Source organism: Collinsella sp. TM06-3 (assembly GCF_003436395.1).
Classification (GTDB): Bacteria; Actinomycetota; Coriobacteriia; order Coriobacteriales; family Coriobacteriaceae; genus Collinsella.
Genome location: NZ_QSPG01000006.1, coordinates 16,355 through 74,025 on the forward strand (window position 1 = coordinate 16,355; position 57,671 = coordinate 74,025).

Genomic DNA, 57,671 nt, shown 5'->3' on the forward strand with positions numbered 1-57,671 from the left:
AATGCCAAGACATCGGCGTTGCCTTGGTCGCAAGTAGTCATTGGGGACGTTCTTGTTTGACTAGTCATTTAAGAACGTCCCCAATGACTAGCCAATAAAACGGCGCCCGTCGGCGATGTTGCCGGCGGGCGCCGTTGTCTTGCAGGCGGAATGATCTGTTTTCCTCCGTCCCCAAGGGATCATTACAGTGAGTCGATAAAGCGCTGCTGGGCGGCGCGTCCGTCCTCGTCCCACTTAAAGACTCCGGCGTTGTCGAGCACGTGGCTAAACACCACGCCGACCTCCTCATGCAGGATGTCGATGGCGTTATCCGCCGTAAGCTCGTTCGCGCGGCGAGCAAAGACGTCCTCCGCCCATGCGGCGTGGCTGCGGCAAAGGTCGTCGCTCTCGAGAGCGCAGGCAAGATCGTAGCTGGCATCGGCCTTGGCCGCCAGCAGGTGCTCGCGGACAGCACCGAGCTCGGGAACCAAGCGCGGCGGCAGAATGGCCAGGCCCATGACCTCGATCAGGCCGATGTTCTCCTTTTTAATATGGTGGTACTCGGCATGCGGGTGGAACACGCCCAGCGGATGCTCGTCGGTCGTGATGTTGCAGCGAAGCGCCAAGTAGGCCTCGTAGATCTCGCCTCCGGCATTGCCGCGGGAGTCGACGCGGCGGATGACGGGCGTCACGGTGTTGTGCGCCACGCCATCGGCTGTGCGTGCGATGACGCCCACCGACTCATCGGTCCACTCGCGCCAGGCGAGGATAATCTTCTCGGCGGCATCGAGCAGCTGGGCGCGGTCGTGCGAGCGCAGGCGCAGCACCGAGAGCGGCCACTGCAGCACGGTGCCGCTGACCTGGTTAAAACCGGGCACGCTAAACTGCGAGACCTCGGCGGCGTGCATCATGGGGAACTCGTGCGCGCCACCCTGGAAGTGGTCGTGCGACAGAATCGAGCCGCCCACGATAGGCAGGTCGGCGTTGGAGCCGATGAAGTAATGCGGGAACAGGTCCACAAAGTCGAGCAGGCAGGTCAGGCCCTTGCGGTCGACGTGCATCGGACGATGCTCGGAGCTCATGGCAATGCAATGCTCGTTAAAGTACGCGTACGGGCTGTACTGGAAACCCCAGCGCTCGCCGTTGAGCTGGATGGGGATAATGCGCAGGTTCTGGCGAGCGGGGTGAGCGCCGCCGTCGGCTGCGGCGGAGCGTCCGGGATAGCCCTCGTTTTCGATGCAGAGCTGGCAGGCGGGATACTTCTCGCCCGTGTTCTTTGCGGCACCAGCCGCGGCGATATCGCGTGGGTCCTTCTCAGGCTTGGAGAGGTTGATGGTGATCTCAAGATCGCCCCAGTTGGTGGGGGTGCTCCATTTGATGTTGCGCGCGATGGCGGCACGGCGCACGTAGCCGGCGTCGCAGCACAGGCCGTAGAACCAGTCGGTTGCGGCGCGGGGCTCGTTGACGCCCATGCGTCCGTTGAACTCCTCGTTTACAACCGAAGGCCTCGGCATGAGCGCACCCATGATGCGCATGGCGATGCGGTCGCGGCCTGACGCCGTGTCCTCGGCGGCACCGTTGGTAACGGCGGCCTCGGAAAGCGCGGCAAGCGTGCCTTCAAGATCAAAGTCGGGCAGGGTATTGGGGTGCAAGAGCGAGAGTTTCTCAACCTGGAGCGCCCAGGCCATATCGAGTGCGGGACCCGTGGCGCCGATGCACTCCAAAATGGTGTTGTATGCCCAGATCCGGTCGTCCTGGCCGATCATCGATCGGTGGATGGCGTACTCGATCAGGTTCTGCGCGGCCTCTCGCACGTCAGTCATTACAGCCATGCCGCGTAAGCCCCCTTGTCAGAGATGGCGTAGTGACGGGCAGAGCCCTCGCCCAGCCAGCCGTTCATCTTGGCAATGAAGGTGTCGACCAGATCGAGCGGCACGAAGGCCTGGATGGTGCCACCAAAGCCGCCACCGTGGATACGGACGGCGCCGCGGCCGTCGAGCACGTGCTCGGCCAGCGCCAGGGCATACATGGAAGGCTGCTCGGAACCCAGCTTGGCAACAACATTCTGCAGGTACATGGCAGAGCTGGCGCCGGACTCGCGCGTCAGGACCAGGAACTGGTCAATGTCGCCAGCGTTCAGGGCTGCCCAGCGCTTGTCGACCAGGCCGTTCTCGTACCAGTAGTGAACGGCACGCAGGCAAGCGCGGTCGCCCAGCTTGGCGCGCAGCTCGGGGAGCTTGGCGTCAAAGTCGGCAACGTTGACCTCGCACAGGCGTGCCTTGCCAAACTCGGCGGCGACGTCCTGCATCTCGCGCGGAACGGCGGCGTAGTCGTCGGTAGCCGCCACATGGTCGGCGCCAACCTTAACGAGCACGAGCGCATAGCCGTGATCCTCAAAGTTGAGCTCGAGCTTCTGGGTCTTAGGCTGAGCCTGATCCTCAAAGTCCATGTAGGCGAGGCCGCCCAGGCACACAGCCGCCTGATCCATAAGACCGCAGGGCTTGCCGTAATAGTTGTTCTCGGTGCGCTGGCTCATCTGGGCGAGCGCGACGGGCTCAATGGCGGGCGCGCCCCAGAGCGTCTCCATGGCGCAGCCGTAAGCCGCCTCGACAGCGGCGGAGCTAGAAAGGCCGCCACCCGAGGGGACGGAGCAGGTAAAGGCAAAGTCGAAGCCCTGGGGCTCAACGCCCAGAGCAGCGATTTCGTGGGCCATACCGCGCACGAGGCTTGCGGACGTGCCCTTCTCGGACTCTTGAATATCCAGCGTGTCGAGCGTGATCTCAAACGTAGGATAGCCCTCGTCGGCGACGCGAACCTTGTTGGAATCGGTCGCCACGGCAATGCCGTCGACGGCGACATCGAGCGAGCCGGCGATAACGTGACCGCCCTCGTGATCGGTGTGGTTGCCGCTGATCTCGGAACGGCCGGGCGCGTGCACATAGAGCACCTGGCGATCGCCGATGGGGCCAAACTCCTCCTCAAACAGCTTGGTGAGCGTGGCGAGTGTCTTTTCGTCGGGGGTGGTCATGAGGGTCCTTTCCTTGGCGCATGCTGACGAGTTTTCCGTCGTAGTGAGTACGTTAACAATCTGAAGTGGCATAAACTCAGCATCTACGATGCCGCACGTTACGGGCTATGTTAACGTACTCATAACACAACACTTATCACTTTTTGAGAATCTGGTAATCGGTAGAAATCCAGCCGTGAACGGTATTGCCGTATGGACTTATAGAGCAGAAGAGTTGCGGATTGAAAAAGTAGAGTACGTTAACATGCGTCCGACGATAGCGGGCTTCGGCGCGGGGCGTATTTCTGCCCGGGCCGGCATGCACGCTATTCAGATCTCGCGAGGGTGAAGGTGATCCTGTGGTAAGGCGCCCGTCCAACGATACAGGTACGCGTCCGGTCTCCATGGCCGACGTCGCCCGCGCTGCTGGCGTTTCGCAGCAGACGGTTTCGCGCGTTGCCAACGGCCTCCCTAACGTCAACGAGCAGACGCGCCAGCGCGTGCAAGCCGCCATGCAGGAGCTCGGCTTCCGTCCGAGTTATGCCGGTCGCTCGCTGCGCGACGGCCGTTACCATTCGGTCGGTCTGTGCGTCAACGATGTCACCAAGTTTGGGAACCTCTCAATGATCGACGGCATCGCCAGCGCAGCTCGCGAGCATAATTGCGCCATCACGCTGGTCGAGATGTCCAAGACCGAGGAATTCTCGCTTGCCGAGGCAACGCGTCGTATGGCCGCGCTGCCCGTGGACGGCATCATCATCGGCATGAGCCGTATGGCGCCCGATTTTGAGACGTTTGATCCGTTACCGGGTATCGGCACGGTTATCGTCACCATGTATGCGCACCCGCGGGTGACTACGGTCGACTCCGATCATTACGGCTGCTCGCTGTTGCTTATGGACCATCTGTTTGAGCTGGGGCACGAGCAGATTCGCTATATTGGCGGCCCGTCGTTCTCGGTCGACGAGCAATTTCGTCGCGCCGGTTGGCAGGATGCGCTCGAGCGTAAACACATCGAGCCGGCAGAGCCGCTCGAGGGCGACTGGTCTGCCAACAGCGGTTACGAGGCCGGCAGATATCTGGCCGAGCACGATCGCACCATGACGGCGATTTACGCGGCAAACGACCAGATGGCAAATGGCGCAATTGCAGCGCTGCGTGATAGCGGTCTGCGCGTGCCTGAGGACGTGAGCGTGGTAGGCGTCGATGACTCGCTCGATGATTTTGTCGCGCATAACGAGCTCACGACCGTGCGATTCGATCTACATCAGCGCGGGCGCGAGGTATTCGAGCATGCGGTTCCCGAGGCGGGTACGGCGGGCAAAACCGTTGCCATTCGTATTCCCGGTCAGCTCATTATTCGACATAGCACGGCGATACCACGCTCATAGTTTGCGCAGGTAAACGGCGATTTATCGTATTTCAATAACAATCGGTATGGATGCCGGCAGATAACAGCTGGGATACTACCGAGTGTTATGATAGACGGGTTCTTTTGTCTATCTAGGAGGCTTTGCCTGATGGAGATCACCAAGGATATCCGCTACGTTGGCGTCGACGATCACGACATTGACCTGTTCGAGGGCCAGTACGATGTGTCCGAGAACGGTATGGCATACAACAGCTACGTTATCTTGGGCGAGAAGATCGCTGTCGCCGATTCGGTCGATGGCGGATTTGTCGACGAGTGGCTCGGCAACCTCGAGACCGTACTCGACGGCCGCACGCCCGACTACCTGGTCATCCATCACATGGAGCCCGATCACTCCGCCGGCATCGCCGCCTTTATGGAGCGCTATCCCCAGGCGCAGATTGTGGCAAGCATGGGCGCCTTCCGCATGATGGTCAACTACTTTGGCACCGACTTCCCCGAGCGCAAGATGGTTGTCAAAGAGGGTGACGTGCTTGATCTGGGCGGCCACAGCCTGACCTTTGTCGGCGCCCCCAACGTTCACTGGCCCGAGGTACTCTTCTCCTACGAGGCTACCGATAAGGTGCTCTTTAGTGCCGACGGCTTTGGCAAGTTTGGCGCCAACGACATCGAGGATCCGGAAGGGTGGGCCTGCGAGGCGCGCCGTTACTACTTTGGCATCGTGGGCAAGTTCGGCAAGTTTGTGCAGGCCGTGCTCAAGAAGGCCGCCGATTTGGACATCCAGGTCATCTGCCCGCTCCACGGTCCTGTGCTGACCGAGAACCTGGGCTACTACCTCGACACCTACAACACCTGGTCGAGCTATCAGCCCGAGGACGAGGGCATCACCATTGCCTACGCGAGCGTCTACGGCCACCTGAAGGCCGCCGTCGAGGAGCTCGCCGCAGCGCTCGAGGCTCGCGGCCAGAAGGTCTCCGTTTTTGACTTGGCTCGCGACGACATGGCCGAGGCCGTTGAGGACGCGTTCCGCTATGACCGTCTGGTACTCGCTTCCATTACCTATCAGGGCGAGATCTTCCCATTCATGAGCACCTTTATCCATACGCTTGCCGAGCATGCCTACCAGAACCGTACGGTGGCGCTCGTCGAGGGCGGCTCCTGGGCGCCCGCAGCTGCCAAGATTATGACCAAGGAGCTCGAGGGTATGAAGGACATCACCCTGACGCAGAACAAGGTGACCGTCCTGGGTTCGCTCAACGACGCCTCGCGCGCTCAGATCGAGGCCCTCGCTGACGAGCTCTCCAAGTAGCGATACGTTCACGTTTAACGCTCAAACCACCACAAAGGGGACGGTGAACCTTTGTGGTGGTTTTTGTTTAAGCGCCGGCGATGAGGAGATTTGGGCGGGCGTTGTCGACGATCTCGGCGATTGAGGTGGCGACGGCGTGATCGGGGTCACGGTCCATCACGATGGCGTTGACGTCGGTCAGCTCGGCAAAGCGGTACATGCCCCGTCCGTTGACCTTACTGGCGTCCATGAGGGCCACGCTTTGGCGGGCGGCGCCAATCATGGCCGTTTTGGTCTCAGCCATCTGGGGAAAGTCGGTGGTAAAGCCGCAGCCGGGAACGAAAGCGCCAGGGCACATGACGGCAAGATCGGCGTGGACCATTTGGAGCGCCTGCATGGTAAGTGGGCCGTACAGATAGCGATGACCTTTGCGCAGCGCCCCGCCCAGCATGACGACATCGACCGAGGGCATGCTCTCGTCGATGTAATCGGCAATGGTGATGTCGGCCGTGATGACGGTGATGCCGTCGCGCTGGTCGAGCAGGCGGATAAATTCGAGCGCGGTGGTGCCCGAGTCGACAAGCAAGGTGTCACCGTCGCTGACGAGTTCGATGGCGCTTTGCGCGATGGCCTGCTTGGCGGCGACATTGACGTTGATACGGCGATCCTGGGTGGATACGGTCAGTCGCTTCTGGAGCGACACAGCGCCACCATGCGTGCGGCGCAGCTTGCCGGACTCGGCGAGCGCATCTAGGTCGGCGCGGGCGGTAACGGAGGACACGCCAAAGGTCTGGGCGATTTCTGCTACCTGCACCGAGGCGTTATGCTCGAGCATCTCCATGATGGCGGAACGACGCTCATCGGCGAAAGCTCGGGTTGTTGCATGGGTCATATTCGCTCCATCATCGTCTGAAATTTGCAGGAATTGTGTTGAGTCTATTTTCGTTCATTTTCTTTTTAAGTAAGAAAACGCCTTTCGATTACTTACTTTTTCTATAAAAGAAAGATGATCAAGGCTCGAAACTCAATTTCGAACACGCGCGCTCGGGTTCGATCCCTTCCGTTTGCTTTTCAAAAATGAAGGTTGGACCTCGCGCGATGACAATATCTCGCACATGCATACCCGCTGAATTTCATACAATGAGCGCAGCAAAACGCAAGGTAAAACGCCTTGTGAACAACTACGCCCGATGTCCAGATGCGGGCGAGGGAGAGGAGCAAACGCTCATGGCACTTGTTACCACCGAAAAGATGCTCAAGGACGCTCAGGCCGGCCACTACGCCGTCGGCGCGTTCAACGTCGAGAACCTCGAGTTTGTTATGGCCGTTCTGGCCGCTGCCGAGGAGACCAAGTCCCCCGTCATCATGCAGACCACCCCGGGCACGATTAAGACCGCTGGTCTGGACTACTTCTACGGCATGGTCAAGGCTGCCGCCGAGCGCGCTTCCGTGCCCGTTGCCCTGCACCTTGATCACGGCGATGGCTATGACCGCTGCATGCAGGCTTTCCGCACGGGCTACACCTCCGTCATGATCGACGGTTCGCACGAGTCCTTCGAGGACAACATTGCCCTGACCAAGTCCGTCGCCGATGCTGGCCGCGCCATGGGCGTGCCCGTCGAGGCCGAGCTCGGCAAGGTTGGCGGCAAGGAGGACGACGGTCCCGCGGTTGAGGGCGAGAGCCCCTACACCGATCCTGCCGAGGCCAAGGAGTTCGTCGAGCGCACCGGCTGCACCTCGCTGGCCATTGGCGTTGGCACCAGCCACGGTGTGTACACGAGCGACCCGCACATCGAGCAGTCCGTGGTCAAGGCCATCCGCGACGCCGTCGACGTACCGCTGGTTCTGCACGGCACCTCCGGCGTGCCCGATGAGCAGGTTGCCGAGGCCGTGAAGAACGGCATCTGCAAGGTTAACTACGCCACCGAGCTGCGTCAGGCCTACACCAAGGGCTTCATGGCCTACATGGCCGAGAACCCCGCCTGCTTCGATCCCAAGAAGCCGGCCAAGGAGGGCATGCGTGAGATCACCGAGCTGGTTAAGATCCGCATGACCAACCTCAACTCTGTGGGCAAAGCAGAGTAACAGCAAGGGTACTCCGACTCGCTACATATCCCGGGGAGGGACGGGGGCTTAGTTCCCCAATCGTCCTCGGGCATGCAAAAAGCCTCGCTGCGCACTTCGTGCGGCGAGGCTTTTTGCCCCCTGCGGAAAGATTGGAGAACTAAGCCCTCGTCCCTCCCAGGTTGACCTACTCGAGGTCGTCGCCCTTGTGGCGTTAGGTCTGAAAATAATAAGAAGCCTTCGCGCTGCGGAATGATTTTGGAAACTAAGTACGGGGACCCGCCCAAGCCGTCCTGCTCAATCGCCCTTGTGGCGTTGGGGCGGAAAGGGTGGGGCGCGTGGGTTATTTGGTTGTTAGGGTTAGTAGGTCGTTGGGGGTTTTGAGGTTGTAGGTGGCGTTTGGGATATCTTGGTGTGATCCCCATGCTGCTCGGGCAAAACTGACCCCTGCCGAAGTTGCGCATTGTTCGTCGTAGACGGTGTCGCCAACGTAGACGACGTTGCCAGGATTCGCGCCCGCACGTCGGAGATATTCGAGCATGGGTGCGGGTGCGGGTTTATGTTCGGTTGTGTCTTCGACAAGGATGATGTGCTCAAAATACTTATCGAAACCAAGGGGTGCAATTTCTTTTGCGTATTCGTCGCGCGCACGTGAGGAGACGATGCCAAGTTTGCAGCCGCTATCGGCGAGTGTTGCGATGACTTCAAGCAAACCTGGAAACACGCTGATGGTGCTTTTAAAGCTGGCGGCAACTTGGCACCAGCGATCCAACGTTGCCTGCGAGTAGATCCCAAGTTTCTCAAGGGCATCCTTGCCGGGTATGCCGAGGGCAAAGTCAAGCTCGTGTCGGGGAAGCGTTTTGCTGGTCTCTTCTTGGACAATCTGGACAAGCGACGACAGAACGCTTTCTTCTGTATCTGCCAATGTCCCATCAACGTCAAATACGATATGGTCAAAGTGCTTCATATGATTGCTCCTCTCTGTTGTTTGCCTGCAAGTTTGATGCAGTGACAGAAGAAGGGTTAGCGGGATTTCTGCCTGGTGCTATCGAGATTCTGCCTCGCTGCTCGATAGCTCGAAGGAGTGCACCCCATTTGTTCTTTAAATACCTGGCCAAGATGGCTTGCTGTTATAAATCCGCATTGGCGCGCGACTGTCTGTACCGTTCGCGTGGTGTGTGCCAAAAGTTCGCAAGCACGGTTTATGCGGTATGCGCGTAGATATGCCGCCGGGGTCGTTCCTGCACAAGTTTCGATAATGCGGTAACACTCTCTTTCGCTTACGCCGGCTGCAGATGCCATCTGGGGCACATCTATAGCGGCTGCATAGTTTGCGCGGATAAAGTCCAGGATTGCCTTGAACTGTACGTCGCGGCTGGTCATCCAAGAGGCGCCGTCGGAAGAAAAGAGCGGTTCGGCCTTGGCGTTAATCTGAATCCAGAGCTCTGACAAACTATTTCGAAGCGCCATCTCGTTCTGCGGCCGTTGAAGGTCGTGGCTAAAGGAGCTCTTCAGCAAATCGATAAAGGGCATATCGTCGGGATTGGTGGGCGACCATTTGAGCACATCGACGCCTCGACATTGAAGCAATGGGTTGATGTAGCGCTTTTGGAGACGTCCCGCGGGATCGCCGAGCATCGACGGCTGAAAGATATGCAGCATTTGAATGGCTGGCGCCGAATTGGGTGATTGCAGCGTGCTGTGCAAAACGCCGCCGTTGATAAAGCCGGCGGACCCTTCCTCAAAGCGTACGTGCTCATGAGCCGCGTGCGTTCGATAGTCAATCGCTCCCTGCTCCATGTAGAAAAGCTCAACTTCGGAATGCCAGTGCCAGGGGACGGAATTGCCCGGATAGCGAGCGAATTCTGCGCGTTCGGCAATATAGGGCCAGTCTTCGGCGGTCTCGGGAAACGCTTCCTCGCGTCCTCCGCGGTGCAATTCTATGTGATCCATGTTTCGCATGGCATCAGTATAAAGCGCGATGGGCTTAGATTGCTCTTGCCTGTTCGGGGAACGCCTTGTCTAGGGATGCTTGGAGCTTTTCGAAGGATGCTCGTAAGTTGAGGCTCTGATCGGCTGAGCGCTTGGTTTTTGTGGTGGGGGAGTCGAGGAGGCCGTTTCTCTGTGTCGGGGGGAAGGAGAAAAGGTTTGCATGTTTTAGGGATGGCTGCTGTGCTGCGTCATTGGAAGAATGCATGCTTTTGCGGCCTCCTCGATATCCACCAAAAGGATGCGCTCGGGGTTTGCTGCTAGGTCCCGTGCGCTGGCTACATTATGCCGCGGCTGCCGCAAAGAAGCGCTAAAGAAAGGCTTAACCTGGTTTGGTGTTACGATGAAACTGCAGGTCAGAGGTATCGAGTAACACTCTTGAAAGGTTTTGAGCTTAAGGGCTTTCTAAGGTTTGTGACGTGGATGTGGCGCGGACGTGCGTAGCGTGTGAATGCTCGCTGTTAGCGCTGCGGCTCTGTGGCGCGCACCTGCTCGATGACCTTTTCCATCGTGGCGTCGATGCGGTCTTTTTTGAGTTCGCATTCCCAGATGGTTATGGGCGTCCAGCCCATTTGAGTGAGCGCTGCCACAGCAGCACGGTCGCGCTCGACGTTGCGACGGAACTTTGCCTCCCAAAACTCAACGTTGCGCTTGGGCTGGCTTGGGTTGCACTTGGGGCAGCGGTGCCAAAAGCAACCGTTGACGAAGATGGCGATCTTGCGGCCGGGGAAGGCGATGTCGGGCTTGCCGGGTACCTTCCATTCCAAACGATAGCCCGTAAGGCCCGCGGCCCGTAGGCGCTGACGTACGAGCAGCTCGGGCTTGGTGTTGGCGCGCTTGTTGCCCTTCATGGACTTTTTGATGGCGGCGCGACGGCGGACCAGTTCGCGCTCGTCAGCGGAGAGGTCCGAGGTATCGATGCCGTCGAGCAGACCGGGCTTGGGACGCTTTTTGCTGCGGCGTTTAGGTGCGCGCTTGGGTTTGGTGGCGGGTTTGTCGGTTGTGTTGGGCGCGGCGTCATCGGCGGAGCTTGCCTCAAGCCGATCTTCCTTTAACTCAATCAGAGCATCAATGAGCCCCTTGTCGGCGGGCATCCATTCCACCGTGGCAAGCGAGGTGCGTGGAATCCAGCGGATATCAAGCTGGCGGTCGTGTTTCTGGGGCTCATCGGATTCATCGGCGAGCGAGCAGTAGTAACACTCCATGGAGAGATGAAAATCGGGGTAGTCATACTCAACGGTGTAGAAATCACGCAGGTTGGTGACTTTTACCTGTAGCTCTTCCATAAGCTCGCGGCGCACGGCGTCTTCGGGTGTCTCGCCGCGCAGAAGTTTGCCGCCCGGGAACTCCCATAGTCCCTGCATGTCGCCGTAGCCGCGCTGCACGGCAAGCAGCTCGTCAGATCCTTCCTTGCGAATGATCCCAGCGGCAACATGAACAGTCTTCAACAGGAGCCCTCTCTCAACATCAACACATGGCAGACTACGCTTACCTTACACAACGGTAAGGCAAGCGTAAGCCATATCGATGGTAGCCGACTCGGCTCCTTGCGACTATAGATGCCGTAGACTAATCGCAAGAAAGGACTCGGTATGCAAACCACGCACATGGCGACCCCGGTACTGGAGGTCGCGCATCTCGAAAAGGTATATGGAGCGCTGGGCAACGTGACCCGCGCGCTCAACGACGTCAGCTTTACCGTCAACCGCGGTGAGTTCGTTGGCATCATGGGCGCCTCGGGCTCGGGCAAGTCGACGTTGCTCAACTGCGTGTCGACCATCGATAGCGCCACGAGCGGCACCATTCGCATCAACGGCCAGGATGTGACGCGCATGAAGCAGGCCAAGCTTTCGCAGTTCCGCCGCGAGGAGCTCGGCTTTATCTTCCAGGATTCCAACCTGCTCGATACGCTCACGGCACGCGAGAACATCGCCCTGCCGCTCACCATCGCCCGCGCAAACTCGGCAGAGATCTCGACCCGCGTGCAGGATGTGGCCGCGCGCCTGTCCATCAGTCAGGTGCTCGACAAGTACCCCTACCAGATGTCCGGCGGCCAGCAGCAGCGCGTTGCCGCGGCTCGCGCGCTCGTCACCGACCCCACCATGATCATGGCCGACGAGCCCACCGGCGCCCTCGATTCCAAGAGCGCCCGCCTGCTGCTCGAGAGCCTGGAGGCCCTGAATCGCCGCCTGCGCGCCACCGTGCTCATGGTCACGCACGACAGCTTTGCCGCCAGCTACACGAGCCGTGTGCTGTTTATTCGCGACGGCAAGATCTTCACCGAGCTGCGCCGCGGCGACACCGACCGCCGAGAGTTCTTCGACCGCATTATGGAGGTCGTTGCCATGATGGGCGGTGAGGGCTCCGATGCTCTGTAAACTCGCTTGGGGTAACGTCCGCCGCGCCGGCCGCGATTACCTCGTCTACCTTTTGACGCTCACCTTGGGCGTCACCGTTTTCTATGCCTTTAACACCGTCTCGATTCAGGTCGATATTGCCGGCATTGAGGAGGAGGGCCTATCCGAGCTCATGGGTACCATGCTCGGCTACCTCACGTACTTTTTGGCCGGCGTCATGGCCTTTTTGATGGTGTATGCCAATAACTTCATCATGAAACGCCGCAAGAAGGAGTTTGGCCTGTACCAGGTGCTCGGCATGGGGCGCGGGCGCGTCGCCACGATCATGGCGCTCGAGACGGTGATCGTTTCGGTCGGCGCCTTTGTCGCCGGTATTGTGCTGGGCGTGGGGCTCTCCCAGCTCATGACGTTCTTTACGGCCTCGCTCTTTAAGACGCAGATCGCCAATTTCCGCTTCTTTTTCTCGGTGCATGCGTTCAACCTGACCCTTGCCTGCATGCTCATGATGTTTGTACTCACGTTACTGCTGAACCTGCGCGCCGTTCGTCGCACTAAGCTCATTGAGCTCATGGGTGCCGAGCGTCGCAACGAGAGCATCAAGACGCGCAATCCCTGGATCGCGATTGCCATCTTTGCTGTGGGCGTGGTGCTGGTGGGCGTGGCCTATTACCGTCTGCTGCGTGATGGGTTCCCGCTAACCGCGACGGACAGCAATCTGCAAGAGGCCATGAACCAGTTTGGCATTACGACCGTTATGGTTACAGTGGGCACCTTTGCCCTGTTCTGGGGCCTTTCGGGCATGCTTATCAAGCTGCTGCAGAGCCTACGCAGCGTGTATTGGCGCGGCCTCAACATGTTTACCGTGCGCCAGCTTGCGGCCAAGGTCAACACGGTGTGCTTTTCGATGGGCGTCATCGCGATGATCCTGTTTTTGGCCATTACCTCGGTGACGTGCGGTATGTCTATTGCCAACGTGATGAACGAGAATCTGGAGCGCTATAACCCTGTTGACGTATCTCAGACGTATGTCTATTACACGCCCGATAGGCTCGACTACTACAAGGAGTATGTCAATCCGTCTGAGGCCGATCGTATGGTGCTGGCAGATACAACGGTCGATTTGTACGCTGCATGGCATGGCGAGTGCAAGTCGGCGGACAACAACGACGAGACCGGCAAGAAGGTCAATATCGCCGATGTTGCCGGTGAGCATGTGCAGATCGATTCGTATCTGAGTTACCCGCTTGGCGGCTCGGGTCCCTCGGTGGTGGCAGGCGAGATGTGCAAGACCATGGGCGAAAAGCTTCCGAAGGCGCTCGAGGGCAGCAATGCCGATGATATGGGCCTGTTTGTGACGCCGGCGAGCCAGTACAACAAACTGCGCCAGATGATGGGCGAGGATCCGGTGAGCATTGGTCGCGACCAGTACGTGCTTACGTGTGATATGGGCGGCGAGCTGGGCGACCTGTACACCAAATACATGGCTGGGGGCCATACCCTCACCTTGGGCGGGCATACGCTCAAGCCCGCAACCGATAAGTCGGACGAGGACACGGCTGCCATCGCCAACTCGGCGATGGGCAGCAATCCCGGTACCGTGGTCGTAGCCGATGAGCTGTTGTCCCAACTTAATCTGCAGCCGTATTCCAGTAGCCTGCTCGTTAACTACAAACAGGGGATGGATGTGACCAAGGCAGACGAGAGCATTAAATACACCTTGCTCGACAATCTGCTCGTTGACGGCAAGGAGCCGGGGTCGTGGGGAGTCTTCATCACGCGTTCCGAGATGTACACGCAAGCAGCGCAGATGAACGGCATGATTAGCTATCTGGCCATCTACATTGGCTTTGTATTGGTCGTTGCATGCGCGGCGATTCTATCGATCCAGCAGCTCTCCAACGTGGCCGACGGCAGCCGCAGCTATCGCGTGCTGGCGCAGATCGGCTGCGACGACCGCCAGATTCGCCATTCGGTGATGGCGCAGCAAGCGGTGTTCTTCCTGTTCCCACTGGCAGTGGGCCTGGCGCACTCCTTTGTGGCGCTTAAGGTGATCATCGAGCTGGTGAGCATTTTCGGAAACATGAGCATCGGCGGCACGGTGGGCCTCACCTGTGCGATTTTCCTGGCAGCCTACGGCGGCTACTTCCTGGTGACCTACCTCATGAGCGCCGGCATGGTACAAGCTGCCATCGCCACCCGCTACAGCGAGTAGCAGACGGGCAAAACCGTCGCAAAACCAACGCAAACAACCGCCGCGGAGGGAGTCGGACTCCCTCCGCGGCGGTTTTTTGTCTATCGGATGCCTCTCAGATGCAAGTGAGTAGATTTTTTTGGATTTGCCGAGCACATCGTGACAAATGCTCGGTAAAACCGCAGGTCAGCGCTGTGGCGATTTGGGGTGTGCTCGGCTTCCTGCAAAAAGTCTACTCACTTGGTTTTTGCTGCTAGAAGACCGCCGCAAGGGAAAGCGGCTCCGTTGACGTTTGCCCAGATAAAACCTGCCAAAATAAACCTGTCCCTTTTTGGTAGGTTATCGCTTCCAAAAGTGGAGGATCAACGTCGTGCGGTTTTGCTGCTCGGTTTTGACCAGGATGTTGTGGATGTGGGTTTTGACGGTGCCCACGGCAAGGAATAGCTCGTCAGCGATCTCTTGGTTCGATTTGCCCAGCACAACCAGGCGCATGACTTCTGCCTCGCGTTTGGAGAGCTTGTAGGCGTTGCGATAGAAGGGCATCTGCTCTTCGATGTGTCGATCAAGATCGCTGACGTTCTTTTCTTCGGGTGCCTCCTGCATGCGAATCGAAAGCACGTGATAGGCGTAGGCGATGAGCAGAACCGCAAAGTAGCAAGCAAAGACATTCTCGCTAAAGTTGCGCTCGGACAGGTATAGCTGCAGCCAGGACGGTGCCAGGCTCATGGGGACCACCAGAATGTTATAGAAGTCCTCGGCAACGATGCAGCCGACCAGAATGGCGGCGATAATCAGGTGCTTTCGTTGGTTGTTAACACGTGCCTTCAGCTCAACCTTTGTGCTCTTGTGAGCCGTCCAAAAGATATATAGTCCCACAAAAATAAGGAATACCTGTCGCACCGTGTAGTAGAGCCACTGATGCATGGGGCCGTAGGGGACAGCGACGATAATCAGCGACTCGCACAGCAAAAACGTTAAGACGGGGATAGCGAACTGCTTTTTAGAATGCTTATCGAGTAAGTCCATGGCGATGGCCCAAATAAAAGCCTGTGAAGCGGTCGCCACAAGGGTCCGCATTACAGGCATGGTAATTGAGTAATAATCACTGGCCGGAAAACTCTGGTTTTGCAGCGTGTATTCAAAAAAGAAAATTTCGGTCATCTCGATGGCATAGCAAATAAAAACGCCGCTGCCATAGATAAAGAACTGTCGACGAGACGAGGCATAGGCGGCAAGCGAGAGCACCGCCGTCACAATACAGATAACCAGTATCGCTAAGGTATAGAAGAACATGAGCGTGTTCATCTGTCACCGTCCCATCTCATTTTACCTATGGCTGAGCCCTGTATATCTTGCGGGATATAGACGTCTCAACCCATCGTTTCATTGCGGATTAGGCGCCGAGATACAGAATAGCCGTATACCGTTCGCGGTTCCAGACGGTAAACCCCCTGCAAGTCCGCTACCTGCGGGTTTATATTGGATTAGAGAAGGTGTAACTCCGTGAACGGTCTTTAATCTCGAATAAACTAGGCAATAGTTACATATGGATGAATGATGGTCTTGTCAACACGAGGCGTGATGTACGAGCGCCTCATAGTAATAGTCGGCAAGACCGGCGGAAAGGAAATCGACATGGCGCTGCCTAAGGATTTCATCGACACCAACGACTTCACCAAAGAGCAGATCCTGGCTATCGAGGATCTTGGCCTGGCAATGAAGAAGGCCATCAAGGTTGACGGTTATTATCCGCACCTGCTCCGCAACAAGAGCCTTGGCATGATCTTCCAGCAGGTCTCCACCCGCACCCGACTTTCCTTCGAGACCGCTATGACCGACCTCGGCGGCCATGCTCAGTTCTATGGCCCTGGCACCATCCAGCTCGGCGGTCACGAGTCCCTGGGCGACACCGCTCGCGTCATGGGCGACCTGCTCGACATCATGATGGCTCGCGTTGACCGTCACAAGGACGTCGTCGGCCTCGCCGAGGGCTCCGCTGTGCCCGTCATCAACGGCATGTCCGAGTTCAACCATCCCACGCAGGAGATGGGCGACCTTATGACCATGCTCGAGAACCTCCCCGAGGGCAAGAAGATCGAGGACTGCACCCTGGCCTTCATCGGCGACGCCACCCAGGTCTGCGTCTCCCTCATGTTCATCGCCTCCAAGGTCGGCATGAAGTTTGTCCAGTTTGGACCTAAGGGCCACCAGGTCCTCGACGGCGGCCTGCACGTTGGCACCGTTGAGGAGCGCGCCGAGTTCGGCAAGCAGATGATGGCCATCGCCGAGGAGAACTGCAAGGTTTCCGGCGGCTCCATCGTCATCTCCGACGATATCGAGTGCATCAAGGGCGCCGACTTCGTCTACACCGACGTGTGGTATGGCCTGTACGACGAGGAGGTCTCGGGCGAGAACTACATGGATGTGTTCTATCCCAAGTATCAGGTCACCATGGACATGATGAACTTCGCCGGCGCAGGCTCCAAGTTCATGCACTGCCTGCCGGCCACCCGCAATGAGGAAGTCGTCGACGAGGTCATGGACGATCCTGAGCGCTCCCTGTGCTGGGTCGAGGCCGAGAACCGCAAGCACTCCATCCGCGCTCTCCTTGCCGCCCTGGGCAAGCGCACCCCGCTCAACGACGAGGGTGTCGAGTACTCCGCCAAGGCCGAGCTCCACGCCGCTCTCGAGGCTCTCGAGCAGCTCTAAGCCCCCAGGCTTCTAAACGCACGTTTGCGGGCGGCGGATGCTCGTCTCCTGTCGCCCGCTCACCGAGGCCCGGCAATTGCCTTAATATCTTAAGGGCCTCGATTTGTCCAAGACTGAGCGAAGGAGCTCATCATGAGCGACGGAAAGAAAAAGCTTTCCTTCTTGACGGTCATCTCGACCATCATCTGCGTCGTCTTCGTTTGCGAGGCCGCCGCTCCTGCTGCTGCCATTGGCAACCAGCAGTTCTTCTGGTGGATCTTCCTGATCCTGACCTTCCTGCTCCCTTATGGCATGGTTGTTGCCGAGCTCGGTACTACCTATGACGGCGAGGGCGGCATTTACGACTGGGTACGCGATGGCCTGGGCGACAAATGGGGCGCCCGCATTTCGTACTACTACTGGGTTAACTACCCGCTGTGGATTGCCTCGCTGGCTACCATGTTCCCCGACATTTTGGGCATGGTCTTTGGCGTCGAGTTCAACTTGATCGCCAAGATGGGTATCGATCTTGCCTTTGTGTGGATCGTCTACCTCATGGGCCGCTCCAAGGCGGCCGACTCCGAGTGGGTCCTTAACGGTGGCGCCATCATCAAGGTCGCCGTCGCCGTTATCGTTGGCGCTTTGGGCATTTGGTATGCCATGGAGAACGGTTTTGCGAACGACATGTCCGCTGCCACCTTCCTGCCCGAGCTCACCAACACCAACGCTCTCGGCTACCTGTCGATCATCATCTTTAACTTCATGGGCTTCGAGGTCATCTGCACCATGACCGACGACATGGCCGATCCCGCTCGCGATATCCCCAAGGCTATCATCGTCGGTGGCCTGTCCATCGCCGTGATCTACCTGTTCGCTGGCTTTGGCATCGGCGCTGCTGTGCCGGCCGATTCCATCGACCCCGACTACGGCATGATTTATGCAGTCCAGACCATGGTGGGCGACTCCATGATCTTTAAGGTCATCTGCATCGCCTTCCTGATCACCCTGTTCGCCAACATGGCCGCTTGGTCCTTCGGCGTTAACTCCGTTGCTCGCTACGCTGCCGAGCACGGCAACATGCCCAAGGTCTTCGCCTCGATGATCTCTGACGATGATATGCCCAACGGTGCCAACCTGGTCAACGCCATCGTTGCCTCCCTGGTGCTGTGCCTGCAGCTTGTTCCTATCGACGCCATCTCCAATGGTGTTTTCTGGATGCTCTTTGGCACCTCCGTCGTTTTCCTGCTGCTCACCTACATCCCGATGTTCCCGGCGTTCCTCAACCTTCGTAAGAACGACCCGAACCGTGAGCGCATCTTCACGTTCCCGTTTAAGGGCGCCATGATGAAGGTTATGCTGGCCATCCCCTGCATCGAGCTGATCCTGGCCATCGTTGCAACGCTGGTTCCGTTCTCCGTCGATGAAATTGGCGACAAGGTCCCGATGATCGTTATCTTCATCGTGCTTGTGCTCATCGGCGAGATCGTCCGCGTCGTCAGCGCCAAGGGCCGCGAGACCGAGTACAAGGGCCTCACTCCCGAGCTGGCAGCTCAGCGTCTCGCTGAGGAGGCCGCCGAGGCCGAGGAGAACTAGGGCACCCGGATTCGGGGCTCCAACCCTCCTCGCGTACCAAAGTACGCTTCGTCGGGCTTGTCGCTCCCGACTCCAGGCACTCTAGCCTCTTCGAGGGCGTGCCCAAAGCGACAAATTTGCTCACTATTTCCTGGGGCGGGTGCGAGCGATAGCTCCGGTAACCACCGCCCGCCCCAACCTCTCTCTTTCGTATCCTTCGTGCGTTTTGTCTCCGCGCACCGGGTTACGTCGTCGCTTGCCGGTGCGATTCCGTGAAAACCGGCGCCGGGCGCCCCGACCTTTGCCGGGGAACGGGCGCCTACCATCTCTTGGTTTTAGGCTGCGGGTAATCCGCCCGCGGCAAACGATCGTTCGATTTGGAGGAAATCTTATGCGTACGATCACCGAGTCCGAGTCCACCCCCAAGGCCGACGGCTTCTTTATGCCCGCCGAGTTCGCCCCGCAGGATCGCGTGTGGATGGGCTGGCCCCACCGCACCGACACCTGGGCCCACGGCGCCAAGCCTGCTCAGAAGCAGTATGCCGCCATCGCCCGCGCCATCTCCGAGTTCACCCCGGTCTATATGTGCGCCAACCAGGTCGACTATGCCAACTGCAAGGCCGTCTTCGAGAACGACGAGAACGTCACCGTTATCGAGATGACCACCGACGACGCCTGGTTCCGCGACACCGCCGCCACCTACGTCATCAACGGCAAGGGCGAGAAGCGCGCCAACCACTGGCACTTCAACGCCTACGGCGGCCTCGTCGACGGCCTGTACTTCCCGTGGGACAAGGACGAGCAGATCGCCCTCAAGATGGCTGAGCTCTCCGGCTGCCGTCGCTATCGTCCCGATGACATGATCCTCGAGGGCGGCTCCATCACCGTCGACGGCGAGGGCACCCTTGTCGTGACCGACCAGTGCCTGCTTTCCCCGGGCCGCACCTGCTCTGCGGTTCTGGAGGAGGAAGAGGATCCCGAGTCCATCTGGCCCAAGTTCCACAAGAAGTTTGAGCCCTGGAGCGAGGAGCTTCGCGCCTACATGGACGAGCACCTCAAGGATTACCTGGGTGTTGAGAAGGTCATCTGGGTCAAGGAGGGCATCGACCCCGAGGAGACCAACGGCCACATCGATGACGTTGCCACGTTCATCGCTCCGGGCGTCATGGCCTGCATCTGGACCGACGATCCCGAGTATCCGTTCTACGAGCAGTGCCACGCTGCCTACGAGACCCTCTCCAACGCCGTTGACGCCAAGGGCCGCAAGATGAAGGTCTACAAGCTCTGCATGCCCGTGAACCCGCTGTTCATGGACCAGGCTTCCTGCGACACCATCGACGCCGACGAGAACGCCGAGCCGCGCGTTCCCGACGAGCCGCTGATCGCCTCCTACATGAACTACCTGGTCACCAACCACGGCGTTATCGTCCCGCAGTACGGCGACGAGAACGACCAGCTGGCCGTTGACACGCTCCAGAAGATCTATGACGAGGTCTGGGGCGAGGGCGTCTACAAGTGCGTCGGCGTTCAGTCCGAGCAGGTCGTCTTTGGCGGCGGAAACATCCACTGCATTACGCAGCAGGAGCCGTCCGCTTAATCGTCTGGCTTTTCTTTGGGCGCTCCGTTGCCTCCACATCGGAGTGCCTTTTTTCTTTGATTGAATACGCGTCTGGCCTGGGATTTTTTGCGGGTTAGGCCAATTGTTCGCTTGAATTTCCCAGGTCAGACGCGATTTCAATTGCCGAAAGTTTCCGGTCGCGAACGCGGCCGTTTTGATCGGAGTATCTATGTACCAGCGTACCGTCATCTACACGCGCCTGTTCCGCGAGCGTTGGTCCAACATCTGCATCCTCTCTTCTCTTTGGGATGGCACCTGCACCGGTGACGCGGCCTGCAACCCTACCTTGGGCTGCGCCTTCGGTGCAGATGCCATCCTTTTTGCTGTAGGGGGAGCGTGCCATGGCAGGTAAAAAGTTCTCTCTGCTTGAGGTCATCCTTTCGGTTATCTGCGTCGTGTTTACCATCGAGGCGGCGGCTCCGGCATCTGCCATGGGCAACGTGCAGTTCTTCTGGTGGATCTTCCTTATCATTACGTTTTTGCTCCCCTATGGTCTGGTGGTGGCCGAGCTGGGTACGGCGTTCGACTCCGAGGGCGGCCTGTACGATTGGGTTCGCCTGGGCCTGGGCGACCGTTGGGGCGCCCGCTGCTCCTGGTGCTACTGGGTTAACTTTCCGCTGTGGGTGGCAAGTATCGCCTGCATGTTCCCCAGTGTCATTAATGCGGTGTGGGGTATCGAGTTTTCACTTGGGATCCGAATTGCCATCGAGATTGCCTTTGTGTGGGGCGTCACGGTCATGGCGATGCAGCCGGTGGCCGAGGCAGATTGGGTCATGGACGGCGGCGCCGTCATCAAGGTACTCATTACCGCCGTGGTGGGAATCGTCGGCATCTGGTTTGCCTGCAATAACGGCTTTGCCAACGATATGTCGCTTAAGACCTTCATTCCAGATTTGGGCGACACCAATTCGTTGACGTACCTATCGATTATCCTGTTCAACTTTATGGGCTTCGAAGTGGTCGCGACCTTTGCCAGTACGATGAAAAACCCGTCGCGTGATATCCCCAAGGCGGTTATTGCCGGTGGCGTGGCCATTGCGGCGATCTACATCATCTGTGGCATTGGCATTGGAGCCGCGGTTCCCACCGAGCAGCTTTCACTCGATTCGGGCATTGTGGACGCAGTCGCCGCTATGGTGGGGCGCACCCACCCGCTGACGATGGTCGTGGGCGTGGCCTTTTTGGTGACGCTGTTCGCCAATATGATCTGCTGGAGCTTTGGCGTCAACAACGTAGCGAGCTATGCCGCGCGCCATGGCAACATGCCGCGTCCCTTTGCGTTGGTGTCCAAAAAGACCGGCATGCCCAACGGCTCGGCGCTCATTAACGGCTGTTTTGCCAGTCTGGTGCTGCTGCTCCAGATTCCGCTGGGTGAGGGTTCCGACGTCTTTTGGGTCTTCTTCTCGATGAACGTCGTCTTTCTGCTCATGAGCTATATCCCCATGTTCCCAGCGTTTTGGCGTCTGCGCAAGCACGATAATCGCTCGCGTGTGTTCCGTGCGCCTTTCGAGGGCAAGGTGCTCGCGGTGGCGCTTGCGATTCCCGTGGTGGAGCTCGTGCTTTCGATTGTTGCTACGATTGTGCCGCTCAACAGCTCACCTGCCGAGATGGCAAAGTTGCCGATTCTCGCGGGCGTAGTGATTGGCCTGTTATTGGGCGAGGTTTCGCGCCTCATATCGCGCCGCGGCCGAAGCGTCGACAATCCCGGCGTTGGTGCACGGGGGTCAGGTTACTTTGCACCAAAACAGTAAGCGCCGCGAGTTGCGCAGCGCTTGGTGCATCTTGGATTACTGTTCGCGGTGCTCGGGATCGGAAACGAGCTTAGGCGCAAAGAAGGGGACGTGGCCCAGATAGGGGCAGCTGTCCGAACGCTCTTCGACGACACAGGGGACGTCATTGTAGGTAAGTGAGTCGCACAGGTGGACGATGGCCTTGGCGGCAGGGGCAACGAGTATTTTGAGCGGTGCGATAGGCGCCATGGCATCTCCTTTCATCGGTGAGACACAGCTTGTTTATCTAAACGATACAGTACGTTTAATCGGTGAGTCTAATCTTGCGGCAAAGAATCTGTCAACATCCTCACGGCATCTAGACAGGGGAGGCGGGCATGAGTTTCGCGTTCTATATCTACACCACGATTATCATGGGTGTGGCTCTGGTGACCAGTGCCGTGGCATTGGTGGTTTGGCTCATGACGCGCCGTCGCGACAGCCTGGTGGCCGCGGCGGGCTTTTTGCTCTACATGCTCGATATGTCGGTCATTTTTTTTGACGAGTACAATCGGCTCAAATACGAATACGCTGTTACCTTTAGCGAGCCGTTGCAGCACCCCTTGCTGCGCTGCGTGCTCGGTATTGCCATCTATGCCTGCGTGGTACTGTGGATGTTTGCGCGCTTGCGCAAAAGACCGACGTCGCGCATGCTCGGACTTGCTATCGTGCCGTTTTCAATCTTGCAATTGGTGCTGGTGCCTCGCAGCGGTGCTGCCGGAGAGGTGCAGCAGTATCTCTTTTGGCTCACGCGTGACCTGGGCAATGTAGGATGTCTTGCCTATGCCGCCTGGCATTACCGGCACAGGGCCACGCGTGTTGAGAAACTCGACCTCGACCGCTCAAAGCTCTTTTGGAAGGTGGCACTCGTTCTTGCGTTTTGCGTAATCGCCGAGGACACCTACATGATTTTGCTCTGCCGCCCCGACTCTCAAAACCCCGTCATCAGCCTCTTTTTGTGGTATCTGTCCGAGCGCAATATCTCCGAAAACGTGCTGCTCGTGGTATGCGCGGTCCAACTCTTTTGCCAGTTTAGCCATATCCTGCGCGTGTATGCCCGTCATCCGCGTGCCGATGAGGACGTGGCGGCCGAGAGCGCACGCTCTGGGGACGATCTAGCATCACGCGTTGTGATCTATGCCGATGCCCATAAGCTGTCGCGGCGCGAGCAGGAGGTGCTCACGCTGGTGCTGAAGGGCAACGACGCCCAAAACATCGCCAGCGAGTTGGTCATCAGCCCTGGCACTGTCAAGGCGCACTTGCATCGCATCTACGTTAAAAGCGGTGTCTCCAACCGAGATGACCTCATAGATGCCTTTTGGCGTTCCTAGCCCTATTTTTCCTTGAATGCGAGCCTTGCCGATAAGGCGGGCGCCGTTGGGCGTAATGAAGCGGCATTAATCTCAGACAATAAACCCGCAGGTAAAAAGTGTAAACCGGCTTAAACTGACCGTTTGCGGCCCCTGACCTTGGCATGGGTTTGCCCCTGTGTATCAATGGATATAGCGCGAAGCCGCGGACGTGAGACAGACATCTGAGTACGGCTTACAGGCACGCGCCGATGCGGGAGTGCTTTGCTCCCGACCGAAAGCCAGCGCGGGCGGTGTACCCGCGTTACATCCTAAAACGTCTGAGGAGGCTCACATGGAGAAGGCTGATGTAGTAATCAAGAGCAATGCCGTTTTTACCGGCGATGGGATCGAACCGTTTAAGGGCGGCGTTGCCGTGCGTGGCGATAAGATCGTTGCCTGCGGTGACGATGCCCACTTGGCGCCGTTTATCGGCCCCGATACTGAGGTGCGCGACTTTGGCGACCAGCTCGTTATGCCTGGCCTGATTGACTCGCACACGCATTTTGCTCAGGGTGCGTTTATGACCGACCCCGATTTTGCCGTCAACCTTATCGATTGCACCAGTTTTGAGATGGCGATGGAGCGTGTTGTAGCGTTTGCGAACGCCCATCCCGATAATGAGTGGATTCTGGGCTGCCAAATCATTCAGTTCCAGTGGGATATCCCCGAGATGCCCACGGCCGCGATGATCGATGAATACATCTCCGACCGCCCGGTCTTCCTGCAGCAGGTTGACCTGCATACCTTTAGCGCCAATACCTGTGCCATCAACAAGGTGGGAGTGACTTCGCAGACGCCCGATCCCGCAGGCGGCAAGATCCTTAAGGATGCCGACGGCAACCTGACGGGCGTGTTTTCCAACAATGCCGGCTCCTTCTTTATGGATGAGGTCTACGACCCCGCGATGGACGTTGCGGAAGCTTCGTTTACCAAGACGGCAAAGCGCGCTAACAGCTTTGGCATCACCACTGTCGGCATGGTCAATCCTACGTTTGTGAGCATGGAAAACCCGTATGCAGTGCTTGCGGATCTTAATGCCAAGGACGAATTGCCGCTGCGCGTCTTTTTGTACACCGATCTGTTTGAGAACGAGAGCATGACGCTCGATCAAATCAAGGCCAAGTACAACTTCCCTGGCACGCAGGTCGAGTGGCACGGCTTTAAGCAGTTTCTTGATGGCGTGTGCTCCGACCACACCGCTTGGATGCTTGAACCCTATTCCAACGCGCCCGATACCTGCGGTGAGCCCGCGGAGGATCCAGAGCGCATCCGTGCCGCCATTGTCAGGGCGCAGGAATGGGGCGTTGACACGCGCGTCCATACGATCGGCGATCGCTCGGTGCGTTTTGTGCTCGATTGCTTTGAGGAGGGCGAGCGCTTGCATGGTAAGCGGGGTTGCCGCCACTCCATGGAGCACAACGAGACGGTTCAGCCCGAGGATCTGCCGCGCTACGCAGAGCTTGGTATATGCCCCGGCATGCAACCGTGGCACATGCTGCTCGATATGGCTGACCTTGCCAAGGACGATGCCGTGGGCCCCGAGCGTGCAGCGCTTTCGTGGCCCCTGCACAGCCTGCTTGCCAGCGGTGCCGTGGTGCACTTGGGCAGCGACTTCCCCGTTGTGGGCTTGGAGCCCATGGAGGAGGTGTACGGCGCAGCCTTCCGCATGCTCGAGGACGGTTCCAACCCAGAAGGGTGGTTCCCGCAGGAGCGCATCACCATGGCCGAGGCCTTGCGCGCCTACACCTACGGCAGCGCCTACGCCATGCATGCCGAGGATCGCATCGGTACGCTCGCATGCGGCAAACAGGCTGATATCTGTGTGCTCGACCGCAACCTCTTTGACTGCGAACCGGCTGAGGTCCTCGAGGCCACGGCGTCTCTCACGATGATTGCCGGCAAGGTGGTCTACGAGGCCTAGCGGGGCTGCTGCATCGCCGGGCGGTGCCACAGCCCGTGCGTGCCGCCCATCCATTCATTCATCCATTCATCAATCTCTCATGGAAAGGGGAGAACAATGGCAGAAGAAGCAACCGCCGCTGTTGAGGAGGAGCGTGAGCTTGCCTCGCAGCCGATTCCCGGCCTGGTGCGCAAGTACACCATCATCACCGGCCAGGGTATGCTCGCCCAGATTATCATGGTGGTCCTTGAGGGCCTCGTGATGGGTTGGGGCCTGGGCGCACACGGCCTGGCCTGTGTCTCGATCATCATGTCGGTCGAGTACATTAACCTGGCCTTTGGCAACCTGTTTGGCACCGGCGTGCCCGCCGTGGTGGGCAACCTTTTGGGTGCCGGCGACATTAAGGGCGCCAGCAAGGCGTTTAGCCAGGGTTTTTGGCTTACCACGATTGTGAGTGTGCTGCTTGCTGTGGTGATGGCTGTGTTTACCGAGCCCATCTGCGCATTCTTCGGCGCCACGCCCGACATCATGGCCGATACCGTTGCCGGCGTGCGCACCTTCTCCGTGCTGCTACCGCTCACGGTCATTGGTCAGATGGTCACCGCCGTCATGCGTGTGGACGAGAAGGTTCAGATCCAGGCCAACCTCATGACCGTGTCTGCCATCGTCGCTATCTGCTGGCTTGCGCTTTCCACGTTTGTGCTCAAGCTTGGCGTTATGGGAGCTGGCGTGTACTACGGTCTTTCCATCGGTATCTGGGCCATCGGTATCTTCTGGTTCATCGGCGGTAAGAAGTCGCAGCTCCAGATCAGCGCCGCCGACCTCAAACTCGACATGGCCATCTGCGGCCAGATCATCAAGATTGGTTTCCCGTTCTTTTTGGTGCAAGCTGCCACGTTCATCTTCAACACCGTTGCCAACTCGTTGCTTGGCCAGCTCGGCGGCGACATGGGTTCGCTCTACATCGCGGCCTTTGGTGTGATCAACGGCTACATCCTCTACATTACCATGATGGTCGCCCAGTGCTTCTCGTACGGCCTGCAGCCCATTGCCGCCTTCAACGCCGGCGCCAAGGCGTGGGCGCGCCTCAAGGAAACACTCTCCTGCACGCTTAAGTACCAGGTCGTGACGCTTGCTGCGGTGTCTGCTGTGCTATGGGTGGCCGCAACGCCGGTCTGCGCCTTTTTTGCTGGTAGCGACCCGGCGCTCGTCGAGGTTGCCGCCAACGCCACGCGCATCGTTATCCTGGCCGTGGCTCTGGGCTATCTTGCCATGACCATGTCGATGTACTTCCAGGCGGTTGAGAAGGTGGGTATCGCCACGTTCACCGGTCTGCTCCGCTACGTGATCTGCTCCGTGCCGCTTATGTACCTGCTTGGCAACATGATGGGCGTTCAGGGTGTCTGGTTTGCCTTGGTGGCGGCTGACGCCATCGCTGGTCTTATCTCCATCGCCCTCGCCGTCCGCGAATCCAAGCGACTTGCCACGCTCTAGACTCGGACACGGCCGGCCCGCGATAGTCGAATAAGTCAACTCGCCTGCAAGCCACCACAATGGGGACAGTTCCCATTGTGGTGGCTATTGTTATTTAGGGTCTGAGATTTCGGCTCTATAAATAACGTTTTTGAACTGGGCTACTATAAGATTGTGGAAAACACTACTACAAGATTATGGAAAACGCTACTGCAAGATTATGGCAAATGATACTATACGATTATGGTAACAGCGTTATAAGGGGCGTTGATATGGCCGAGTACATTAACAGGGATTTGCATGAGTTGCTCATTCGCATGGCGGGTTGGTTTCCTGTTGTGTCGTTGACGGGGCCTAGGCAGAGCGGTAAGTCTACGCTGGTTAGGCATGCCTTTCCCGACTATTCCTATGTCACGCTTGAGGACCCCCAAACGAGGCGCGCGGCCTTGGAGGATCCGGTGAGTTTTATCCGCAACCGAAAGGGCGGACTCATCATCGATGAGGCGCAATACGCCCCGGATTTGTTCTCGATGATCCAGGTTGTTTCGGATGAGCGGGGAGACGCCGGTCAATACATCCTTACGGGATCGCAAAACTTTTTGATGATGAAAAGCATCGGCCAGTCTCTTGCCGGGCGAGTCGGGATCTTAAAATTGCTGCCATTTTCGTTTCGAGAAGCGGAGAGGGGCCAGCAGGGGCAGTTGGAAGTGGATTTGTTTGCGCTCGAAGGGGGATACCCTCGCCTGCGTTCCGCCGGAATGCCGTCCTCGGTTTATTTCCCCAGCTATATTGATACCTATGTTGAGCGCGATGTTGTGGGCTTGCTTGACGTGCGCAATAAAGCGGAGTTTCATAAGTTTCTGTCCATAATTGCCCAGAGCGCCGGTGCTCTCATTAATATATCTTCGCTTTCTCGAGATACGGGTGTGAACGTATCGACCATTAAAAGCTGGTTGTCTATTCTGGAGCAGAGCTACCTGACGTTTTCACTGCAGCCCTATTATGCAAATGCCAGGAAACGTTTGACTAAAACGCCCAAGCTTTATTTTTACGACACGGGGCTGCTCTGCTACTTGCTCAAAATTGGATCACTGGAGCAACTTTTGGAGAGCCCTTATCTGGGGGCAGTTTTCGAAAACCTCATCGTTTCCGAAACGGCGAAGAGCCATCTCAACGTGGGCGAGAATCCCGAGTTGTATTTCTATAGGGACGACGGCAAGCGAGAAATCGATTTGCTCGACTGCACAAACTCAGGGAGTCCCAAGGCTATCGAAATAAAATCATCCAGAACGTATCACGATAAGTACGCCCGCCATTTACAGGCTGTATGCGATGAGATCGACATTGCAAAAGATGCGCGCTATGTTGTGGCCCGCGTGGATTCAACGTATGAGTCGAAAGACTGTAGCGTGGTCTCGGCGCGTGATTGGCTTTTGCGATAACAAGTTCGGCGTATTAACAACTGCCGCGAAGAGGATCGGACCCCTTTCGCGGCGGTTTTTTGCCGATCCGGTGCGCCTCAGATGCAAGTGAGTAGACTTTTTTGGACTTGTCGAGCACACCGCGCCAAACGCTCAATAAAACCGCAGGTCAGCGCTGTGGCGATTCGGGGTGTGCTCGGCCTCCTGCAAAAAGTCTACTCACTTGGTTTTGGCTGCTAGAAGACCGCCGTGAGGGAAGGCAACTTCCTCGCGGCGGTTGGCGTTCGCCCAGATAAAACCTGCCAAAATAAACCTGTCTCTTTTTGGCATGTCCCTTTTGGCGTGGCTGATTGCTTTGGGCTGTCTTGGAGAAAGCCCGTGAGGCGGCACACAGGCTAATCCTGCGTGTTGCCTCCGTACATGTAGACGATAAAGCCGTCGCCGGTGTCTTGGCTGTGATCCTCCAGGATGCGTTTCATGTTGAGGCGCTCGTAGAACTGCCAGTCAGAGTTGCAGTCGCTCATCAGGAAGAACTTGGTGCACCCGGCTTTGGCGAGTTCGGCGCGCGCAAGGTCGATGAGCTCGCGGCCGAGTCCCTTGCCCTGCCACTCGGGCACAATGATGATCAGGTTGAGCTGGCCCTGGGCATACTCGTTGCCCGTGGCGGCAAAGCGATCGGCCGTGGCCTTTTCGCGACTGTCGCCAAAGAGCGAGCCCTCGAGTTTGGCATCGGCGGTCTTTGCCATCTCGGTTGCCTGGGCGAATAGCTCGTCGTAGCAAGGCTTCCACGTCGGGTTTTTGCGAGGTTTGCCGTCTTCGAAGGTGCCGATGCAGCAGGCGGCGATGATGCGGCCTTCAGCTTCGGCAACGAGCGCGATAGGGGAGCGCTGCAGCTGCATGGCAATGTTGAAGCGCGCGCAGAAATCGGCAACTTCGACGTCGCCGCGGTTGCGTAGCGTGTTGCACCACAGCCGGTTGTAGATGGCGGCGATACCATCCAGGTCGTCGAGCGTGGCGGCGCGCAGGGTTACGTTGTCAAGGCTCATGGAGGCTCCTTCCAAGTTGGGTCAGGCCATCTATGAGTGTGGCATGGCCGCAGGGCCGCCGCATCAACCATTCGGTAGACGACCCCCGATTCCACGGGGGCGGAGAGATAGTCATTGGGGACGTTCTTAAACGACTAGTCAAACAAGAGCGTCCCCAACGACTACTCATTTAAGTACGTCCCCAATGAGCGCCCCCAATGAGTGTGCAGCCAAGGTGATGCCGTTGTTTTGGCAACGACAGCGAAAACCCGCCAGAGCGAGCAAGGTGCCTTGAAACAAGGCGGCATTGACCTTTTGGTCATGCCGCCGCAGTTGAAAGGCAGATTGCCGCTCTGGCGGGTTTGCAGCGTCGAGCCGTTACGCGGGTTGGTAAACCCGCGTAACTAAACCCGCTCCGCGATCTCGTGAATGAGGTAGTCGGTCTTTTCCCAGCCCAGGCACGGATCGGTGATCGACTTGCCAAAGACGCCGCCGTCGACCGGCTGGTTGCCGTCCTCAAGGTAGGACTCGATCATAAAGCCCTTGACCAGCCTGGAGATAGCTTCGTTGCGGCGGCAGCTGTCGAGCACCTCCTTGCAAATGCGATACTGCTCCAGCGGACGCTTGCCCGAGTTGTCGTGGTTGCAGTCGATGACCGCTGCCGGATTGGCATAGCCGGCGTGCTCGGTATAGCGCTCGGCCAGGCGCTCGAGGTGCTCGTAGTGGTAGTTGGGGTAGGTGCGGCCGTCGAGGCCAATGTAGCCGCGCATGACGGCGTGCGCGAGCGGATTGCCGTCGCACTCGACCTCCCAGTTGCGGAAGATGAAGCTCTGGTGCGCCTGCGCAGCGTAAATGGAGTTGAGCATAACGGTGGTAGAGCCGGCAGTGGGATTCTTCATGCCCACAGGCACCGAAATGCCACTCGACACCAGACGGTGTTCCTGGTTCTCGACCGAGCGCGCGCCCACGGCGACATAGCTCAGCAGGTCGACGAGGTACTGGTAGTTGGACGGGTAGAGCATCTCGTCGGCAGTGAAAAAGCCGGTCTCCTCGATGACGCGCAGGTGCATGTGGCGAATGGCCTTGACGCCCTCGAGCAGGTCATCGGGTGCCTCGGGGTCGGGATTGTGCAGTAGGCCCTTGTAGCCAGTGCCCTTGGTGCGCGGCTTGTTGGTGTAGACACGCGGAATGATGATGAGCTTATCCTTGACCTCCTCGGCGGTCTTGGCCAGGCGGTTCATGTACTCGAGGACCGAATCCTCGCGGTCGGCAGAGCACGGGCCGATGATGAGCACCTTACGTGCGTCCTCGCCGGTAAAGACCTTGGCGACTTCGGCATCGAATGCCTGCTTCTTGGCGGTAAGCTCGGCGGAGAGCGGCATTTCCTCGCGGATCTCCATGGGGATCGGCAACCTGCGTTTGAATTCCATGGCCATACGGGGCCTCCTCAATCAATTGATGGCATCGAGAACATTGTCGAATGCTCGGCATTATCCGCTGTCGCACGCTAAAGTGCAACCCCTCGCCGCCCCGAAACCTACCAAATAGGGACAGGTTTATTTTGGTAGGTTTTATCTGGGGAAACGCCGGCGGATGCCGGGAGGGAGTGGCGCTACGCGGGGCCCTATGGCTGTTGTCGGTTCCCCGGGAAACACCCTGTGGGCAAAAAATGGCAAATATGAGTACTGTTGCTATCGTAGTGTCATATTGCCGGCATAAGATAATAGACATAACAGAAAATATGTTCATTAACCTTAACACATATAAGCCCGCTATAGAACTATTTGAGTAATTTAGGGGCGCTTGCAAGCCGTGCGGGCAGCATATGGGGCTGTTTTGGCTGTTACTAAAAAGGTAACAGTACTCATATTTGCCATTTTTTGCCCACAGGGGCTGGAAAGGACCGTCAATTCGGCTCCAGGGGATGCGGTCCAAGGGCCGCAGAACGAAAAATGGGGGCGCTGGTTGTCCTGCGCCCCCATTCTTTGGGTATTGCGGTTGTTTGCCGCCGGTTGTTACGCCGCTTCGTCGAACTGCGAATTGTACAGGTCGGCGTAGAAGCCGCCTTGGGCGAGCAGCTCGTCGTGCGTGCCCTTCTCGACGATGTCGCCGTCGCGAATCACCAAGATTACGTCGGCGTTGCGGATCGTGGACAGGCGATGCGCGATGACAAAGCTCGTGCGGCCCTGCATTAGCGCATCCATGGCGCGCTGAATAAGCTCCTCGGTACGGGTATCGACGTTGGAAGTCGCCTCGTCCAAAATCAGCGCCGGACGGTCGGCCAAAATGGCGCGGGCGATGGTCACGAGTTGGCGCTGGCCCTGTGAGAGGTTGGTGCCCTCCTCATTGATCATAAAGTCGTAGCCGCCGGCGAGCGTATGGATAAAGTGGTCGCAGCGTGCGGCGCGTGCAGCGGCCTCGACCTCGGCGTCAGTCGCATCGGGACGTCCGTAGCGGATGTTCTCGCGGATGGTGCCGTTAAACAGCCAGGTATCCTGCAGCACCATGGCAAACTCGCCGCGCAGCGCCGCGCGATCCCAGTCGCGCACGTCGACGCCCTCGACACGCAGCGAGCCGCCGTCCACGTCGTAGAAGCGCTGCAGCAGCTTAATGAGCGTGGTCTTGCCAGCGCCGGTGGGGCCGACGATGGCGATGGTCTGACCGGGCTGCGCCTCGCAGCTAAAGTCGTGGATGATGGTCTTGTCGGGCGTGTAGCCAAACTTGACGTGGTCGAACTCAACGTGGCCGGGGCGCTTCTCGGGAATCTGGGCGTCGGCCTTCTGCTCCTCCTCGGGCGCGGCGAGGAACTCAAAGACGCGCTCGGTGGCAGCGGCCATCGACTGCATCGTGTTGCTCACGTTGCCCAGCTGCTGCACGGGTTGCGTAAAGTTGCGCACGTACTGGATAAAGCTCTGGATGTCGCCGGGCGTGGCATTGCCGGTCAGCGCGAGCTGTGCGCCCACCACGACAACGCCCACGTAGCCCATGTTGCCCACCAAGCTCATAAGCGGCATCATCAGGCCCGATAGGAACTGCGAGCGCCAGCCACTAATAAAGAGACGGTCGTTTTGACGGTCGAACTCCTCGATTGAGGCCTCGGCGCGGTCGAACACCTGAATGACGTTCTGGCCGGCAAAGTCCTCCTCGATAATGCCGTTGACGGTGCCCAAAACCTGCTGCTGCTCGCGGAAGTACGGCTGCGAGAAGTGAATCATTACGGTCAGGATAATCGCGGCGGCCGGCAGTGTGAGCACGGTGACGCCGGTGAGCGGCAGACTGATCGAAAGCATCATGACGAGCACGCCGATAATCTGCGTCACCGACGTGATGAGCTGCGTCACGCTCTGGTTGAGTGACTGACCCAGCGTATCGACGTCGTTAGTGATGCGGCTGAGCACGTCGCCCTTGCTGTGGCCGTTGAAGTAGCTCATCGGCACGACGGCGATCTTGGCGGCGATCTCCTTGCGCATGCGGTAGCAGATCTTTTGCGTGACGCCGGTCATGAGCCAGCCCTGGATCAGGCTACAGACAGAGCTTGCCAGGTACAGGCAGAGCAAAAAGCCGAGCGTCTTGGCGATCCAGTCAAAGTCAACATCGCCGGTGCCGTTGACCTTGGCAACCAGGCCCTCGAACAGTTTGGTCGTAACCTGGCCGAGCACCTTGGGTCCCACAATGTTAAAGATGACCGAGCACACGGCAAAGGCGACGGCGGCAAACACGGCAATCTTGTGCTGACCGATATAGCCGAGTAGCTGCCTCATGGTGCCCTTAAAGTCCTTGGCCTTTTCGCCGCGGCCCATGCCACCCATACGGCCCATAGGACCACGCTGGCGGGTGGGCTTGGGAATCTGAGTCTTGGTCTTGTCTGCCATTAGCGCTCGCCTCCTTCCATGACGGCTTCAATTTCTTCTTGGGTGAGCCCCAGCTCCTCGGCGGAAAGCTGCGACTGTGCGATCTCCAGGTACGCTGGGCAGCTGTGCAGCAGCTCCTCGTGCGTACCGGTGCCCACCACGTGGCCGTCGTCGAGCACGATGATCTGGTCGGCGTGCATGATGGTCGCGATGCGCTGGGCCACGACCACGAGCGCGGCGTGGGTAACGTTTTTGGCAAGCTCCTCGCGCAGGCGCGCGTCTGTTTTGTAGTCGAGGGCGCTAAACGAGTCATCGAACACCACGACTTCGGGCTTTTTGGCCAACGCGCGGGCGATGGCCAGGCGCTGACGCTGGCCGCCCGAAACATTGGAGCCGCCCTGGCTGATGGGGGAGTCGTAGCCGCCCTCGCGCTCGGCGATAAAGTCCTCAGCCTGTGCGATTCGCGCTGCCTCGTGCATGTCCTCGTCGCTCACCATGTCGCCGGCAAACTTGAGGTTGCTCTCGACAGTGCCCGAGAACAGGCGACCCTGCTGCGGGATGTAACCAATGCGGCGGCGCAGCTCGGAAAGGGTCATGTCGCGCACGTCGATGCCGTCGAGCGAAATGCTGCCGCCCGTGACGTCGTATAAGCGCGGAATTAACTGCACAAGCGTGGACTTGCCCGAGCCCGTGGAACCTATGATGCCGAGCATCTGACCGGCATGCGTGGTGAAGTTCACGCCGCTGATGACGTCGGCGCGGGCATCGGGATACTGGAAGCTCACGTCGCGGAAGGTGAGCGCACCGCGCGGCGCGCTGGCCGCGGGCAGTTTGGGCGAGGCGGGGTCGTTGATGCTCGTGGGGCAGGTAATGACCTCTTCCACGCGCTCGGCTGCGACCTCGGCACGGGGCAGGATGACCGAAACCATGGTGAGGATCATAAACGCCATGACGATCTGCATGGTGTAGGAGATAAACGCCATCATGTTGCCGACCTGCATCACGCCGTCCGAGACGCCCTGCGCACCAAACCAGACGATAAGCACGGTGATGCAGTTCATGACGAGCATCATGAGCGGCATCATAAAGCTCATGGCGCGGTTGGTGTAGAGCTGCGTGGTCATCAGGTCGAGCGAAGCCTTGTCAAAACGCTCGAGCTCATGCTCCTCGCGGTTGAACGAGCGGATGGGCATAAGACCGTCGAGCAGCTCGCGGGCGGTAAGGTTCACACGGTCCACAAAGCTCTGCATCTTCTTGAACTTGGGCATGGTGAGGCCCATAAGCACGCCGACAACGGCCGAGACGGCGATGATGGCCACGGCGATGGTCCACTCCAGGCCGGTGTGGTTGGCCAGGACGCGCATGACGGCGACGATGCCCATGACGGGCGCCAGTAGGCACATGCGGATAAACAGGGTTGCGGCCATCTGAATCTGCTGAATGTCGTTGGTGCAGCGGGTGATGAGCGAGGCTTGGCTAAACTTGCCCACCTCGGCCGGCGAGAAGTGCATAACCTTGTTGAAGGTCTCGCGGCGCAGGTCGCGGGCGATGGAGCAGGCGGTGCGCGAGGCCACGGCGCCGGTCAGGATGGTGGCGACCAGCGAGATCAGGCACAGACCAAACATTGTGGTCGCCATGCGGCCCAGATAGGCGTTCTGCACGTCGGCGGGGTCGATGCCCTGCGCCTTGTACTCGTCCTGCACATAGCTTACGGCGCGTTGAGTGACGATGGAGCCCGACATGGAGCCCATTTTGTCCGCCATATCGTTGGCACCCTCGACGAGCTTGCCCTGGTCGATTATGCCGCCTTCAACGCCTAGACGCAGGCTCTTCATGGTGATCTTGCCGCCGTCGGCATCAATCTGCTTTTGCATGTTCTGCGCCGCTGCGGCCTTCTGCTGCATCTCGGCGAGCTGCTCGGGCGTCATTGCCGCCATCTGCTCGGGGGTGGGCATGGCCTGGGCAGCGTTGTTGTCTTTCTCGCTGGATGAGCCCATCATGTCGCCCATGGAGTTGGCGTCGATGCCCTGGTTGAAGGCGAGCACGACGGTCTCAGGCAGGCTCATGATGTCGGCAATCTTGCCGCCGTCGGCGCGCTCCTCCTCGGTGCCCTTGTACGTTCGAATGCCGTTATTATCCGCTTTGCCAAACACGGCCTCCACAGCTTTGGCGTCCTTGGTGCTCATAAAGAGTTCGAGGTCGTCGAGCGATTCGGCACGAATGGTGCCGGGTACGGGTGAGGCGATACCGCCTTGCTGCACGCCCACGTCGACGATGTCGCTCATGTAGGTAGGCAGTGCCAGATCGGCGTTGCAGCTGATTACGATAAGTACGATAGCTGTGAACAGTGCCAGGATATGCTTTTTAAAGAGCTTGAGAATCCTCACTTGGCATCTCTCCTTTCTTGATTGCGGTCGATAATTTCGTTGGCACGTCTTAGAAGGCGCACCATCTCTTGGGTATCTGTTTCGCCGAACTGCTCGAGGAAGGCCGCGGTGCGGTCCTCGAATTCCCGACGCTTGATTTCGAGATCATGGAATCCCTTGTCGGTTACCGTGACGTGTACGCGACGACGGTCGGTCTTTGAGTGCTCACGCTCAACCCAGCCCTTGGCTTCGAGAGCGCGTAGGATATTGGCGATGCGGGCGTTCGAGACCCAGGCACGATCAGCGAGTTCGCTCGGAGTGAGCGAGCCGCCAGCGAGCATGAGGGCGCGCATGACAGCCATCTCGCCGCCGAGAGCTTTGTCCGCAAAGCGCGAAATACGCTGATGCATGCTGCCAAACTCAGTTAAGAGCTGACGCCCAAGCTCATGGAAATCGGTATCTTCCACCGAAAACCCCTAACACTAGAAACTATTTTCGGTGAAAGATGATACCCCCGCTCAACCATCCTATTCGGTAGATTTCTAGGCATGTCCCAAAAATCTACTTGGCCGCTAGGCAATATAAAGAGCGCATAAAGACTTAAAATCATTCAATCGCTGAAGCGTTTCAAAGAATTATCATGCACACGGTTAGGCGAGGGGTTGTCACCACCATGACGACTGGGACTCATGTAATCGCCACGTGCGATGCTCCAACTTCCCGCAAGGAGACACCTTACATAAAGGGGGATGGAGTCATGGCATTTGACTTCACGGGCAAGACCGCGATTGTCACGGGCGGCACTCAGGGCATTGGCCTCGAGATCGCCAAGGGCATCGTCGCGGGCGGCGGACACGTCGCGCTCATCGCAAGGAACGCTGCCAAGGGCGAGGCCGCGGTGGCCGAACTTGGCGAGGGCAACAAGTTCTACCAGCTCGATGTTGCCGATGCGCCCAAGGCGCGCGAGACCGTCGAGCAGATTTTTACTGACCTGCCTCAAACCAACATCCTGATCAACTGCGCTGGCGTCATCAGCACCAAGAAATTCGACGAGATCGATGACACCGAGTGGCGTCGCACCATCGACATCAACCTCAACGGTACCTTCACTATGATGAATGCCGTGTACCCGCACTTTAAGGCGGCCCATGCCGGCGCTATCGTCAACGTGAGCTCTGTTGCTGGCAAGATCGGCGGCGGCCTGCTCGGCACCGCGGCTTACGCGAGCTCCAAGGCCGGTGTTAACGGTCTAACCAAGGCAGTCGCCAAGGAAGGCGGCAAGTTTGGCGTCCGCTGCAACGCCGTGTGCCCGTCGCTCACCCTTACCAATATGACCTCGATTCTCTCTGACGAGAACTCTCAGCGCATCATCAACGGTATCCCTCTGGGCCGCGCCGCCCAGGCCAGCGAGCCTGCGCAGATGGTGCTGTTCTTCGCTTCCGACCTCGCCAGCTTCGTGAACGGCGAGATCGGTGACTGCGACGGCGGCATCGTCCTGGACGGGTAATACCCCGCGGTGATCGTTTGGCGGCGACCCTGGCGACTCGGGGTTGCCGCCTTCTTTCTGACATAGGCGCATGCGGCTACGATTCGCATGCATCCAAAGGAGATATATATGAGTGAATCGACTGCGGTGGAGGCGCCGGCGGCAAAGGAGCCGTTCTTTAAGATGTCCTCCATCCCGGGTGCCAATATTTTGGTGCCGCTTCTGTTGGGCTGCCTGCTCAACACGCTGTTCCCCGACCTGTTTAAAACACTCGGCAGCTTTACGCTTGGCATGACCCAGCAGGGCGCAGGCCCGCTTGTTGGCGCTTTTTTGCTCATCGTCGGTACGACGATTTCGTTTAAGAGCGCTCCTGCCGCCGCTGCCCGCGGTGCCATCATCATCGCCGTCAAGCAGATCGTTGTCGTTGCCGTGTCGCTGCTCATCCTTTATGTGTTCAACGACAACCTGTTTGGTATCTCGGCCATGGTGATGCTGGCCGCTTGCACGGGTGCCAACAACGCTATGTACGCTGGACTGATGGGCACCATGGGCAACGAGGCCGAGCGTGGCGCCGTCGCCATTACCACGCTGGTTGTCGGCCCTCCGGTCACGATGATTGTCCTTGGCGCCGCCGGTCAGGCTCCGATCGGCTGGTCGCTCGTGGGTGCCATCCTGCCGATCGTCGTCGGCATTATCCTGGGCAACCTGTTCCCCAGCTTTAAGAAGATGATGGCACCGGCACTTTCCGCCATCATCGTGCTCGTCTTCTTTGCCATGGGTTCGACCATGACCTTTGGCCAGCTCATTAATGGCGGTCTTCCCGGTATTCTGCTCGGCGTGATTTGCTCGGTAGTCTTTGCAATTCCCGTCATCGCGGTCGATAAGCTCACGGGTGGTACGGGTGTCGCAGGTGCGGCCATTTCGAGCTGCGCCGGAGCCAATGTGGCCACGCCTGCTGCCATGGCAAGCGTCAACAAGGCCATGTACGGCGGTGCGGTGCTCGCGACGGCTACGGCGCAGGTTGCTGCCTGCGCTATCGTGACGGCCATTTTGACCCCGCTGGTCACCAGCTGGTGCCACAAGCATTTTGAGGGCCAGGGCCACAGCAAGGCAACGACCGACAAGGCCGCCGCAGCCGCCTAATGCCAAGCGGCAATCAAAGCTAAATAACTAGCCACGCCACAGGGCGGCCACGGGAAAATCCCGTGGCCGCCCTGCAGTTTCTGTAGAGTCTCTGGGACACTTTACCCTGATAAAGCTGGCATAACAGCTAGAGTGAACGTCGTACAAAGGCAAGGAAAAATACCAAACAAATCGGTGAACGGTAGTTGCTCGCGCTCGCATTTCCTGCGGATTTGTTAAAAACGCCCTAATGGTATAAAAAAAGAAACATATAACAGCCATGATGAAGGGGGTGGCTATGTTATCCTTCTCAAACGGGTGAAATCTTGGGTTTTGGGTTGCAGCTCCAAGGTGGACAAACGTTTTTCCCTGTACCAACGTGTGGCGAAGAGCGGAAGAAGCCGGTAGTGCAAGCCGATAATTCAAGAATTCAATAAGCAGCGGTGTGAGAGAGCGCCGCATTACACGTAACTAGGAGCGTGGTTACACAATGCAGGAGGCATGGGAAGGCTTCAAGGAAGGCATCTGGACGGGAGAGGTTGACGTCCGAGACTTCATCCAGAAGAACTACACCCCCTACGAGGGCGACGAGTCGTTCCTCGCCGGCCCGACCGAGCGTACCAAGGAGCTGTGGGGCGAGGTTCTCGACCTGCTGCTCAAGGAGCGCGAGCAGGGCGGCGTCCTCGATATGGACACCAAGACCGTCACGGGTATCGTGAGCCACCCCGCTGGCTACATCGATAACGCCCACCGCGAGAAGGAGACCATCGTCGGCCTCCAGACCGACAAGCCGCTCAAGCGCGCGCTGCACGTCAACGGTGGTATCCGCATCGCTTGCCAGGCTGCCAGCCAGCACGGCTACAAGGTCGACGAGAACGTTGTCGAGCGCTACACCTTCGAGCGCAAGACCCACAACGCCGGCGTCTTCGATGTCTACACCCCGGAGATGCGCGCCTGCCGTTCGGCCCACATCATCACCGGTCTGCCCGATGGCTATGGCCGCGGCCGCATCATCGGCGACTACCGTCGTGTCGCCCTGTACGGTGTCGACTACCTGATCAAGGACAAGGAGGCCCAGAAGGCTTCCACCCCGACGGTCATGACCGCCGACAACATCCGCGATCGTGAGGAGCTGCAGGAGCAGATCCGCGCCCTCGGCGAGCTCAAGATGATGGCCGAGACCTATGGTTTCGACATTTCCAACCCTGCTACCAACACGCAGGAGGCCATCCAGTGGATGTACTTCGCCTACCTCGCTTCCGTCAAGGAGCAGAACGGCGCCGCTATGTCCATCGGCCGTACCTCCACGTTCATCGACATCTACGCTGAGCGCGACCTTGCCAACGGTACCTTCACCGAGGAGCAGATCCAGGAGTTCGTGGATCACTTCATCATGAAGCTCCGTATGGTCAAGTTTGCCCGTACCCCCGAGTACCAGGCCCTGTTTACCGGCGATCCGCAGTGGGTCACCGAGTCCATCGGCGGCATGGGTGTTGACGGCCGTACGCTCGTTACCAAGATGAGCTACCGCTACCTGCACACGCTCGAGAACATGGGCACCAGCCCCGAGCCCAACATGACCGTTCTGTGGTCGACCCGTCTGCCCGAGAACTTCAAGAAGTTCTGCGCCAAGACTTCTGTCGCCAGCTCCTCGATTCAGTACGAGAACGACGACCTCATGCGCGTTTACCACGGCGACGACTACGGCATCGCCTGCTGCGTGTCCTCCATGCGCATTGGTAAGGAGATGCAGTTCTTCGGCGCCCGTGCCAACCTGGCCAAGTGCCTGCTCTACGCGCTCAACGGCGGTGTTGACGAGGTCTCCAAGAAGCAGGTCGGCCCCAAGTACCGCGCCGTCGAGGGCGATACGCTCGATTACGACGACGTTGTGGCCAAGTACAACGACATGATGAAGTGGCTCGCTGGCGTGTACGTCAACTCGCTGAACATCATTCACTACATGCACGACAAGTATTGCTACGAGCGCATCCAGATGGCTCTGCACGACAAGCACGTGCATCGTTGGTTCGCTACGGGCATCGCTGGCCTTTCCGTCGTGGCTGACTCCCTGTCCGCCATCAAGTACGCCAAGGTCCACCCCGTCCGTGACGAGAACGGCATCATCGTCGACTTCGAGACCGAGGGCGAGTTCCCCAAGTACGGTAACGACGACGACCGCGTCGACCAGATCGCTCACGACGTTGTGCACCAGTTCATGGAGTACATCCGCATGAACGACACCTACCGCAACTCCGTGCCCACGACCTCGGTTCTGACCATTACCTCCAACGTCGTGTACGGTAAGAAGACCGGCTCCACGCCCGACGGCCGCAAGGCTGGCCAGCCGTTCGCCCCGGGTGCTAACCCCATGCACAAGCGCGATAGCCACGGCGCCATCGCTTCGCTGTCTTCGGTTTCCAAGCTCCCGTTCCGCGATGCTCAGGACGGCATCTCCAACACCTTCTCCATCATCCCGGGTGCGCTCGGCAAGGAGGACCAGGTGTTCTTTGGCGATATCGACCTTGATCAGCTGGGCGAGTAACTATTGTTAGTGCTATACTAACAATAACGATTACTGATTAGCGCGCCGGTTTCGGCCGGCGCCTATCGATCGAAGGAGACACATTATGAAGGTTTCTGAAGTTTCCGAGACTCAGGCCGATAACCTGGTCCACATGCTCGACGCTTACGCCGAGAAGGGTGGCCACCACCTGAACATCAACGTCTTCAACCGTGAGACGCTGCTTGACGCTCAGGCTCACCCCGAGAAGTACCCGCAGCTGACCATCCGCGTTTCCGGCTATGCCGTGAACTTCCACACGCTCACCAAGGAGCAGCAGGACGAAGTCATTTCGCGTACCTTCCACAACAAGTTCTAAAGGGGTTTAACTCCCGCAGGATCGCCGGGCCGCTTTGGGTTACTCTCCAAAACGTCCTCGGACATGCAAAGAGGCTCCGCTGCGCGCTTCGCGCTGCGGAGCCTCTTTGCGTCCTGCGGAATGTTTTGGAGAGTAACCCAAAGCGGCCCGGCGGGGGTCCTGTGTAGTCACCTTTTAGGCGGAACTCTCCTGATGGGTTGAGCGTTCTGGATTCTTGCTTGCTACCGTTTATCGCGTATAGCTACCGTTTGCGGAGTAAGTAACACTTAGCAATAAACCGTGTAGAATCTCAGTTAAGCACGGAGTTTTCCAGGGAGACGCTGTCCTTTGTTGTGTGCAAGGGGCGGCGTCTCTTTGGCGCTTGGACGCCGTTGTGCAACAGTGCGGCGGCGCGTGCCATGTATTGAAAAGCCAACGTCAAGATAGGTCGTGATGATAATGGGCAAGTACGTAATCGTGGTTGAATCTGGTTCGGATGTGACGCCAGAGCTCTGCGAACGCTATGGCATCGTGCGTGTACCCATGCATGTCACGATTGGTGACGAGACCGTTGAGGACGGCTCCATCGATCCGCTCGAGATTTACTCGCGCTGCAACGAGTTTGGCGTAATGCCCAAGACCAGTGGCTGTACGCCGGCAGATTTTGCGCACGTATATGACCGTATCCATGCCGAGCAGCCCGATGCGACCATTCTGCATCTTGCGTATTCCGAGGCCACGACCTGCTCGCATCAGTCCTCGAAGATTGCGGCCCAGGGGCGCGACTACGTGTTCTCCATGGACACGCGCTTTGTCTCGGTGGGCCAGTCACTCGTTGTCGTCGAGACTGCCAAATACATCGAGGCTCATCCCGATGCCACCGTTGACGAAATTTTCGCCTTCACCAATTCGGTGATGGACCGCGTGCTGTTGGGCTTTGTCCCAACCGATCTCGCCTTCCTTAAGGCCGGCGGTCGCTTGTCCAACGTCGCGTTCCTAGGCGCCCATCTGCTCAAGATTAAGCCCTGCATCGAGGTGACGGGCGGCAAGTTCGTGGCGACCAAGAAGTTCCGCGGTTCTATGCTCAAGTGCGCCCGTGCCTTTCTTGACCACATGGTAGCGAAGGGCGAGATCGACTACTCGCATATTGGCCTGGCGTATTCGGTGGGTCTTTCCGAGGAGTTGCGCGACGACATGGAAGTCTATGCGCGCGACCTGGGCTTTAAGGACATTGCCTGGACTCAGGTTGGTGGCGTCATCTCGAGCCACTGCGGCCCGACCGCCTTCGGTGCGGTGCTCACGCTTAAGGCGTAAAGGCCTGGCGTCTATTGATATCTATCGCCACAGCGGCGGGCGGGTTGCGACAACCCTCCCGCCGCTCTTGCGTGGGGCCAAATAGGACAACCCAATTGGCCGCCAAACCGTTTCGCCATCATGCGTATGGGCTAGAATGACTCTGGCATTTATGTAGCTAAAACCAATGAAAGGCAAGGTAGCGGGAATGGCTGAGATGACGCTTGAGGGTGTGGATGCTCGTCCCGAGGACTCTGCGTTTACCCTGGGCCGCGTACATTCGATTGAAACGATGGGAACGGTCGACGGACCCGGCATCCGCTTTGTGGTGTTTGTTCAGGGCTGCCCCATGCGCTGTGCGTATTGCCACAACCCCGATACCTGGTCGGTTAACGGCGGCACCATGGTGACCGTCGAGCACCTGATGGACGAGTTCCAGAGTAACCATGAGTTTTACCGCAGCGGCGGAATTACGGTTTCGGGCGGCGAGCCGCTTCTGCAGCCCGAGTTTTTGGCCGACCTGTTCCGTGCCATGCACAACAACCCCGATGGCCGCGTGCATACCTGCCTTGACAGCTGCGGATATGCGTTTGACCCCAACCACCCCGAGAAGTTCGATGCTGTGCTCAACGAGACTGATATGGTGCTGCTCGACATTAAACACGCCGATCCGGCTGAGCATAAAAAGCTAACCGGTTGCGATCCTGCGCGCATCCTGGCGTTTGGCGATGAGCTTGCGCGTCGCAAGATTAAGGTTGTTATTCGCCACGTGGTAGTGCCGGGTATCACCGATACGGTGGAGGAATGCGAGAAGCTCGGTCGCCTGATCGCTCCATGGCACAACGTGGTGGGTTTGGAGATGCTGCCGTATCACACGATGGGTGTCGTCAAGTACGAGCAACTGGGCATTCCCTATAAGCTTGAGGGCGTGCCTCAGATGGATACCGCGCGCATGCCCGAGCTGCGCAACGCCGTCATGGCCGGCATGAAAAAGCGCCGTGCGGAGCTCAGGTCGGCCATCGGCTAACAAGCCCGTCCCAAATTGACTACCCTTTAAGATGCGCAACAAGGCGGGCTGGATTAGCGAGGATGGTTACTATTCGACATGCGATGCCGGACTGATCGAAGTCGACGGCCATAGCTATGCCATGAGCGTCATGACATCGATGCCGTGGAGCGACCGCTCGAGCGAGGTTACGGCCGCGATTGCAAAGGCGCTGTTTGATACGCGAGCTGCACTGGCTTAGCGTGTTCGTTTGGCGAGGTCAAACAAAATGCTGGTACCATACCGTGGTTGAGAATTTCGTATAGGTTTGGGGAATGGTATGGCTACCATCGCGATTATCGGTGCGCTCGAAAAAGAGATCATGCAGATTAAGGAAGAGCTGAGCGACGTTTGCGAGGCGCGGGAGGCAGGCTTGACCGTTGTGAGCGGTGAGCTCGACGGTCTGACAGTTGTCGCCACAACGGCGGGCATGGGCACGGTGAACGCCGCTGCTGCAACACAGCACCTCATTAGCAAGTATGCTCCGCAGGCTGTTGTGTTTTCGGGCATTGCGGGCGGTTTGAACCCCAAGCTCCATATCGACGACGTGGTCATTGGCAAACGCCTACGCTATCTGGATACCGATACCGCGCTTATCGCCGAGTCCGCACCGGGGCTCGAGGAGTTTGGCTCGACGCCCGCGCTGGTCGATATTGCCGTCGACGTGCTTGCTGAGCGTGGGTTTGTTGACGCTTCGACAAATGCAGTTGCTTCGAACGAGGGCACCAAACAGTTCCTGGTCGGCACGATTGCCACGGGTAACCGCTTTGTGACGGGCGCCGCCATGCGCAACGACGCTATCGAAGCGACGCATGCCGATTGTGTCGGCATGGAGGGCGCGGCGATTGCCCATGTCGCAACCAAAAATGGTGTCGATTGCCTGGTGTTGCGCGCTATCAGCGATAATTGTGACGAGGCGTACGATGCAATTTGCGACCGAGAGTTCGATCTGTTCGAGTACGCGCGTGTCGCAAGTAACATCACGCTCGATATCGTCCGCCGCATTGCCGCCGCGCAATAGCGCGCTCTTTTGTAAGAACCTACGACCAAGGAGTGTCCATGGCCGATTCCATTAACTACCAGCTTGCCAAGTTCGTCGCCAGCTACGGCAAGGTTTCGCAGATTCCCGAGTCCACCTGCCCCGAGGTGAGCTTTGTCGGCCGCTCCAACGTGGGCAAGTCGTCGATTATGAACAAGCTCTTTGGCCGCAAGAACCTGGTCAAGGTTTCCAGTACGCCGGGCAAGACGAGCAACATCAACTTCTTTGAGGCCGACGACGTGCATTTCGTGGACCTGCCGGGTTACGGTTTCGCTCGTCGCTCCAAGGCCGAGCGCGACCGCTGGGCCGAGCTTATTGGCGACTTCTTTGACTCCGAGCGCAGCTTTAACCTGGTCGTATCGCTGGTTGACATTCGTCACGACCCCAGCAAGCTCGATCATGACATGATCGACTACCTGCAGGGCAACGAGTTCAACTTTATCGTCTGCCTCACCAAAGCCGACAAGCTCAGCCGCACCCAGCAGGCCCGCCAGGCAGCAGCCATCAAAAAGCAGCTCAACGTCCCGGCCGAAAACGTAATCATCACAAGCTCCCAGACTGGCACCGGTATCGATGAACTCAAGCGCCGCATCGCCGAGGCCTGCCTCTAATCGGGCTGCAGCCCCTCAAAAGCTCTCATCTATATCACCCCAGTGATAGTTATTGGTAAACTATCACTGGGGTGATGTCAATTGGTTCCGAGTATTATCCCAGGCGTTTCGAGTGAGAGCAGAACGCGCGGCGCAAGTACTTGGACACTGTGAATGGATTCGATTCCGAAGGTGTCGACATTAGGGATTTGATGGCAGGGAGGGTTGATTTAAATGATCCAAGAGTTAACGGATTGTGGGCCGAGTAGGACATACCCCGTCTACTACCTTGAGGATGCAATGAACAACCTCGGCGACTGCTTTGACTGCTTTGACTATGCCGTTAACGATTATGGGGCAGAAGGATCGGAAGTTGCTGAACTCTTTTGTCTGAGCGGCGTAGCCCGCGAGTTCGAACGCGGCAACGCATGGGTAGTGTCGGGAAAATCGGGCGTTGAGCTGTTCGCGCTCATTGCCGAAAGGTCCGGCTATCAATCAAGGCCGATGCCAAATCGAACCTACCGATTCGAAAAGACACCGGAATATTGGACAGGCTGGATATTGGCATACCTTCAGTGGCGCCTAGGAGAGTCTTTCGAAGATTTGCTGCATGTCGTTCCATTCGATGTGCTACGCAGTCTGTACTACCCCTGGCACGAAGCCTCGGAGGAACGCGTGGCTCGCCTCGTCTGCGATATGGCGAAAAAAGCGTCCAGGCAAACCAAACTTGCGTTAGCAAGAAAGAGGCTCAAGAAAACCCAACAAGATCTGGCATACGAATCGGGTGTGTCACTCCGCTCAATCCAAATGTACGAACAGCGCCAGAGAAACATCAATGAAGCTTCGGTAACAAGCGTAAGAACCATAGCAAAAGCCCTCCACTGCAACATCGAAGACCTCCTAGAACCAGTCTTCGAATACAAAGAAACCAGCGCCGTGTAAAGCGGGTATTGAACAACGATTGCGCAGATGAAAGCCTGTCAAAGCGCATTTCATACAGCGAAGCTAGATGGTTGATAGGGCATGTGGGTCTTGTAGGTATTCACAAGTTCGCTTATGTATAAAAATGCCCCGATAAGCAAGAGTGCTCGGCGGGGCATTTCTTAATCGATGACGCTAACGGGAGTTAAGCTTTAATAGCTTGCGACGGGAAGCACCCGTATTTGATGATCAAGGCCAATTATTCGATTCGGGCGCTCAACCAGTACTCTCCATTCGAGGCTGCGATTGCGTACGTAATTCCATTTTTGACGATTGGTTCATCTACGCAAGCAGCGCCGACTTGCTTGGCATCTGAAAACGAAAGTGTTGGATCAATCGCTTGTATGGTTGCTAATGCCGTTGCCGCGGCATAGTCTGAACTTTCGAAATACATGACTATATTCTTAAAGCAGTTTTCGGATCCAAGATAGCTAAATAGGATTTGGTTGCACGAGTCCGAAAAGAAACCTCCCACGCCTGCAAGCTTTGAGCCGTTTTTAATCTGGAGCTCGAGTCGTGTGCCGGTGTCGTCTAGTTTATAATCCGCTTTCATGCTGCTGCAATTAGGCAGATCGGAGAATTCTTCGTTAAGTCGCTCAATAAAGTCTTTAGGGGAAATAGAAAACATTCCGTCGCCAAGAAAAGACGTGATTTCTTTTTCGTTACGGGTGTCAACGACCTCTCCGCATCTCCCGCATTCTCGTATTTCCTTCGAGGTGGCGTCTACGTAGTCGATTTCGGTAGTCCACGAACCTGGCTGATGCCCAAGGGGCTTCCCTTCGGTTTTGCCACAACGTTGACAGGTTTTCGGAGCCGTGCATGTTGCTTCTTCCCATTCGTGCCCGAGCGGTTTCCCCTCGGTTTTGCCGCAACTATTACATGTTCGAGGGCTTGTACAGGTTGCATTGGTCCATAGCTTGTGCGTGCAAAACAATTGGGGAAACAGCATAGGCAAACAGAAGACGACAGCAACTACTGCAGCAGCTGCGATGGCCGCGCGTTTTTTACCACCGACTTTATGAATGGCTTTCGTTATAAGTGAGTCGTTCTCTTCTTTTTCGCAAACGACGCCATCTTCATTTGATGGTCGATCTTCAGGAGAAGGAGTGTCGTCAGCGCCATCAGCAAACTGCTTCCCTTCATTATTCGGCTTCTGTTCGTCAGATGCGCTGCGCATTTGCTCATCGTTGGGTTCTTTCATCTCGTTATCCATGTTTATCGAGTCTCCCCTCTCGCTTAAATATGCGATGCAAACAATTGCGGTAAGTGAAACAGCTGGTGACACAACTATATCCCAGTTTGGGATATATCAAAATGGAATATAGCGTAAGCGGCATGAACGTTGATGCTAATAGGACATGCGGAAAATGCCTCTCCCAAATTCGTCGGGAGCAAGGTATCACTCAGGTTGAACTCGCAAGGAAACTGAGGGTACCTCAGTCCTTCATCTCGAAAGTCGAGACCGGAGAGCGCAGTCTTAGGGTTTATGAGCAGTTCGCCTATGCGGAAGCGCTTGGAATTACCGTCGGAGTTCTTGTGCAAAGACTTGAGGAGGATTTGAGTGGCGGAGATAAATAGATTGCGCCGCGCATCGGTCGGTAATTAAATCAGTGCTAGGGGGCTAACAAAGATGTCATGGGTTAACCTCCAACAGCAAGAGTATAAATATCAGCCCGGCGCCCCTTCAAAGCGTGGGTTCCTGTAGACATCGCAAGCAACGTTGTCGTAGGGCACCCAGGGGCATCCCCTTAAAAACATTCCGCAGCACGAGGCCCGCTTATCCGCAGCTCCGAAGGAGCAGGATAAGCGGGCCTCAAGTGCGAGGACGTTTTTAAGGGGATGCCCCTGGGTGGCCCGGATAGACCGATCGGCGATGTCTACAGGTACTCGATTTGAGCGCCCTCGGTGTCGCACGTCAGAATATGCGTCTCACACTTGGGGAACTGCTCACGCAGCTTGACCTGCAGGAACTTGGCTACGATGGTGTCGTCAGTCACGGCCATGAGGGTCGAGCCGGAGCCACTGATCCAGATGGTCTTGGCGCCGCCGTTAAGGCAGGTGTCGCGCACAGCGTTGTAGTCGGGAATCAGGCGACGGCGATACGGCTCTTGGATGCGGTCGCCATTGGCGGCGGCAATCAGGTCCAGATCGCCGGTCTCGAGACCGCGCGTCATGCCGGCGATGCGGCCCATCTGCCACACGGCGGTGGAGAGCGGAATCTCCTGCGGCACGACCTTGCGCGCCTCGCTCGTATGTACCTCGTAGGGCGGAATCACGGTAATAAAACGCAAGCGATCGCTCACCTCGTAGCGCAGGCATTGGGGGAGCGAATCGGTCGGTGTAAAGGAGCAGACGGCGCCGCCAAGGATGGCGGGGGCGACGTTGTCGGGATGTCCCTCGACCTCGGTGGCGATGCGGACGAGCTCGGCGCGGTCGACGGTGTGGCCCGTCAGCGCGGCGGCTGCCATGATGCCCGCGACGACGCAGGTGGAGCTGGAACCCAGGCCGCGGGCGACGGGCACGTCGGTCTGGATGTCGATAGCGACGGGGAAGGCCGGCTCGCCCCAGGCGGCCAGAGCATCGACAAAGCTCACATAGACCAGGTTATTCTCGTTTTGGAACTCCTCGGGGCAGCCCGTGATGGTGAGCTTGTCGGCGCGCTCGAAGGTAAAGTGCGAGTAAAGGCTGACGGCCATGCCGAGGGTGTCGTAGCCGATGCCCAAGTTGGCGCTTGTTGCTGGGACGGTGATCTTGATCATGGGAATCTCCTGGGCGGTCTGCCTGTTTAGTTCGCTGCTCGGGCAGTCCTGGCTCGCTCGGAAAGCACATTAAGTGCTTTCCGGCTCGTGCGGAACTCGCGACGAACTAAACAGGCAGACCCGCATGTCAGCTCGTCATCATCCCGGTGGATTTCTGATAAAAGAAGGTGCGCCGGCTTTCGCCGGCGCTTAATAAGGGGTTTAGTTGGTGCTCATTCGTTTTGCTGCAGACTCGACGTAACTGTCCATCTCATCGACGTCGCAGACGTCTTCGAAGCGGACGGGCTTGGACTCGAGCTCGGCGAGCTGTGCCGGGGCGACCGTGTTGGTGGCCTGCTCGAGCACACGCATAGCCTCAAAGTCGTCCTCGGGCACGTCGAGGCCCAGGGCATCGCAGCAGGCGCGCGGGAACTTGTAGGGGCTGGCGGTCGAAAGCAGCACGCGGGCCTTGGCGCCCTCGGCGGGGGTGACTTTTTCAAAGACGTGATAGCCGCAGGCGGTGTGCGGGTCGATCACGTAGCCGTTTGCGTCCCAGCAGCTCTTGATGGCAGCGCGGACCTCGTCCTCGCTGGCCCAGCCGCAGCCAAAGACGCTCTGAATCTTTGCCAGCAGGTTGGCGGGAACTTCGTAGCGACCAGTCTGTGCCAGCTGCTCCATAAGGTCGGCAACAAGCTCGCAGTCGCCGTCGGACAGGAAGTAGAGCATGCGCTCCAGGTTGGAGCTGATGAGGATGTCCATCGACGGCGAGATGGTCGTGAAGAACGGACGGTTGCGGTCGTAGACGCCGGTGGTCAGGAAGTCGGCAAGCACGTTGTTCTTGTCGCTCGCGACGATGAGCTTGGCGACGGGCAGACCCATGCGCTTGGCATAGTAGCCGGCCAGGATATCGCCAAAGTTACCGGTCGGTACACAGAACTCTACGGCGTCGCCAGCCTCGATAGCGTCGGCGCGCAACAGCTGCGCATAGGCGGCAAAGTAGTAGACGACCTGCGGTACCAGACGGCCGACATTGATGGAGTTGGCGCTCGAAAGCACCGTGCCAGCGCCCTCCAGGCGCTCGGCAAGCTCCTTATCGGCAAAGATGCGCTTGACGGCGCTCTGGGCGTCGTCAAAGTTGCCGCGGATACCGCAGACGGCGACGTTGTCGCCCTCCTGCGTGGACATCTGCAGGTTCTGCACGCGGCTGACCTTGCCCTCGGGATAAAAGACGGTGATGCCCGTACCTGGAGCGTCGGCAAAACCGGCGAGTGCGGCCTTGCCGGTGTCGCCCGACGTGGCGGTGACGATCATGATGCGCTCGGCGCCGCCGTCCTTGGCGGAGGTGCGGGCCATGAGGCGGGGGAGCATCTGCAGGGCGACGTCCTTAAAGGCGCTCGTGGGGCCACCAAAGAGCTCCATCACATAGGTTTGAGGGACGTCGGTGCCCGGCGCTGTATCGAGTTTGACGAGCGGTGTAACCTCTTCGCTCGCGAACGTGCCGCGGTATGCCTCATTCACACAGGCCGAAATTTCTTCGGCTGTGTAATCATTCAGTAACATTCCCAACACATCTTGAGCGATTTCAAAGTACGATTTATCTGCAAGCGAGCTGATATCGACCTGCTGGGTGCCGAGCTCGTCCGAGACAAACAAACCCCCGTCGGGAGCGATGCCGGTACGGATTGCCACCTTACTTGAGCACGATAAAGTGCGTCCTCGTGTACTATGATAAGTTCCCATATAACACTGCTCCTCGGATGCCTTGGTCCCAATCGGTGAACCCATGGTATCAGAGCGCGCAAAACAGGTTTGCAGAGGCTTTTAGAAAGGTAACCTCCACGCCATGATAAAAATTGCCAAGTTTGGCGGCTCGTCGGTCGCCGACGCCGAACACTTTAAGAAGATCAAGGCCATCGTCGATGCCGACCCGGCCCGCCGTTTTGTGGTGGTTTCTGCCTGCGGTCGCCGCTTTAAGGGCGACACCAAGGTGACCGACCTGCTCTACCTGGTTAACGCGCACGTTAAGTACCACGTGTCGTGCGAGGAGCTGCTCGAGGACATTGGGCAGCGCTATTTTGATATCGCTGACGAGCTGGAGCTCACCTATCCCATCCGCGAGGAGTTCGCGGCCTTTGCCGAGCGTGCCCGCTCGGGTGGCTACTCCACCGAGGAGCTCGTGAGCCGTGGCGAGTGCTTCACCGCTCGCCTGATGGCCGAGTACCTGGGCCTGCCGTTCCTGGACGCCGCGACGGTCGTTGCGTTCCATCACGACGGTACGCTCAGCATGAACCGCACCTCCGAGCTGGTGCAGGAGTACGGTCAGCAGGGTGGCTTTGTCATGCCCGGTTTCTACGGCGCGACGCGTGAGGGCCAGATCAAGCTGCTCGACCGTGGTGGCGGCGATATTTCCGGCTCGATTCTGGCTAAGTGCCTGGGCGCCGACCTTTACGAGAACTGGACCGACGTCTCGGGCTTCTACTCTGCCGACCCGCGCATCGTACCCGAGGCTCAGCCCATTGCGCGCGTTACCTACGAGGAGCTGCGCGAGCTTTCGTACATGGGTGCAAGCGTCCTGCACGAGGAGGCCGTGTTCCCCGTGCGCGAGGCCGGTATTCCGCTAGTCATCAAGAACACCAACGCGCCGCAGGACCCCGGCACCATCATTAGCGAGACGGCCGACGAGGGCGAGGCGGAGCCCATCATTACCGGCGTGACCGGCAAGCGCGGCTTTGTCGCCATCAACGTGGCCCGCGACCGCACCAAGCCCCGTGTCGGCTTTATGCGCCGCGCGCTTTCGGTCTTCGAGCGCTATGACGTCTCCGTCGAGCACATGCCCACCGGTGTCGACCGCTTTGGCGCCGTGGTGCAGGAGCAGGACGTGCACGATTCGCTGTACTCGCTCGTGGGCGACATTCAGCAGGAGGTCGAGCCGCTCGAGATCGAGGTTGTCGAGGGCCTGGCGCTTATCGCTACCGTTGGCCGCAACCTGCGCGGTCGCGCCGGCATCTCTGGCCACCTGTTTGGCATGCTTGGCCAGGCGGGCGTGAGCGTGCGTATGATTTCGCAGAGCTGCGACGAGATCAACATCATCATCGGCGTGGAGGAGAAGGACTTCGATCTGGCGATCCAGACCATTTACCGTGCCTTCTCCGATGAAAACGGCATTGTGAAGGTCTCCGACCTGGAGGCTCCCGCGCCGGCCGATCCCATCCAGGCCGCGCTCAAAAAGTAGCGACTGCTCGGTGGATTTTTGGGTCATGTCTCAAAAATCTACGGCGGGGCGTTTCGTTTCGGTTTCGTTTCGACGGGGCGGATTTCGTGCCCGCCCCGTTCTTGTATACACTGGCAACAATAATCGGCCTGCTTGGCGTGCGGGCAAAAGCCATAACCTTTAAAGGGGGAAGCATGAAACAGTACACGGTTGCTATTTTGGGCGCGACGGGAGCTGTGGGCACCCAGATGCTCGAGTGCCTCAACGAGCAGGAGTTTCCGGTCGGTAAGCTCAAGCTGCTGGCGAGCGCGCGCTCTGCGGGCAAGACCGTTGAGTTCCGCGGCGAGCAGATCGTGATCGAGGAAGCTTGCCCCGAGGCCTTTGAGGGCTGCGACATCGTGCTCGGCGCTGCCGGCGACGATATCGCCAAGGAGCTGCTGCCCGAGGCCGTCAAGCGCGGCGCCGTCGTGGTCGACAACAGTCACGCCTTCCGCATGGATCCCGAAGTGCCGCTGGTTGTGCCTGAGATCAATGCCGACGACATCAAGTGGCATCACGGCCTTATCGCCAACCCCAACTGCGCGACCATCATCGGCCTGGTTCCCACCTGGCCGCTGCATCAGCTCGCCGGCGTGAAGCGCATGATCGTCTCGACGTATCAGGCTGCTTCGGGTGCCGGCGCTCCCGGCATGGCCGAGCTCGAGGCTCAGCTGGCCGCCCTGGGCCGTGGCGAGGAGATTCCCGAGCCGCGCGCATTTGCCGCCCAGCTCGCGAGCAACCTGATTCCGCAGATTGGCGGCGTCAAGGAGGAGGGCTTTACCTCCGAGGAGATGAAGCTGCAAAACGAGGGTCGCAAGATTATGCATCTGCCCGAGCTGCGCGTGAACTGCACCTGCGTGCGCGTGCCCGTGCTGCGCTCGCACTCCGAGAGCATTACGCTCGAGTTCGAGCGTGACATCACGGTTGAGGAGGCTCGTGCTGCGCTGGCTGCCGCTCCCGGCGTCAAGCTGGTTGACGACATGAGCGCCGAGGATGCGCACGATCGCTTCCCCATGCCGATGGATACGTCCGACCAGGACCTGATCTGGGTCGGTCGTGTGCGTCGCGACATCTCGAACCCCGAGGCCGCGCGTGGCATCACCTTCTGGTGCTGCGGCGACCAAATCCGTAAGGGCGCGGCAACCAACGCCGTCCAGATCGCTAAGCTGCTCTGCGAGTAGCGGTGGACCTGTCCGGCGGGGGCCGGGCTTAGTTTTCAGAACGTCCTCGACCATGTGTGGCGCCTTGTCCTGCTCCTTCGGAGCCGCGGACAAGGCGCCACACTGGTCTGCGGAGTGTTCTGAAAACTAAGCCCGGCCCCCGCCTGCGGTGACGCTGCTGCGAGTGGCCTGCGATGGGGTCGTTGTTGGTTGGGGCCGCTGGGCTGATGTGGGGGAACGTGGTTGTTGCGGGCCCTGGTCCCGGCGGCGGCCTCGGCGCTTTGCGCCTGCCGCCTTTGGGGACTGCGGAGCGCGGCCGGCAGCTGCGGCGCTGTCGCGCCTGCTGCCTGCGGGGACTTTGGGGTCGTGCGGCAGCTGCGGCGCTGTCGCGCCTGCTGCCTTGGGTGACTTTGGGGTCGATTGAGGTTGTCTGCACAATTCGCGGTATTATGTTGCGAAGTTTTGAAAGGAGCCGCTGGTGGTCACGACGACGTTTGCCTCGCCTTTGGGCGAAATCTTGCTTGCCGCTGATGGCCGCGGTCTGACGGGGCTTTGGTTTGAGGGACAGGAGCATTTTGGCTCCACGCTTCTCCGGGAAGACTCCGAACATGTTGAAGGCGCTGACGCGGTTTCCGGTACCGGTGGGATGTCTCCGGTGAGTCCGGTAAATGGTGCGGCCTCTTCGGTGCTTGAGCGTTCCTGGGCTTGGCTGAATGCTTATTTTGCAGGGCAGGAACCTCGGTTTACGCCGCCGTTGCATATGATCGGTACGGCGTTCCAGCGCGAGGTTTGGTTTGAGCTGCTTTCTATCCCACGTGGCGAAGTCGCTACATATGGCGAGATTGCCCAGCGTATTGCGGCTCGACATCGTGTGCCGGGAAATGAGGCGCCCGTCGTGTCTCCTCGTGCGGTGGGGGCTGCGGTTGCGCGTAATCCCATTTCGATAATCGTGCCGTGCCATCGCGTGGTCGCGGCCGACGGATCGCTCAACGGATATGCCGGCGGGCTTGATCGCAAGGAGTGGCTGCTTCGGCTTGAGGGCGCGTACGAGGACTAACGTTCGGGCACTTTGCATAGCCAGGACGCCATGAAAGAATGGGACGCGCTTTCCGAATGGAGGCCCGGGCGGAAACCACGTCCCGGAATTCCGTTTTAAAGCGGGACACGCTTTCCGAATGGCGTCCCAAGCGGAAACCACGTCCCGGAATACAGCCTCAGAGTGGGACGCCGTTTCCGGTTGAGACCACCTGCTTGAGCATCTTTCTACGCTCGCTTTTGCAGTGCATAGATCGATTTGTCCATGTTGAACAGGTAAGCCACGACGCAGACAATAAAGAAAATCGGCAGATTGCCAAAGCCAAAGACCTCGCAGCCAATAAGGATGGGCGCGAGCAGCGTGTTGGTGGCGCTGCCAAAGACGGCGGCATAACCCAGCGCGGCGCAGAGCTCGACGGGCATGCCGAGAATCCCGGCGAGCATGACACCCAGACTGGCCCCGATGGAGAACAGCGGCGTCACCTCGCCACCCTGATAACCTGCGGCAAGCGTGGCGATGGTGAGTGCGAATTTGAGCGCCCAGTCCCAAGGCATGATGGCGATCTTGCCTTCACCGTTGAGCGCCGCTGATATCAGGTTGGTGCCAAGTCCGCAGTATCGCCCCTGCCACAGTGCGAACAGGATCGCCGACAGCGCAAGGCCCATAACGGCAACGCGCATGTAAGGGTTGGGGAGCAGCCGCGCTGCAAGGGTCTTGGCATGGGCAAGGCACCAGGCAAAAGCTCCACCTACCATACCAAACGCGATACCCAACAGCGCCAGCCGCTCAAGACCGGGGAGGTCAAGCGCATATGAGGCGACAACGGCGACCTCAAACTTCTCGAGTCCCAAGGCGCCGGAAGTCATGCTTGCGGCGAGCGAGGCTGCGAGTGCGGGAAGCAACGCACGGTATTCCAAGCGTCCTGCGACCAGTACTTCGATGGCAAAGACCGTGGCGGCGAGAGGCGTTCGAAAGAGTCCGGCAAAGCCGGCGGCCATGCCAATAAGCAAAAACGTGTTGCCGGGGTCTCGGAAAGGCAGGCGTCGGCCGATCCAATGTGAGACGGTTGCGCCGATCTGCACGGCCACGCCCTCGCGTCCCGCACTGCCGCCAAAGAGGTGCGTCCCCCACGTGCTCAGCATAATGAGCGGCACCAAACGCGGGGAGATGGCTTTCTCGCGTCCGTGGCCCACGTCGAAGACCAGACTCATGCCGCGGTCGGTGCCCTTGCCCCAAGTGCGGTAGGCAAACACGATGGCAAGGCCCATAAGAGCGAGGAAGGGAAGGAGCAGCGTGATGTGCTCGTCGCGGAAGGCGCCGATTGCCAGGAGCACACGACCAAAAAAGGCACAGATGGCGCCAACGATAACGCCGATAGGGATTCCGACGGCGCCCATGAGCACGAGACCGCTATAGGTGTTGACCAGGCGTTTGATTCTGCTCGAAGCGCTGCTTTCTGACATTTTGCTTTCCGACACTTGCTCTCTTGATAGAAAAAGAGCTGGAGTTGCGCATCGTTGAGAGGCTTTCCAGCTTTAGCAAAACAAACTTATAAGATGCGACGGGCCGCGTCAAGATAATTACCGGACGGCCTAGGAGGCGGCTGGTTGGCTGGCTTAAAACCTAGCGCGTGAAATGACGCCCCACGCTATTCAGCGCGCTTGATAGGATGACGAACCACAGTCTTAAGTTTCTCCGGTGCACATTTGCGTGGATCGGAGAGATAGATTTCGTGATGTAAACGGGTGTCTGAGAAGTCGGGGGCATAGCCCTGTTCGGTCGCGTATTCATGCATGGCGTCTACGGTTGTCGGCTCGCTGTCATAGGGTCCGGTATGCATGCACTGAACGCAGAGACCCTCATCAACTTTAAGCAGCTCAACAGCGGTAAAGTCTAGTTTCTTTTTGGCCGTGGCTTCAGCGACTGCCCAGTCAAAATCATCTCGGCTGACGAAATCGGGCAGGCGGATGCACGAGATAAAGTTGAAATCGTCCTTGCGTACATAATCGATGTCGCCGCTCGGGGAGTCTTGCCACCAGAAACCCTCGAGCGGCGGTACCACAAAGTCGAAATAGCCCTCGATGCTCCTTGGGCCTTTCTTCGACATCTTGACGGTATAGGCGATGCCGTAAAGTAGCGGCAGGGCGTTTTGATACTCGCCACCTTCGGTATTTGGGTCGCCCTTTCCGCGAACGGCAACGTAGTTCATAGGCGGGACAGTTACGATGCTCGGCTTGCTTGCAGGTTTGTAGAGCTCCTTGCATTCCTTCTTAAAGTCGAACGCCATGTTGGCCGCCTTTCTGCGTATTGGCCTGCTTAGATAGTTGAATCATATCATAGAAACGAACAGCTGTTCGAATTATTTGGCTGACAGATTGAGATGCGTGCGTTGTGCTTGGCGGTCGGCCTGACCCCGTCGATGATTTCTCGGCCTCCCCGGCGCCTCATCTATAGCTGCCGTTTCCCCCATATAAAACCTGCCAAAATAAACCTGTCCCTTTTTGGTAGGTGGGAAATGGGTAATACTAAAGAGTTATCCGACCAGATGGGAATTAATCGATGGCCTATATCGAATTCAAAGACGTCATCAAAGCATACGGCGAAGGCGACGCCCGCATCCACGCGCTCGACGGCGCGAGTTTTACGGTCGAGCGCGGCGAGCTCGCCATCATTCTGGGTGCTTCGGGCGCCGGCAAGACCACGGCCCTCAACATTCTGGGCGGCATGGACACGGCGACCTCCGGCACTGTGACGGTGGACGGGCGCGACGTGAGCTCCGCGAACGAGGCGCAGCTCGTGGAATACCGCCGCGCCGACGTCGGCTTTGTCTTCCAGTTCTACAATTTGGTCCCCAACTTGACGGCGCTCGAAAACGTCGAGCTCGCGGCGCAAATCTGCCCCGATTCGCTCGATGCCGAACAGACGCTTCGCCAGGTCGGCCTGGGTGAGCGCCTCGCCAACTTTCCGGCGCAGCTTTCGGGCGGCGAGCAGCAGCGCGTGTCCATCGCCCGCGCACTGGCCAAGAATCCCAAGCTGCTTCTGTGCGACGAGCCCACGGGCGCGCTCGACTACAAAACCGGCAAGCAGATCTTGCAGCTGCTACAGGACACCTGTCGCAAGCAGGGCATTACGGTCATTATCATCACCCACAACTCCGCGCTGGCGCCCATGGCAGATCGCCTGATTCGCTTTAAGAGCGGGCGCGTGGAGAGCGAGACGGTCCAACAAAATCCCGTGCCGATCGAGACGATCGAGTGGTAGCGCCCATGGACCAGGACCGCCAAAACAGCCAGCGCCGCGACGCGCAGAACACGGAGCGCGAGCAGGATTTTACGACCTACCGCACCGCCCAAAGCTCAAACGACATGGTGCCGATGGTTTTTCGCCGTAGCATCTACCGCACAATCCGAGGCAGTCTTAAGCGCTTCTTATCCATCGTCGTAATCACGGCGCTCGGCGTGAGCGTGATGTGCGGCCTCAAGGCGGGTTGCGAGGATCTGTGCGATTCGGTCGATGCCTATTTTGACCAGCAGAATGTTTATGACATCAACGTGCAGTCGACCTATGGTCTGACCGATGACGATCTTGCTGCGATCCAAGAGGTCGATGGCGTCGAGACGGCCGAGGGCATCTACACCGAGACTGCCTACACCGCCGTGGGCACAACGCGCGAGCGCGTGGTTGTCCAGAGCCTTTCCAGGGAGAATATCGATCAACCGGTGCTGTTGAGCGGCGATTTGCCCGAGTGTGCCGGCGAGGTCGCGGTGACCTCACGTTTTTTGAAGGCTTCG

General features: G+C 58.4%; 48 protein-coding genes (1 of these 48 cut by a window edge). 30 read left to right on the forward strand and 18 right to left on the reverse strand.

The window, feature by feature from the left end:
- Positions 1–182: 182 nt before the first annotated feature.
- Positions 183–1,811, reverse strand: a complete 1,629-nt coding sequence (locus DXD56_RS03795; RefSeq protein WP_233524922.1) for a UDP-glucose--hexose-1-phosphate uridylyltransferase — start codon at positions 1,809–1,811, stop codon at positions 183–185.
- Complete coding sequence (locus DXD56_RS03800) at positions 1,802–3,007, reverse strand: galactokinase family protein (RefSeq protein WP_117640154.1); 1,206 nt, start codon at positions 3,005–3,007, stop codon at positions 1,802–1,804. The genes DXD56_RS03795 and DXD56_RS03800 overlap by 10 nt, the downstream gene beginning before the upstream one ends.
- Before the next feature lie 383 nt (positions 3,008–3,390).
- Here DXD56_RS03800 and DXD56_RS03805 point away from each other — a divergent pair, with 383 nt between their 5' ends.
- Both DXD56_RS03805 and DXD56_RS03810 read left to right on the forward strand, forming a co-directional pair.
- The gene (locus DXD56_RS03805) at positions 3,391–4,377 is read left to right on the forward strand and encodes a LacI family DNA-binding transcriptional regulator (protein WP_117640278.1); all 987 of its coding nucleotides are present in this window, start codon (positions 3,391–3,393) and stop codon (positions 4,375–4,377) included.
- Positions 4,378–4,506: 129 nt separating this feature from the next.
- The gene (locus DXD56_RS03810; protein ID WP_233524923.1) at positions 4,507–5,667 is read left to right on the forward strand and encodes an FprA family A-type flavoprotein; all 1,161 of its coding nucleotides are present in this window, start codon (positions 4,507–4,509) and stop codon (positions 5,665–5,667) included.
- A 67-nt stretch (positions 5,668–5,734) separates the two neighbouring features.
- On the opposite strand, the gene DXD56_RS03815 is transcribed toward DXD56_RS03810, so the two are convergent.
- Positions 5,735–6,538 (reverse strand): DeoR/GlpR family DNA-binding transcription regulator, encoded by an 804-nt coding sequence (locus tag DXD56_RS03815; protein WP_117640156.1) that lies wholly within the window; start codon positions 6,536–6,538, stop codon positions 5,735–5,737.
- 335 nt (positions 6,539–6,873) lie between these two features.
- On the opposite strand from DXD56_RS03815, the gene DXD56_RS03820 reads away from it, so the two are divergent.
- Positions 6,874–7,731 carry a class II fructose-bisphosphate aldolase gene (locus DXD56_RS03820; protein WP_022095149.1) on the forward strand — a complete coding sequence of 286 codons (858 nt, stop codon included), beginning with the start codon at positions 6,874–6,876 and terminating at the stop codon, positions 7,729–7,731.
- Positions 7,732–8,053: 322 nt separating this feature from the next.
- Here DXD56_RS03820 and DXD56_RS03825 read toward each other — a convergent pair whose 3' ends face one another.
- The 3 genes from DXD56_RS03825 to vsr all read right to left on the reverse strand — a co-directional run bounded on the left by DXD56_RS03825 (position 8,054) and on the right by vsr (position 11,147).
- Positions 8,054–8,677 (reverse strand): HAD family hydrolase, encoded by a 624-nt coding sequence (locus DXD56_RS03825; protein WP_089572377.1) that lies wholly within the window; start codon positions 8,675–8,677, stop codon positions 8,054–8,056.
- A gap of 56 nt (positions 8,678–8,733) precedes the next feature.
- Entirely contained in the window at positions 8,734–9,663 is a 930-nt protein-coding gene (locus DXD56_RS03830; protein WP_158549316.1) for an AraC family transcriptional regulator, read from the reverse strand.
- Positions 9,664–10,160: 497 nt separating this feature from the next.
- Positions 10,161–11,147, reverse strand: coding sequence for a DNA mismatch endonuclease Vsr (gene vsr, locus DXD56_RS10180; RefSeq protein ID WP_233524924.1), 987 nt, complete (start codon positions 11,145–11,147; stop codon positions 10,161–10,163).
- A gap of 144 nt (positions 11,148–11,291) precedes the next feature.
- Between vsr and DXD56_RS03850 the strand changes: the two genes are divergently transcribed.
- Complete coding sequence (locus DXD56_RS03850; RefSeq protein ID WP_304466278.1) at positions 11,292–12,077, forward strand: ABC transporter ATP-binding protein; 786 nt, start codon at positions 11,292–11,294, stop codon at positions 12,075–12,077.
- Positions 12,067–14,268, forward strand: a complete 2,202-nt coding sequence (locus DXD56_RS03855) for an FtsX-like permease family protein (RefSeq protein ID WP_117640159.1) — start codon at positions 12,067–12,069, stop codon at positions 14,266–14,268. The genes DXD56_RS03850 and DXD56_RS03855 overlap by 11 nt, the downstream gene beginning before the upstream one ends.
- 318 nt (positions 14,269–14,586) lie before the next feature.
- On the opposite strand, the gene DXD56_RS03860 is transcribed toward DXD56_RS03855, so the two are convergent.
- Positions 14,587–15,552: a helix-turn-helix transcriptional regulator gene (locus DXD56_RS03860; protein ID WP_117640160.1), complete on the reverse strand. Its 966-nt coding sequence runs from the start codon at positions 15,550–15,552 to the stop codon at positions 14,587–14,589.
- Positions 15,553–15,882: 330 nt separating this feature from the next.
- Between DXD56_RS03860 and ptcA the strand changes: the two genes are divergently transcribed.
- The 5 genes from ptcA (at position 15,883) to DXD56_RS03885 (ending at position 21,876) form a co-directional block, all read left to right on the forward strand.
- Positions 15,883–16,956, forward strand: coding sequence for a putrescine carbamoyltransferase (gene ptcA, locus DXD56_RS03865; RefSeq protein ID WP_117640161.1), 1,074 nt, complete (start codon positions 15,883–15,885; stop codon positions 16,954–16,956).
- Between the two features lie 132 nt (positions 16,957–17,088).
- On the forward strand, positions 17,089–18,528 hold the full coding sequence (locus DXD56_RS03870) for an APC family permease (protein ID WP_117640163.1): 1,440 nt from the start codon (positions 17,089–17,091) through the stop codon (positions 18,526–18,528).
- Positions 18,529–18,898: 370 nt separating this feature from the next.
- Positions 18,899–20,104, forward strand: coding sequence for an agmatine deiminase family protein (locus DXD56_RS03875; protein WP_117635777.1), 1,206 nt, complete (start codon positions 18,899–18,901; stop codon positions 20,102–20,104).
- Positions 20,105–20,294: 190 nt separating this feature from the next.
- Positions 20,295–20,477, forward strand: a complete 183-nt coding sequence (locus DXD56_RS09950; RefSeq protein ID WP_147325175.1) for a hypothetical protein — start codon at positions 20,295–20,297, stop codon at positions 20,475–20,477.
- Positions 20,467–21,876 (forward strand): APC family permease, encoded by a 1,410-nt coding sequence (locus tag DXD56_RS03885; RefSeq protein WP_117640165.1) that lies wholly within the window; start codon positions 20,467–20,469, stop codon positions 21,874–21,876. The genes DXD56_RS09950 and DXD56_RS03885 overlap by 11 nt, the downstream gene beginning before the upstream one ends.
- Positions 21,877–21,912: 36 nt before the next feature.
- Here the strand turns inward: DXD56_RS03885 and DXD56_RS03890 are convergent, their stop codons facing one another.
- Complete coding sequence (locus DXD56_RS03890) at positions 21,913–22,104, reverse strand: hypothetical protein (protein WP_117640166.1); 192 nt, start codon at positions 22,102–22,104, stop codon at positions 21,913–21,915.
- A 128-nt stretch (positions 22,105–22,232) separates the two neighbouring features.
- On the opposite strand from DXD56_RS03890, the gene DXD56_RS03895 reads away from it, so the two are divergent.
- The 4 genes from DXD56_RS03895 (at position 22,233) to DXD56_RS03910 (ending at position 28,061) form a co-directional block, all read left to right on the forward strand.
- Positions 22,233–23,225 carry a helix-turn-helix transcriptional regulator gene (locus DXD56_RS03895; protein WP_117640167.1) on the forward strand — a complete coding sequence of 331 codons (993 nt, stop codon included), beginning with the start codon at positions 22,233–22,235 and terminating at the stop codon, positions 23,223–23,225.
- A 313-nt stretch (positions 23,226–23,538) separates the two neighbouring features.
- A complete protein-coding gene (locus DXD56_RS03900) occupies positions 23,539–25,167 on the forward strand; it encodes an amidohydrolase (RefSeq protein ID WP_117640168.1) in 1,629 nt (542 codons plus the stop codon).
- A 96-nt stretch (positions 25,168–25,263) separates the two neighbouring features.
- Positions 25,264–26,640: an MATE family efflux transporter gene (locus tag DXD56_RS03905; RefSeq protein WP_117640169.1), complete on the forward strand. Its 1,377-nt coding sequence runs from the start codon at positions 25,264–25,266 to the stop codon at positions 26,638–26,640.
- A gap of 251 nt (positions 26,641–26,891) precedes the next feature.
- On the forward strand, positions 26,892–28,061 hold the full coding sequence (locus DXD56_RS03910) for an ATP-binding protein (RefSeq protein WP_199410969.1): 1,170 nt from the start codon (positions 26,892–26,894) through the stop codon (positions 28,059–28,061).
- A 374-nt stretch (positions 28,062–28,435) separates the two neighbouring features.
- Here the strand turns inward: DXD56_RS03910 and DXD56_RS03915 are convergent, their stop codons facing one another.
- The 5 genes from DXD56_RS03915 to DXD56_RS03935 form a co-directional block, all read right to left on the reverse strand.
- Positions 28,436–29,086 carry a GNAT family N-acetyltransferase gene (locus tag DXD56_RS03915; RefSeq protein ID WP_117640171.1) on the reverse strand — a complete coding sequence of 217 codons (651 nt, stop codon included), beginning with the start codon at positions 29,084–29,086 and terminating at the stop codon, positions 28,436–28,438.
- A gap of 383 nt (positions 29,087–29,469) precedes the next feature.
- The gene (locus DXD56_RS03920; protein ID WP_089572362.1) at positions 29,470–30,501 is read right to left on the reverse strand and encodes a 3-deoxy-7-phosphoheptulonate synthase; all 1,032 of its coding nucleotides are present in this window, start codon (positions 30,499–30,501) and stop codon (positions 29,470–29,472) included.
- A gap of 579 nt (positions 30,502–31,080) precedes the next feature.
- Positions 31,081–32,937, reverse strand: a complete 1,857-nt coding sequence (locus tag DXD56_RS03925) for an ABC transporter ATP-binding protein (RefSeq protein WP_117640173.1) — start codon at positions 32,935–32,937, stop codon at positions 31,081–31,083.
- Complete coding sequence (locus DXD56_RS03930; protein ID WP_117640175.1) at positions 32,937–35,303, reverse strand: ABC transporter ATP-binding protein; 2,367 nt, start codon at positions 35,301–35,303, stop codon at positions 32,937–32,939. The genes DXD56_RS03925 and DXD56_RS03930 overlap by 1 nt, the downstream gene beginning before the upstream one ends.
- Complete coding sequence (locus DXD56_RS03935) at positions 35,300–35,749, reverse strand: MarR family winged helix-turn-helix transcriptional regulator (RefSeq protein WP_117640177.1); 450 nt, start codon at positions 35,747–35,749, stop codon at positions 35,300–35,302. Before DXD56_RS03935 ends, DXD56_RS03930 begins: the two co-directional genes overlap by 4 nt.
- Before the next feature lie 290 nt (positions 35,750–36,039).
- On the opposite strand from DXD56_RS03935, the gene DXD56_RS03940 reads away from it, so the two are divergent.
- The 10 genes from DXD56_RS03940 to DXD56_RS03985 all read left to right on the forward strand — a co-directional run bounded on the left by DXD56_RS03940 (position 36,040) and on the right by DXD56_RS03985 (position 45,657).
- Entirely contained in the window at positions 36,040–36,789 is a 750-nt protein-coding gene (locus tag DXD56_RS03940) for an SDR family NAD(P)-dependent oxidoreductase (RefSeq protein ID WP_117640179.1), read from the forward strand.
- Between the two features lie 108 nt (positions 36,790–36,897).
- The gene (locus DXD56_RS03945) at positions 36,898–37,911 is read left to right on the forward strand and encodes a 2-keto-3-deoxygluconate permease (RefSeq protein WP_233524925.1); all 1,014 of its coding nucleotides are present in this window, start codon (positions 36,898–36,900) and stop codon (positions 37,909–37,911) included.
- 469 nt (positions 37,912–38,380) lie between these two features.
- Complete coding sequence (pflB, locus tag DXD56_RS03950; protein WP_117637024.1) at positions 38,381–40,432, forward strand: formate C-acetyltransferase; 2,052 nt, start codon at positions 38,381–38,383, stop codon at positions 40,430–40,432.
- Between the two features lie 85 nt (positions 40,433–40,517).
- On the forward strand, positions 40,518–40,769 hold the full coding sequence (grcA3, locus tag DXD56_RS03955; RefSeq protein WP_055252439.1) for an autonomous glycyl radical cofactor GrcA3: 252 nt from the start codon (positions 40,518–40,520) through the stop codon (positions 40,767–40,769).
- 438 nt (positions 40,770–41,207) lie between these two features.
- A complete protein-coding gene (locus DXD56_RS03960; protein WP_117640183.1) occupies positions 41,208–42,062 on the forward strand; it encodes a DegV family protein in 855 nt (284 codons plus the stop codon).
- Positions 42,063–42,249: 187 nt separating this feature from the next.
- The gene (gene pflA / locus DXD56_RS03965) at positions 42,250–43,068 is read left to right on the forward strand and encodes a pyruvate formate-lyase-activating protein (protein ID WP_117640185.1); all 819 of its coding nucleotides are present in this window, start codon (positions 42,250–42,252) and stop codon (positions 43,066–43,068) included.
- Positions 43,069–43,099: 31 nt separating this feature from the next.
- Positions 43,100–43,288, forward strand: coding sequence for a hypothetical protein (locus DXD56_RS03970; RefSeq protein ID WP_117640187.1), 189 nt, complete (start codon positions 43,100–43,102; stop codon positions 43,286–43,288).
- 78 nt (positions 43,289–43,366) lie between these two features.
- Positions 43,367–44,107: a 5'-methylthioadenosine/S-adenosylhomocysteine nucleosidase gene (gene mtnN / locus DXD56_RS03975; RefSeq protein ID WP_099432169.1), complete on the forward strand. Its 741-nt coding sequence runs from the start codon at positions 43,367–43,369 to the stop codon at positions 44,105–44,107.
- A 38-nt stretch (positions 44,108–44,145) separates the two neighbouring features.
- Positions 44,146–44,736 (forward strand): ribosome biogenesis GTP-binding protein YihA/YsxC, encoded by a 591-nt coding sequence (yihA, locus tag DXD56_RS03980; protein WP_055252447.1) that lies wholly within the window; start codon positions 44,146–44,148, stop codon positions 44,734–44,736.
- Positions 44,737–45,015: 279 nt separating this feature from the next.
- Positions 45,016–45,657 (forward strand): helix-turn-helix transcriptional regulator, encoded by a 642-nt coding sequence (locus DXD56_RS03985; RefSeq protein WP_117640284.1) that lies wholly within the window; start codon positions 45,016–45,018, stop codon positions 45,655–45,657.
- 238 nt (positions 45,658–45,895) lie between these two features.
- On the opposite strand, the gene DXD56_RS09955 is transcribed toward DXD56_RS03985, so the two are convergent.
- The gene (locus tag DXD56_RS09955) at positions 45,896–46,909 is read right to left on the reverse strand and encodes a hypothetical protein (protein ID WP_147325176.1); all 1,014 of its coding nucleotides are present in this window, start codon (positions 46,907–46,909) and stop codon (positions 45,896–45,898) included.
- Positions 46,910–47,010: 101 nt separating this feature from the next.
- Between DXD56_RS09955 and DXD56_RS03995 the strand changes: the two genes are divergently transcribed.
- Positions 47,011–47,274, forward strand: coding sequence for a helix-turn-helix domain-containing protein (locus DXD56_RS03995; RefSeq protein ID WP_233524926.1), 264 nt, complete (start codon positions 47,011–47,013; stop codon positions 47,272–47,274).
- 299 nt (positions 47,275–47,573) lie between these two features.
- On the opposite strand, the gene thrB is transcribed toward DXD56_RS03995, so the two are convergent.
- Positions 47,574–48,455, reverse strand: a complete 882-nt coding sequence (thrB, locus tag DXD56_RS04000) for a homoserine kinase (protein WP_117640193.1) — start codon at positions 48,453–48,455, stop codon at positions 47,574–47,576.
- Positions 48,456–48,656: 201 nt separating this feature from the next.
- Positions 48,657–50,174, reverse strand: a complete 1,518-nt coding sequence (gene thrC, locus DXD56_RS04005; protein WP_117640195.1) for a threonine synthase — start codon at positions 50,172–50,174, stop codon at positions 48,657–48,659.
- A 103-nt stretch (positions 50,175–50,277) separates the two neighbouring features.
- On the opposite strand from thrC, the gene DXD56_RS04010 reads away from it, so the two are divergent.
- The 3 genes from DXD56_RS04010 to DXD56_RS04020 all read left to right on the forward strand — a co-directional run bounded on the left by DXD56_RS04010 (position 50,278) and on the right by DXD56_RS04020 (position 53,901).
- The gene (locus DXD56_RS04010; protein ID WP_117640197.1) at positions 50,278–51,666 is read left to right on the forward strand and encodes an aspartate kinase; all 1,389 of its coding nucleotides are present in this window, start codon (positions 50,278–50,280) and stop codon (positions 51,664–51,666) included.
- A 173-nt stretch (positions 51,667–51,839) separates the two neighbouring features.
- A complete protein-coding gene (locus DXD56_RS04015) occupies positions 51,840–52,865 on the forward strand; it encodes an aspartate-semialdehyde dehydrogenase (RefSeq protein WP_117640200.1) in 1,026 nt (341 codons plus the stop codon).
- Positions 52,866–53,322: 457 nt separating this feature from the next.
- Positions 53,323–53,901 carry a methylated-DNA--[protein]-cysteine S-methyltransferase gene (locus DXD56_RS04020; protein ID WP_233509057.1) on the forward strand — a complete coding sequence of 193 codons (579 nt, stop codon included), beginning with the start codon at positions 53,323–53,325 and terminating at the stop codon, positions 53,899–53,901.
- A gap of 206 nt (positions 53,902–54,107) precedes the next feature.
- Here the strand turns inward: DXD56_RS04020 and DXD56_RS04025 are convergent, their stop codons facing one another.
- Both DXD56_RS04025 and DXD56_RS04030 read right to left on the reverse strand, forming a co-directional pair.
- Entirely contained in the window at positions 54,108–55,343 is a 1,236-nt protein-coding gene (locus tag DXD56_RS04025) for a chloride channel protein (protein WP_117640204.1), read from the reverse strand.
- Positions 55,344–55,528: 185 nt separating this feature from the next.
- Entirely contained in the window at positions 55,529–56,167 is a 639-nt protein-coding gene (locus DXD56_RS04030) for a GyrI-like domain-containing protein (RefSeq protein ID WP_117635685.1), read from the reverse strand.
- Positions 56,168–56,439: 272 nt separating this feature from the next.
- On the opposite strand from DXD56_RS04030, the gene DXD56_RS04035 reads away from it, so the two are divergent.
- Both DXD56_RS04035 and DXD56_RS04040 read left to right on the forward strand, forming a co-directional pair.
- Positions 56,440–57,141: an ABC transporter ATP-binding protein gene (locus DXD56_RS04035; RefSeq protein ID WP_117635686.1), complete on the forward strand. Its 702-nt coding sequence runs from the start codon at positions 56,440–56,442 to the stop codon at positions 57,139–57,141.
- Positions 57,142–57,146: 5 nt separating this feature from the next.
- Positions 57,147–57,671 carry the beginning of an FtsX-like permease family protein gene (locus tag DXD56_RS04040; protein WP_233524927.1) on the forward strand. It continues 2,241 nt past the right edge of the window, so the window shows 525 of its 2,766 coding nt (coding positions 1–525); its start codon is at positions 57,147–57,149; its stop codon lies off the right edge, out of view.

What these genes read in the sequence shown, in the direction of transcription:
- pflA (WP_117640185.1), top strand. Translation starts at nt 42,250, where the DNA reads ATGGCTGAGATGACGCTTGAGGGTGTGGATGCTCGTCCCGAGGACTCT.
- DXD56_RS03920 (WP_089572362.1), bottom strand. Translation starts at nt 30,501, where the DNA reads ATGGCCATGGAATTCAAACGCAGGTTGCCGATCCCCATGGAGATCCGC.
- thrC (WP_117640195.1), bottom strand. Translation starts at nt 50,174, where the DNA reads ATGGGAACTTATCATAGTACACGAGGACGCACTTTATCGTGCTCAAGT.
- DXD56_RS03890 (WP_117640166.1), bottom strand. Translation starts at nt 22,104, where the DNA reads ATGGCGCCTATCGCACCGCTCAAAATACTCGTTGCCCCTGCCGCCAAG.
- DXD56_RS03850 (WP_304466278.1), top strand. Translation starts at nt 11,292, where the DNA reads ATGCAAACCACGCACATGGCGACCCCGGTACTGGAGGTCGCGCATCTC.
- DXD56_RS03900 (WP_117640168.1), top strand. Translation starts at nt 23,539, where the DNA reads ATGGAGAAGGCTGATGTAGTAATCAAGAGCAATGCCGTTTTTACCGGC.
- DXD56_RS03945 (WP_233524925.1), top strand. Translation starts at nt 36,898, where the DNA reads ATGAGTGAATCGACTGCGGTGGAGGCGCCGGCGGCAAAGGAGCCGTTC.
- DXD56_RS03855 (WP_117640159.1), top strand. Translation starts at nt 12,067, where the DNA reads ATGCTCTGTAAACTCGCTTGGGGTAACGTCCGCCGCGCCGGCCGCGAT.
- DXD56_RS03995 (WP_233524926.1), top strand. Translation starts at nt 47,011, where the DNA reads ATGGAATATAGCGTAAGCGGCATGAACGTTGATGCTAATAGGACATGC.
- DXD56_RS03925 (WP_117640173.1), bottom strand. Translation starts at nt 32,937, where the DNA reads ATGGCAGACAAGACCAAGACTCAGATTCCCAAGCCCACCCGCCAGCGT.
- DXD56_RS09955 (WP_147325176.1), bottom strand. Translation starts at nt 46,909, where the DNA reads ATGGATAACGAGATGAAAGAACCCAACGATGAGCAAATGCGCAGCGCA.
- DXD56_RS04015 (WP_117640200.1), top strand. Translation starts at nt 51,840, where the DNA reads ATGAAACAGTACACGGTTGCTATTTTGGGCGCGACGGGAGCTGTGGGC.
- DXD56_RS03910 (WP_199410969.1), top strand. Translation starts at nt 26,892, where the DNA reads ATGGCCGAGTACATTAACAGGGATTTGCATGAGTTGCTCATTCGCATG.
- DXD56_RS03830 (WP_158549316.1), bottom strand. Translation starts at nt 9,663, where the DNA reads ATGGATCACATAGAATTGCACCGCGGAGGACGCGAGGAAGCGTTTCCC.
- grcA3 (WP_055252439.1), top strand. Translation starts at nt 40,518, where the DNA reads ATGAAGGTTTCTGAAGTTTCCGAGACTCAGGCCGATAACCTGGTCCAC.
- DXD56_RS04030 (WP_117635685.1), bottom strand. Translation starts at nt 56,167, where the DNA reads ATGGCGTTCGACTTTAAGAAGGAATGCAAGGAGCTCTACAAACCTGCA.
- DXD56_RS03985 (WP_117640284.1), top strand. Translation starts at nt 45,016, where the DNA reads ATGAACAACCTCGGCGACTGCTTTGACTGCTTTGACTATGCCGTTAAC.
- DXD56_RS03810 (WP_233524923.1), top strand. Translation starts at nt 4,507, where the DNA reads ATGGAGATCACCAAGGATATCCGCTACGTTGGCGTCGACGATCACGAC.
- DXD56_RS03940 (WP_117640179.1), top strand. Translation starts at nt 36,040, where the DNA reads ATGGCATTTGACTTCACGGGCAAGACCGCGATTGTCACGGGCGGCACT.
- DXD56_RS03915 (WP_117640171.1), bottom strand. Translation starts at nt 29,086, where the DNA reads ATGAGCCTTGACAACGTAACCCTGCGCGCCGCCACGCTCGACGACCTG.
- DXD56_RS03860 (WP_117640160.1), bottom strand. Translation starts at nt 15,552, where the DNA reads ATGAACACGCTCATGTTCTTCTATACCTTAGCGATACTGGTTATCTGT.
- DXD56_RS03885 (WP_117640165.1), top strand. Translation starts at nt 20,467, where the DNA reads ATGGCAGGTAAAAAGTTCTCTCTGCTTGAGGTCATCCTTTCGGTTATC.
- DXD56_RS03875 (WP_117635777.1), top strand. Translation starts at nt 18,899, where the DNA reads ATGCGTACGATCACCGAGTCCGAGTCCACCCCCAAGGCCGACGGCTTC.
- DXD56_RS04035 (WP_117635686.1), top strand. Translation starts at nt 56,440, where the DNA reads ATGGCCTATATCGAATTCAAAGACGTCATCAAAGCATACGGCGAAGGC.
- DXD56_RS03905 (WP_117640169.1), top strand. Translation starts at nt 25,264, where the DNA reads ATGGCAGAAGAAGCAACCGCCGCTGTTGAGGAGGAGCGTGAGCTTGCC.
- mtnN (WP_099432169.1), top strand. Translation starts at nt 43,367, where the DNA reads ATGGCTACCATCGCGATTATCGGTGCGCTCGAAAAAGAGATCATGCAG.
- DXD56_RS03795 (WP_233524922.1), bottom strand. Translation starts at nt 1,811, where the DNA reads ATGGCTGTAATGACTGACGTGCGAGAGGCCGCGCAGAACCTGATCGAG.
- DXD56_RS03825 (WP_089572377.1), bottom strand. Translation starts at nt 8,677, where the DNA reads ATGAAGCACTTTGACCATATCGTATTTGACGTTGATGGGACATTGGCA.
- pflB (WP_117637024.1), top strand. Translation starts at nt 38,381, where the DNA reads ATGCAGGAGGCATGGGAAGGCTTCAAGGAAGGCATCTGGACGGGAGAG.
- DXD56_RS03895 (WP_117640167.1), top strand. Translation starts at nt 22,233, where the DNA reads ATGAGTTTCGCGTTCTATATCTACACCACGATTATCATGGGTGTGGCT.
- DXD56_RS03815 (WP_117640156.1), bottom strand. Translation starts at nt 6,538, where the DNA reads ATGACCCATGCAACAACCCGAGCTTTCGCCGATGAGCGTCGTTCCGCC.
- DXD56_RS03970 (WP_117640187.1), top strand. Translation starts at nt 43,100, where the DNA reads ATGCGCAACAAGGCGGGCTGGATTAGCGAGGATGGTTACTATTCGACA.
- ptcA (WP_117640161.1), top strand. Translation starts at nt 15,883, where the DNA reads ATGGCGCTGCCTAAGGATTTCATCGACACCAACGACTTCACCAAAGAG.
- DXD56_RS04025 (WP_117640204.1), bottom strand. Translation starts at nt 55,343, where the DNA reads ATGTCAGAAAGCAGCGCTTCGAGCAGAATCAAACGCCTGGTCAACACC.
- DXD56_RS04010 (WP_117640197.1), top strand. Translation starts at nt 50,278, where the DNA reads ATGATAAAAATTGCCAAGTTTGGCGGCTCGTCGGTCGCCGACGCCGAA.
- DXD56_RS03820 (WP_022095149.1), top strand. Translation starts at nt 6,874, where the DNA reads ATGGCACTTGTTACCACCGAAAAGATGCTCAAGGACGCTCAGGCCGGC.
- DXD56_RS03960 (WP_117640183.1), top strand. Translation starts at nt 41,208, where the DNA reads ATGGGCAAGTACGTAATCGTGGTTGAATCTGGTTCGGATGTGACGCCA.
- DXD56_RS03805 (WP_117640278.1), top strand. Translation starts at nt 3,391, where the DNA reads ATGGCCGACGTCGCCCGCGCTGCTGGCGTTTCGCAGCAGACGGTTTCG.
- yihA (WP_055252447.1), top strand. Translation starts at nt 44,146, where the DNA reads ATGGCCGATTCCATTAACTACCAGCTTGCCAAGTTCGTCGCCAGCTAC.
- DXD56_RS03870 (WP_117640163.1), top strand. Translation starts at nt 17,089, where the DNA reads ATGAGCGACGGAAAGAAAAAGCTTTCCTTCTTGACGGTCATCTCGACC.
- thrB (WP_117640193.1), bottom strand. Translation starts at nt 48,455, where the DNA reads ATGATCAAGATCACCGTCCCAGCAACAAGCGCCAACTTGGGCATCGGC.
- DXD56_RS03800 (WP_117640154.1), bottom strand. Translation starts at nt 3,007, where the DNA reads ATGACCACCCCCGACGAAAAGACACTCGCCACGCTCACCAAGCTGTTT.
- DXD56_RS09950 (WP_147325175.1), top strand. Translation starts at nt 20,295, where the DNA reads ATGTACCAGCGTACCGTCATCTACACGCGCCTGTTCCGCGAGCGTTGG.